The following is a 55,608-nucleotide window of genomic DNA, read 5'->3' as shown; positions in this document are numbered from 1 at the left end:
TCGATGCTGCCGCTGTCCAGTTCCGGCTGACCCCAGGCCAAAGCGGTGTAGGCCTTTTCGGTTTCGCGATCATGAAACTGCCGCGACAGCTCGCGATGGGTGTCGGCATCCCGGGCCAGCAGGATGATGCCCGAGGTTTCCCAGTCCAGACGATGGACGATGCGCGCTTCCGGGTAGCCGTTTTCCTGCAAGCGGGTAATCAGGCAGTCCTTGTTGTCGTCAGCGCGACCGGGCACCGAGAGCAGCAGGGTCGGTTTGTCGACCACCAGTACGGCGGCGTCCTCATGGATGATGCGGATGTTGGACAGCGGCATTAAAACAGCCTCGTAACAAATGCCAACGGCGGTTCAGGACCATTCCACCGGGAAATGGCCCTGAACCGCCGTCATACCTGCCGGATCGACTCAGCGATCGGGCAGGGTGATGTTGAGTTCCAGAATCGAGCAACTGCCCTGGCTTTCCAGTGCAACATGTACGTCGTCGTTGCCGATGTTGACGTACTTGCGGATCACGTCGACCAGTTCCTTCTGCAAGGCTGGCAGGTAATCCGGCGTGCTGCGCTGGCCGCGCTCATGCGCCACGATGATCTGTAGACGCTCTTTCGCTACCGATGCGGTACTTGGCTTTTTGTTGGCACGAAAGAAGTCAAAAAGGTTCATTACCTACCTCCAAACAGGCGCTCGAAGAATCCCTTCTTCTCGACATCGAGGAATCGGTGGGCTTTTTCTTTGCCCAGCAGGCGGTCGACGGTATCGCTGTAAGCCTGACCGGCATCGCTCTGGTCGTCGAGAATCACCGGCACGCCCTGGTTGGAAGCCTTGAGCACCGCCTGGGATTCCGGGATGACGCCGAGCAGGGTCACCGAGAGAATTTCCTTGACGTCTTCAACGCCAAGCATCTCGCCCTTCTCGACACGCTCCGGGTGGTAGCGAGTGATCAGCAGGTGTTCCTTGATCGGGTCTTCGCCACGTTCGGCGCGGCGCGATTTGCTCGCCAGCAGGCCGAGCATGCGGTCCGAGTCACGTACCGAGGACACTTCCGGGTTGGTCACGACGATCGCTTCATCGGCGAAATACATGGCCAGGTGCGCACCTTTCTCGATGCCCGCCGGGGAGTCGCAGACGACGAACTCGAATTGTTCCTTGAGCTCCATCAGGACTTTTTCCACGCCTTCGACGGTCAGCGCGTCTTTGTCGCGGGTCTGGCTGGCCGCCAGTACGTAGAGGTTTTCCAGGCGCTTGTCTTTGATCAGTGCCTGTTGCAGGTTGGCTTCGCCGTTTACCACGTTGACGAAGTCATACACCACGCGGCGCTCGCAACCCATGATCAGGTCGAGGTTACGCAAGCCCACGTCGAAGTCGACGATCACTGTTTTGTGGCCGCGCAGAGCGAGACCGGTACCGATAGCGGCGCTGGTGGTGGTCTTACCCACACCACCCTTGCCGGATGTAACCACGAGAATCTTGGCCAAGGTGTTTCACCCCTAAGGAAGAAGGACTGTTCAGCCCCTGAAAAACATCTCTTGAAAACTACTGCAGTCGGACAGCCTTGGCTGGAATTTGGCTTTGGGCCTTTTTCCTACTTCGTTTGAGCCGTTTTCGCTACGTTTTAGAGATGCTTGGAAAATGCGGCAGTATCCGTTAAAGCCGAATGATGTTCAACACGTCGCCTGACAGGCTGACCTGGACGCCCGAGCCCCACATCGGATCGCGACGCAAATCCTCGGAGACCTTGTAATGACCGGCGATGGAGATCAGTTCAGCGCTCAATTGCTGACAGAAAATCCGTGCCTTGGTGTCACCTTTGACGCCGGCCAGCGCACGGCCGCGCATCGGGCCGTATACATGGATGTTGCCATCGGCAAGAAGTTCCGCCCCCGGACTGACCGAAGAGACCACGACCAGATCGCCACCCTGGGCATATATCTGCTGGCCACCACGTACTGGCGTGGTGATTACGCGGGTCGGTTTGACGCTCGGCTCAGGTGGCTTTTCCGGCTTCTTTTTGACTTCGGCTTCCGGCGTCTCCAGCGGACGCTCGCGGGCGCCGGAGGGCGGTAGCACGGGGATGTCGATGGCGATGGCAGCGGCGATGTCTTCGATGCGGCTGGCACGAATGGCCAAGGTACGCAGGCCGTGCTGACGGCAGACGCGCATCAGCCCCGGCAGATCAACCGCGCCTTGGTTCGGCGGCAGTTTGTCCAGCGCCAGGACCAGCGGTGCATTGCTGAAAAAATTCGGCGCCTGGGCGACTTTGGCGGCCAATTGCCGATCGAGGCTTTCGAGGTCGTTACGGGCCAGTTCCAGCACAGTGATGGCCAGCATGCTGCCCTTGAGCTGGAATACGGGATCTTGGTCTAACGGGTCGGTTTGGCTCATGTCGGCATACAACGGCTTGTCACTAAAAGTGCCGAGACTTATAACGAGAACGCCCGCGAGCCGCAAGCCGGGTCGAACGATGTAGAATGCGCGGCCACTGTATTTACGGAAGCTTTAATGGATCGCCCGCGTTTTCGAAAAGCATATCTTGCTCCGCGCTTCTGGCCGCTCTGGTGCGGTCTGGGGCTTTTGTGGCTGATCGTGCAGTTGCCGTATCCGGCGCTGCTGACCATCGGTCGAGTTTTGGGCGCGTTGATGTATCGCGTCGCCAGCGACCGGCGAACCATCGCCCGGCGCAATCTGGAATTGTGCTTCCCGGAAAAATCCGCCGCCGAGCGCAAACGCCTGCTCAAGGAAAACTTCGCCTCCACCGGCATCGCCTTTTTTGAAATGGCGATGAGCTGGTGGTGGTCGCGCGAGCGTCTGGCGAAACTGGCCCACGTCGAAGGCCTTGAACATCTGCAGAAGGCCCAGCGCGAAGGCAAAGGCGTGATCCTCATGGCCGCGCATTTCACCACGCTGGAAATCGGCGCGGCGCTGCTCGGCCAGCAGCACACCATCGACGGCATGTACCGCGAACACAAAAACCCCTTGTTCGACTTCGTCCAGCGCCGTGGCCGCGAGCGGCACAATCTCGATTCGCTGGCGGTGGAGCGCGATGACGTGCGCGGCATGCTCAAACTGCTGCGCTCGGGGCGGGCGATCTGGTATGCGCCGGATCAGGATTACGGCGCCAAGCAGAGCGTCTTCGTGCCGCTGTTCGGCATTCAGGCCGCCACCGTCACTGCGACGACCAAGTTTGCACGGCTGGGCAAAGCGCTGGTGGTGCCGTTCACGCAGGAACGTCTGGCCGACGGCAGTGGTTATCGCCTGGTGATTCATCCGCCGCTGGAAGACTTCCCCGGCGAGAGCGAGGAGGCCGATTGCATCCGCATCAATCAGTGGGTCGAGAGCGCTTTGCGTGCCTGCCCCGAGCAATATCTATGGGCGCATCGGCGCTTCAAGAGTCGCCCGCCGGGTGAGCCGAAACTTTATCCCAAGCGTCGTTGATTCACCCGTACTGACAAGCACTGTGGAGTGTTGCGATGAGTCCTGTTGAACCGGTCACAGGTTTGATTCTTTCCGGCGGCGGGGCTCGGGCGGCTTATCAGGTCGGGGTGCTGGCGGCGATTGCCGAGTTGCTGCCGGTCGGCGCGGACAATCCGTTTCCGGTGATCGTCGGCACCTCGGCCGGGGCGATCAATGCGGTCAGCCTGGCCAGTGGCGCCACGGATTTTCGCGCCGCCATCGAACGCCTGACCCAGTTCTGGCAGGGCTTTCGCAGCCACCGCGTGCTGCGCAGCGACTGGCCGGGCGTGATCCATCAAGCCAGCCGCTTCGTCAGCCACAGCCTGCTCGGCCTCGGTCGGCAGATGCCGGTGGCGCTGCTGAACAGTTCGCCGCTGCGCGAACTGCTCGAGGAAAAACTGCACTTGCCCGGTATCGCCGAATCCATCGCGCGCAAGCAATTGCATGCGGTGGCGGTGACCGCGTTCGGCTACGAATCGGGGCAAGCGGTGACGTTCTATCAGGGCGGCGGCACCATCGACGCCTGGCTGCGGCACCGCCGCATCGGTGTGCCGACGCAGTTGTCGGTCGATCACCTGTTGGCCAGTTCGGCGATCCCGCTGTTGTTCGCGCCGGTGAAAATCGGCAAGGAATATTTCGGTGACGGCGCAGTGCGCCAGTCGGCGCCGATCAGCCCGGCGCTGCATCTGGGTGCCAGTCGCGTGCTGGTGGTGGGCGTCAGCGGCAACCCGCGCGGCGTCGATCCGCAGCAGCCGCTGGAACGCGCCTACAGCGGCCAGCAACCGACGCTGGCGCAGATCGGCGGGCACATGCTCAACAGCACGTTTATCGACAGCCTGGAAAGCGATATCGAGTTGCTGCAGCGTCTGAATCAGTTCAGTCATTTGCTCCCGGCCGGCACGCCGACCCGCGCGCTGGGTGTGGCGCCGGTGGAGGTGCTGGTGATTGCCCCAAGTCAGCCGATCGACGAAATCGCCGCGCGGCATCGCCAGGAGCTGCCAGCGGCGTTGCGCCTGTTTCTGCGCGGGCCGGGCGCGACGAAGACGAGCGGGGCGGGGGTGCTCAGTTACCTGCTGTTCGAGGCGGGGTATTGCAGCGAGTTGATCGAGTTGGGGCGGCGGGATGCGTTGGCCAAGCGTGAGGAACTGTGCCGGTTTTTGCGGATATCTGAAGCGGTGGCTCCTGCCTGAAATCTGCAGTGAGGCCTTCGCGAGCAGGCTCGCTCCCACATTGGAACTCGGTCTGAATGTGGGAGCGAGCCTGCTCGCGAAGCTTTTAGGGTCAGAAGTGGAACTTGACCAGGAAGCTCGTGGTGCTCTGATCGGTCTTGAAGTACTGGCTGTCCTTGATCCCGTACTTGTCCGACCAGTAGTCGTACTCGACACCGACATACAACTGCTTCTCGCCGAAATTCAGCGCCTTGCCCAGGTCGTATTTGACCTGCGGGTTGAAGTGCAGGTTGGCGTGGTAATCGCCTTTGGAGTTGGAGTCGTTGTCGACCACCCAGTCCATGAAGCCGTCGATGAGGATGTTCGATTTGCCCACCGGAATGGTGTAGGACCACACCGGGGTGATCTGCCAGACATTGTCACCGGCGCGTGCGCCCTGGGTGTGACGCTGGTAGAAGTTCAGCTGGAAGTAATCGAAGCCCGGAATCGCTAGGTCGAAGCCCGGACCGATCAGGTACGACTCGGTATCGCCTTCACCGAACTCGTAGGTCATGGCCAGCAACACGTCAGTCACCGGGCCGAAGGCCAGTTTCTGATCGAAGATCTTGCCGAATGACAGGCGCGGGCTGAGCTCGCCGTAGTAGGTGTTGGAGCCGACGCCGCCATCATCCTTGCCGTTGTAGAAGATCTTGTCGATGAACAGGAAGTTGTCCCCATACTTCCAGGCATCGGCGTGCTCGAAGGTCACGGTCTGCTGAATGCGCGGGTTGACCTGGAAGTCCTTGCCATACAGGTAGGTCAGGCTGTTGTTCTGCCACTGCAGCAGGCCTTCGGCCATCGCCTGGCCGCCGGCGAACATCGATCCGGCCAGCATCAGGCTGGTGCACATACGTTTCATTCGGTTGCTCCCAAAGTAGGTGTTCCACGTTATTTTTTTAAGATCGGCGCTCTGATGTGGCGCCTTTTTTCGTACCGCAAATTTCATCCGATCGGTCAGCTTTGAATGCTGGTAGCAAAAGCTGCGCCAAGGCTTTTGAAAAACCAAAAAACGCCCGTTCGGCTGCTGAAAAACAGTCGACGAGCGTGTTTTCGGGATGCCTCAGGACTGACCGCAGCCGGGATAAGTTGGCTTTTCGGTCAGAAATTGAATTCAGGCTTTTTTTTAGAGCGAATTCGGAAGGCCGCGGAGAATACTGACTCCTCGGCCAACGCTCAAGTGCCCCGCAACAGAGCACCGATGACAGGCATGGCGCACGGTTGCGGGCCATCTCAGAAGTGCACCTTCAGCAGCAGGCTGGCGGTGTTCTGGTTGGTATCGAACGCGTGGCTGTTTTCGATGCCGTATTTGTTCTTCCAGTAGCTGTACTCGGTGCCGACGTATACCTGTTTCTGGCTCCAGCCCATGGCTTTGCCGAGGTCGTATTTGATCTGCGGATTGATGTGCAGGTTGGCGTGGTAGGTGCCGCGCGAGTTTTCGTCGTTGTCGACGACCCAGTCGAGGTAACCGTCGATCAGCACATCGGAATTGCCCAACGGAAAGCTGTAGGACCACGCGGGGGTGATCTGCCAGACACCGTCGCCGGGCCGCGGGCCTTCGGTCTGGCGGCGGAAAATGTTCAGGGTGACGTAGTTGAAGCCGGGCACTTTCAGATCGAAGCCGGGACCGATCAGGTAGGCCTCGCTTTCACCTTCGCCGTACTCGTAGGTCATCGCCAACAGCACATCCTTGATCGGGCCGAACTCGATCTTGCGGTCGAGGATCTTGCCGAAAGACAGGCGCGGGGTGAACTCGCCGTAGAAGGTGTGCGGACCTTTGTTCGGGTCCTCCTTGCCGTTGTAGAAGATCTTGTCGACGAACAGAAAGTTGTCACCGTACTTCCACTTGTCGGCGTGCTCGAAGGTGACCGTCTGCTGATAGGACGGGTTGATCGCGAAGTTCTTGCCGTACAGATAGCTGAGGCTGTTGCTCTGCCACAGCAGCAGATCGCCGGCCATGGCCTGACTCGCGGCCAGCAGGCCGCCACTCAACAGAACGTTGCTTTGCGTGCGGATCATCTGTTGCTCCCTGTTGTTTTTATTGTTTGAGGCACAAGCAGTTGCGTAGTCCCTGTGGGAGCGAGCCTGCTCGCGAAGCGGTTGTGTCAGTCGCCATCAATGTTGAATGACACAGTGCTTTCGCGAGCAGGCTCGCTCCCACAGGTGGTGTGGTGGTTTCAATCAGTGCGCATGGCAATCATTGATCGCCGCACGCTCTTTGCCGCCGAGGATGTTGAACAGCAGGTTCAGCGTCAGGGCGCTGAGGGTGGCCATGGCGATGCCGCTGTGGGTGATCGGGCTCATCCACAGCGGCAGGTGGGCGAAGAATTCCGGACGTACCACCGGGATCAGGCCCATACCGATGCTCACCGCGACCAGCAGCTGATTGCGGCGGTCACCGATGTCCGCCTCCTGGAGGATCTTGATGCCAGTCGCGGCGACCATGCCGAACATCGCAATCGCCGCGCCGCCCAGCACCGCCGGTGGAATCGATGCCACCAGAAACGCCGCTTTCGGCAACAGGCTGAGGACGATCAGCAGACCGCCGGCAACGATGGTCACCGAACGGCAGCGCACGCCGGTCATCTGCACCAGGCCGATGTTCTGCGCGAACGAGGAGTGGGTGAAGGTGTTGAAGAAACCGGCGAAAAACGACGCGCCGGCATCGCACAACAAGCCACGACGGAGCATGCGTGGGCAGACTTCCTGGCCGGTGATCTTGCCCAGCGCGAGGAACATCCCGGTGGACTCGACGAAGATGATCACCACCACCAGACACATCGACAGAATCGGCGCCAGCTCGAATTTCGGCATGCCGAAATGCAGCGGGGTGACGAACTGAATCCACGGTGCGCTGGCCATGCCGCTGAGGTCGACCATGCCGATCACGCCGCACAATACATAGCCCAGGCACATGCCGATCAGCACGGAAATATTGACCCAGAAACCGCGCATGAAGCGGTGAACCAACAGGATGGTGGCCAGCACCAGCGCAGCGATGGCCAGATAAATCGGCGAACCGAATTGCGCGGCTTCGACACCGCCACCGGCCCAGTTAACGGCCACGGGGAACAACGATAAACCGATCGAGGTGATGACCGTGCCGGTCACCAGCGGCGGGAAGAAACGCACGACCTTGGACATGAACGGCGCGATCAGCATGCCGAAGAAACCGGCAGCGATGGTTGCACCAAAGATGCCTTGCAGACCGATGCCGGGCATGCCGGCCATGGCCACCATGCTGCCGACCGCAGCGAAACTGGCGCCCATCATCACCGGCATGCGAATGCCCATCGGGCCGATGCCGAGCGACTGCACGATAGTGGCGATGCCGGCGACCAGCAGGTCGGCGTTGATCAGGAAGGCGATTTCTTCACGACTCAGGCCAGCGGCCTGTCCGATGATCAGCGGCACCGCGATGGCACCGCCGTACATCAGCAGAACATGTTGCAGACCGACCAGGATCAGTTGCAAAAGGGGCAAACGCTGAATGGCGGGTGCGTCGGGGATGCGCGCTTTGGACAGCTCGGACATGCAACACCTCGGATCTTTTTTATTCTTGTGATTAACAGCTGCCGGGTTGCTTGCAGCTGTTTCTTTGCATCAGGGGGACCGCGGAGCGGCCATTCGCGGGCAAGCCCGCTCCCACACAGGCAATGCAAAACCCTGTGGGAGCTGGCTTGCCAGCGATGCTTTTAACGATTAATTGGTCTGCGCTCCCTGGGCAATCCAGGCACCGATCAGGTCACGTTCCTGCTGGGTCATCTGGGTGATGTTGCCCAGTGGCATGATCTGCGTGGTGATGGCTTGCGCCTGAATGCGCGCGGCGTTCTGGCGGATCTGCTCTGGGGTGTCGAACATCACACCGGCCGGGGCTGCGCTGAACAACGGGCTGGTCGGCTTGGACGAATGGCACACCGTGCAACGCTCTTGAATCACGTTGTGCACCTTGTCGAAACCGGAGCCGGCATTCGAGGCTTGCGCGGGTGCCGCCGCAGGGGCTGCGGGTGCCGCAGGTTGCGCCGCTTCGGCCGGTTTCGCGCCACCGCCCAGTGCCGTCTCCGGCAGCGGTTGGTACTCGATTTTCGCCGGTGCCTTGGCCACTTCAGGTGCAGTCGACATCGGCGTCGGGCCGGTGACGTAGGCCAGGCAGATCATGCCCACCGCTGCCACCGGCAGGGTCCAGGCAAACTTGTGGCTGTCGTGACGGGTGTTGAAGTAGTGACGCACCAATACTGCCAGCACCGCGATCCCGGCCAGGATCAACCAGTTGTACTGGCTGCCGTAAGTGCTCGGAAAGTGGTTGCTGATCATGATGAACAGCACTGGCAGGGTGAAGTAGTTGTTGTGACGCGAACGCAGCAGACCCTTGGCCGGCAGGGCCGGATCAGGCGTGCGGTTCTCGGCGATCGCCGCGACCAGTGCCCGTTGCGCCGGCATGATGATGCGGAACACGTTACCGACCATGATGGTGCCGATGATCGCGCCGACGTGCAGGTACGCACCACGACCGCTGAACACTTTGCTGAAGCCATAGGCGGCGGCAATGATCAGCACGAACAGGATGAAGCCGAGCAGGGCGGGTTTCTTGCCCAGGGCCGAATCGCAGAGGAAGTCGTAGACGAACCAGCCGACGATCAGCGAGCCGATACCGATGGCCACGCCTTCAGGACCGCTGAGGCCACTGCCGGGTGCCACGAGGTAGAGCACCGGATTGGAGTAGAACACCACGCACAGCAGCGCGATCCCCGACATCCAGGTGAAGTAGGCTTCCCACTTGAACCAGTGCAGGTTGTCCGGCATGGACGGTGGGGCCAGTTTGTATTTTTCCAGGTGGTAGATGCCGCCGCCGTGGATCGCCCACAGATCACCGGCCAGACCGGTTTTCGGATTGACGCGGTTGAGGTTGTTCTCCAGCCAGACGAAGTAGAACGACGCGCCGATCCAGGCCACGCCAGTGATCATGTGAACCCAGCGCACGCTCAGGTTCAGCCATTCCAACAGATGTGCTTCCACAGTCTTTACCTCTCGCCCGTCACTCTTGTTGTCGAGTGATCGGACCTTCTCTTATTGGTGGGGGGCAAGGATCAACCGCTCATCCTCTTTGAAAAAATGCTCATCGCAGTTATTGCCTGTGCCACTGCGATCAACCACCAGGAAGTCATCCCGCTTTTCGATCGTCAGCACCGGGTGGTGCCAGACGCCGCGATGGTAATTGATGCCCTGCCTGCCGTTGGTGACGAAGGCGCGGACCAAGCCTGATACAGGTGCATCGCCAACTGGCGCGACCACGATCAGAAAGGGGTTGCCGAGCAGCGGAATGAAAGCCTGGCTGCCCTGCGGATGGCGCTCCAGCATGCGTACGGTCAGTGGCATGTCCTGCGCATCGGCGCGGAAGATGCTGATGATCGCCTTGTCGTCGGGTTGTGCGGTTTCGACCGTGGCCAGACGATGGAAGCGCATGGTCGAACCGTTGTTGATCATGAAGTGATCGCTGCCGTCGGTTTCGATCACGTCACCGAAAGGGGCGAAGGCTTCTTTGGTCAGCGGTTCAATCGTCAATGTGCGCATGCTGTTCTTCTTTTCGTTGAGTGATCGTTCCCACGCTCTGCGTGGGAATGCAGCCCGTGACGCTCCGCGTCACATCCAAAGCGGACGCAGAGCGTCCAGTGATGCATTCCCACGCAGAGCGTGGGAACGATCATTGCAGTGTTATTTAGCGACCTTGCCCAATACACGCAGGCGACTCACGCCACCATCCGGGAACACGTTCAGGCGGATGTGGGTGATCGGGCCGAGTGCCTTGATCTGCTCGACGAAGGTGTGTTCGGCGTGCATTTCCAGCTTCTGGCTTGGCAGCAGTTCGCGCCAGAACAGCGACTGGGTTTCGATCTGGCTGTCGGTGCCGCCCTTGACGAACGCGCCCTGGATCGAGCAAGTGTCCGGGTAGTTGCCTTTGAAGTGCAGGGTGTCGACGACGATCTTCTCGATCTCGCCCGGATGACCCAGGGCGACGATCACCCAGTCATTGCCCGGCGTGCGACGACGCGCGGTTTCCCAGCCGTCGCCCATGTTGATGCCGCGGCCCGGGTTGAGGATGTTGCTCATGCGGCCGAAGTGTTCGTCGGAGCAGGCGAGGGCGCGGCCACCGTTGAGGGCTGCTGCCAAGTCCACTTGCTCGTTGTCACCCACAGCGGACCAGTCGCGGAACGGAATGCCGTATACGCGCAGACGGGCAACACCGCCGTCCGGGTAGATGTTGAAGCGCAGGTGGCTGAACGCCTGGTCATTGCCGATTTCGTGGTAGTGGTGGCTGTTGCCCTGCAGCTCGACGGCCGACAGCACTTCGGTCCACTGGGTGTTTTCATCCGGTTCGCCCGAGGCCAGGAAGCACGCTTCCAGCGAGGCCGATGGCGGGTAGTTGCCGGTGAAGAATGAAGTGTCGATGTCCACGCCTTTGATCGAGCCCGGTACGCCCAGACGGATCACCGCGCTGTCGTAACCTTCGAAGCGCTTGCGGCGCGACTCCCAGCCGTCCATCCACTTGCCGTTGTCATCGAACACGCCCTCCTTCCATACGGCCGGGGTCGGTTGGAACAGACGATTGGCGTCTGCGAACCAGTCATCGGTGACCGAGATGATTTTGGTGCCCAGACGGGCGTCGGCCAGGTTGACGTATTTTTCGAAAGGTACGGCGTAAGCTTTCATTCTTCTTGTCTGCCTTTGAATAAGTGGCTTGGGATGCTTGCAAGACCCTGGGCGCTCTCCGCGTTTGATGCACTCGGGTCAGGCTTGCTAGAGAGTCAGTAAACGGAACAGGGCAATCTTGTTGATCTCCGCCAGCGCGCATTTGAACTCGGCTTCCACCGAATTGTTGATGCGCGTTTCGAACGCCGCGAGGATCTGATGCCGGTTGCTGCCTTTTACCGCCATGATGAAGGGAAACTTGAACTTGGCTTTGTAGGCGTCGTTCAGCTCGGTGAAGCGCTGGAACTCTTCGGCCGTGCATTGGTGAATACCGGCGCCAGCCTGTTCATTGGTGCTGGCTTCGGTCAGTTGGCCCTGGACGGCAGCTTTGCCGGCCAGGTCCGGGTGAGCGTTGATCAGGGCCAGCTGGCTGGCATGATCGGCGCTCAACAGGATATCGCTCATGCGCTGGTGCAGGGTTTCGATCTCGTCGATCGAAGCGTCCGCACCGAGGTCGTAGGCCTTTTCGGCCACCCATGGCGAATGTTCGTAGATGTCGGCGAAGGCTTTGACGAAAGCGTCGCGGCTCAGGGTCGACGGTTGCAGGGTTTGAAAGCGGCTCATTTTGCAGTCCCTTGGTACGGGTGGGTTTCTTGCCAGTGACGCGCGATGTCGACGCGACGGCTGAACCACACCTGTTCATGACTTTTGGCATATTCGATAAAGCGCTTGAGTGAAGCGAGGCGACCAGGACGGCCGATCAGGCGGCAGTGCAGACCGATCGAAAGCATTTTCGGCGCTTCGGCACCTTCGGCGTAAAGCACGTCGAACGCGTCTTTGAGGTATTCGAAGAAATCGTCACCCTTGTTGAAACCCTGCACTTGCGTGAAGCGCATGTCGTTGGTGTCGAGGGTGTAGGGGATCACCAGATGCGGTTTGCCGGTGGGGTTGTTCGGTTCCCAGTAGGGCAGGTCGTCGTCGTAGGTGTCGCAGTCGTAGAGGAAACCGCCTTCTTCCATGACCAGCCGGCGGGTGTTCGGCCCGGTGCGGCCGGTGTACCAGCCCAGCGGACGTTCGCCGGTCAGTTCGGTGAGGATGCGGATCGCTTCGAGCATGTGCTCGCGTTCCTGCGCTTCGTCCATGTACTGGTAGTCGATCCAGCGGTAGCCATGGCTGCAGATTTCATGGCCGGCCTCGACCATCGCACGGATCACGTCCGGGTGACGCTGGGCGGCCATGGCCACGGCGAAGATGGTCAACGGAATGTCGAATTCCTTGAACAGCTTCAGAATCCGCCAGACGCCGGCACGGCTGCCATACTCGTAAAGCGATTCCATGCTCATGTTGCGCGCGCCTTGCAGCGGCTGAGCGGCGACCATTTCGGAGAGGAAGGCTTCGGATTCCTTGTCGCCGTGCAGAATGTTGCGCTCGCCACCTTCTTCGTAATTGAGTACGAAGGACAGGGCGATCCGGGCATTTCCCGGCCAGTGTGGGTGAGGAGGGTTACTGCCGTAACCGATCAGGTCGCGTGGGTAGTCAGCGCTCACTGCAGTCTTCCTTCTTGTACGTTGACAGATTGGTGTGGCGGCCTGGCAGGCTGGCGTCACAGCGATGGGCTGATTGTATACAACTTTATTTACATTTTGTAAGCCTGAATTTTCGCATTTTTCACTGGCTGTCATCTTTTACCGTTGACGGTTACAGCCTGCAAGAAACCTGCCTGACCAGTCAGCTAATGAATAGAAGGTTCAATGATCAGGCGCTTTGCCTGCGAATTGGCGATTAAGGCCCGGATGGCGGGGGGGAAGCGAAAAATGTCGTTTTTATTGTGTACAATTTTTTTGAAAAGTGTCTTAATCAGTCGCTCGCCGCAGTGTTTCGTGCTCCGAAACGGTGCGGTCTCCTTTTCAACTGACTTCGGGAGGCGCGAAGTCTGACCGCTTGTTGCGGCCGGGCGCGCAGAATCAATGGGACGTTTGACAACACACGTTTTGGACGCTGCACACGGTTGCCCGGGCAGCTCGATCAAGGTCGAGCTGTACCGCGTTGAAGGATCGCACCTGGAATTGGTCGCCAGTGCGACAACCAACAGCGATGGCCGGGTCGATGCGCCGTTGCTGCAAGGCGACGATTATCGCACCGGGGTTTATCAGGTGCAGTTCCATGCCGGCGATTACTACCGCGCCCGTGGCGTACAACTGCCCGAGCCGGCGTTTCTCGATGTCGTCGTACTGCGTTTCGGCATTTCCGCCGAGCAGGAGCACTATCACGTGCCCCTGCTGATTTCGCCTTACAGCTATTCCACGTATCGGGGCAGTTGACCCCCAAGCAGCTGCCCCCACCGGGAAGCGACTGCGCATATAGCTTCTTTGGTCTTTCGCCCGCTCACACTGCGGGCTTTTTTTATGCGTGTTTACGGCGCAACTGCCGGCGCAGTCGAGTCTCGGCTCAGCGCTCGCGAATAATGAACACCGAGTCTGGCGTGGACGCGACCTTCAATACGCCTCCTATCAGCCATACCACTTTGTTCTGCGCCGCTGCATCGGTCAGTGCCTTGAAGGCGTCCTGACCGATTCTGGCGGGCAAGCTCGGTTCTGTCAGTTCGTTGCCAGGAACGTGAGTCAGGCCGGCTTGACTGATTGCCCCCAGTTTCAAAAAGAAGATTTGATCGTGACCGGCTCGTTTGAATACCAGCGTCGGCATTCTGTGTTCATAGGTCAGTGGAAACAGCTCGTAACCACAGCCGACCAGCAACGCGCCGAGCAATCGCCGCAGATTCAGATCTGATGGATAGGTCTTGTAATGATTCCAGGCGGAGGAGAAGTGCTGTGGATCAAAGGTCAGGCGTTGCAATTCGCTGTCGGTCTGGGAAGGCATCGGGATAAGCCGCTTGCCCCCCAGGTCGATGTCTGGCGCTATGGCGAGCATATTCAGCGGGTCGGCAAAGTCAGGTGCTGTGGAAAACGGCAGTTGCTTCCATTGATGCAAGACGGCCTGAACGTTGATCAGGCCGGTGCCGGTAATCGTCGGGGAATGATCGGCGAGTTCGAATAACCTGCGGGCAACGGCTGTCGTTGTCGCTTGCGAAAAATCAGGGAACGCGCGAGCGACGGACGTTGTTATAGGCTCTTCGAAAAAGCGTTTGCCCGGATGGACTTCACCTGGATCGCTGCCGATTCGAAACGTCGCCACCGGCTGTTGCTCGGGGGCGTTTTTCAGCATGTTCTCGAAAGCGTCGAAACCGCTCGGGAAAAACTCGGGATGACATACGAAATACACGGTGGGCGCCGTATTCGAGCCAACCGGAACGATTGGATAATGCAGCCAGCCAAGCTGTACCGATTCGGTGTGCGCAGGTTTGTTCAGATGCCCCCAGGGAAGCCAGAAATACGGCGTCTGGTCGTTGTCAGAGGACGGCTTGGCTGTCGACGCGGTTAGCGTCTCTGCGGCTTCGGCAAGTCGGGGACGCTTGCTCGGGCCAGGTGCTGCCTGGTCGGTCTGTTCGCCTGGCTGGCTGGATTGGGCTGGCGTTTGCGATGGCTTCGCCCCTGGCGGTTTTTGTCGCCAGAAAACAGTGCCGGGGATTTGCTCGAAGAAAACGTCGGGTGCATTGCTCGTCGAGGCGAACGCTTGTTGGTATTCGCCATCCTTGTTTTTGCGCACCATGACCGTGCCGTCCACCGTCGTTACGAAGGTCTGCCTGAGTCTGTTGTATCGAAGGCCCTCCGTTGCCAGCTCAGGCTTGCTCAGCGTCATGGCGTCGGCCGGCGAGATGTATGAGGGCAGGTTGGGGGTGGCGGATGCAGGCCGGTTGGATAGCCTCTCGGGCCGCCGGATCTGCCAAGTCGTCTGACCCTCGAGGCGGGTCAGGGGCAGGCCGGGCACACCGGGTGCGAAGGTCAGAGGCACATGATAATTGCCTTGCCCGTCCTGCTCGACGACGAACTGGCCTTCATTAGCGATCTGAGCGTACGTGCGCTGATCCGGTCCGGTGAACAAACCTTCGTTCTGCGCCACGGGTACCAGTTCGTGGAAACGCTCTTGCGGCCAGGCGATTGCGTTACGAGTGGCGCTGAAGTTTTCCGTTGCATCCGGCAGGGCGTGAACAGTAACCGTGGGCGGTGTTCTGGCTGCGGCAGATGTGCTTGCCGCTTGACTGACGGCCGGTGAATCGATGCCCAGAAGCATGGCGTCAGGCATGTCCAGGCCCATACGGCTGACGAGAGGCGGTGAGCCGGAATGTCCAGCATCGGGGGCATTGGGTGGTTTTACTGCAGGGACTTTTTTGGGTGACTTGGCCATGGGGAATGCTCGGTAAAAGAGCGCGCAGACGCGTGCAAGTGCCGCGTAGACAGCAACGCTCGAAAAAATGGGTTTATTGACGAACGACCGGCGAATTACGCGGGAGGCACTTTCATCACAGAAACGGGGCCGAAAATGTTGGTTTGGTGGTTGCAGCGATTCACCACCCTTAAAGCAGACTTTTCGATGCGGGATTTGTCGGCACGCAATACCCAGCCATGCGCGGCAAAGTTGTAGCCCACGCGCGCGGTCTGGTCGTTAAGGCAGATAATGTTCCAGACTTTGACTTCGTCATTGGCCAATGCGGCAAGAGCTTGCGGGAGTGCTTTTGAGGCGTCGGGCTCTTCGAAAAAACGTGCATCGAGACCATCCAGATAGACACGGTCAAAGACCAGATCGACCGTATGTACAACTCCACCGGTGGCAATAACGCGGATCTGGTCTATCAAATCCTCGCTTTCATAGACAGGCAGATAAAAAGTGGTAGTGCCGATGGAAAGCCGGTTTTCTTCGAGTTTTATATCGATCTCGCCGAGCTGCGTTGCATCAAGTTCCCAGGTGGATGAGTAGGGAAGCCGCTCTTTGGCATTGGCGAGCGCGCCAGGAGTCGAGAGTCTGATAGTCATGTCAGGCAGTACGTGGATGAGATAACTCGCACCCACTCCTTCATAGGCGTCCATGCTGGTTTGCACGGCCAGTGGTATCGGCATTGCGCAACTCCTCGTAGTGCCAAGCGAGTAACCCGCTTTCTCAGGCAGCGCATAAAAGCACTGTCGAGAACGACCCGTGAGTGGCACTTTCATCTGGGTTACCCAATGCCTCGAGACCGAGAAGTCAGTAAAGGCTGGCGGGATGTCGGTTTCCGCTGTAAGACCAGCGTTTGCAACGACACCGTCCTTGAAAATCAACACATAACGGCCGAACGGTCGCACGGCCATGGTTCGCAGGATCTTGATGATATTGTCGTGATCGTCTTCGCTACGCGCAGCCGAGTAATAATTCAGCTTGATGGTCTTCGCGCCGAAGTGATAGACGAGATGGCAGCCGACAGTCAGTCGATATGACTTGGGTTTGTCGGAGAAAAAATGCGCCTCGGCTTTTGTCAGCTCATCACTGGTGAAGTCCAGATATATCCGGGTTATGACATCCGGACGTAAAAACGCGTAGAAAGTGTTGGCCTTGCCGGTTCTCGGTACGTAATAGCTCGCTTCCTTGCGGTGTCGGATCCAGCATTCCGGCGCATAAATAATGATCGGTGTTACCGGTTTGCCACGTTTGACGAAAATTTCCGGTATATCGGCGGTGTGGCCATCCGGGATTGTTTCAGGCAGGTCAAGTCTGAAATGGCAATCATCACTGGTTATGAAAATCAGATTTTTGTTGCTCAGCTTTCTTGTGCCTTCGTTTTTCTTGTAAACGTCATGAATGGTCAATACGTTTTTGGGATTGTCATGAGTTTCGAAGCCTGAGCGGATGACCAGGTCATTGCCCTCGATAGCCCAGGACTCAATCAGGTCCTTGCGCCAATTCATGACGATATGACTGGTCTGTTCACCATCATCGATAATGGAAAAACGACCAGCCACATGCGCAATGTAATATTGATCCGCGCCGGCGCCTCCCGACGCTTTTGCTTTTTCGTGGGAGAGGAATATCTGATCGTCTCCGGCGCCAGCTTCAATGATGTCGCTGCCTCGTGATTTGATGACGTTGTTTTGCGCAGTGCCGGTTACTACGCTTGCTGCGCGATGGACTGTTTCAATATTTTCGATACTGTCCAGCAAACTGTGCAGGATGGATATTTTGTTATTCTCGGCATCGACATCGCTGGTGATGATCTGCAATGTTCCGGCCAGCAAATCTATGTCATAGCCAGTTCTGTTCGTATCACGAGAGGAGTAATTGCCGCCAAGTACCAGTGTGTCATTTCCTGCGCCGCCGCTCAGCGTTGAATATTCTGCAACATGGCTGTCCTTTTCGAGGAAAGCGGCTGCGTTCTCAAACAGGAACTGGTCATTGCCTTCACCGCCCGACAGTTGTTTTTTTCCTGACTTGTAATAGAACGTGTTGGGTTTTTTTTCTACACCTTTGATCGAGTCATTACCCTCGCTGAGAAACCAGAGAATGTTTTTGCCCTCTGCCGCAACTCCCAGTTCCGCGCCGGGTGTATCTTTTGTAACCCCTGCGCTTGCATCAATGATGTCATCGGTGCCTACCACTTCAGGGACATTGACCGACTCCCACGCATCCTGTTTGGTCCACCAGTTTCGTTTCCAGACCCGCGTCGGTTTCAGGCGTACATCAAACTTGCCATTGACGATGGCTTCGGTGCTCTCTTTCAAGGGGCCATCGAGTAGCGTTCTCGCGGTCTTTTTTAACTGCAATGAGTGTTGAAGTAGTGTTTTGGCCTTGATATAGCGGTTTTGAACGCTTTCGTCGACGTCCATCATGCAGAACGAAAACCATCCGCTACGCCACCGCTCATCAACGGTTAATTCGATGTAGTCATCTATGTCGTCAACGATACGTACCGCACCGTAGACCTGCGAGCCAATGGCGAGAATCGCGCCGGCTGCAAGCCCGACGGGGCCGGCAAGCGAGAAACCGGCCATCGCGGCAGTGCCGAGAATGACGGTCATGGCTGCACTGGTAATGCTCAGGCCAGCGCTGACGTAATGATCCATAGCCTCTTTGCCGGTGGCATTCTCAGCGGCGTTCATGGATCTCACGGCGGTAAAGATGTCGAAGGGCAGCGTCAGCATGCCGCCGACCAGACCGCCCGATCGACCCAGTCTGAGGGCGAAGCGTGTTCTGGCGAAGTCCCGGTAAGCATTCTGTCCGGCTGTGAGCATCTGCGTGGCTATTTTACTGACCGTGACATCGGCCGCGATGGAGGCCAGCTCCGACGCAATGCCCGCGCTGTTTATCGCTACTTCAGCACGGTTATCGGCTTTGATCGCATCGATTACGCCACGAATCCCCATGAAAATGCCGAAACCCTGGATGCCCAGGCTGGAGCCCAGCGTCGCGTAGCTTTTGGTCAATGCCGCCCAGCGGGGATGATGTTTGGGGACGTGCACATGTTGTAGATCGAGCGACTGTGCTGCGCTCAGAAGTTTTACCAGTTTGTCGCGGTAATTGCCGGCTACCTTTTCATTGGCATTGTTTTCCCTCAAGAGCTGAGGGGCGCCAAGCGGGCGCTGGCTGGCCATTTCAAACAGGAGCGTGGGTAACAAGTAGCCATCGCTGCCTGTTGAAGTTTTCAGAAAGTGTTCAACTTTATTGGCGTCGAACTGCAAGCTATTGATAAAAGAAAGTTTGGGGCGGCGAAAGAAGCTGTTCTGGCCATTCAATGGCTGACCGTCAATTGTTGCGCCTAGTCCGTCGAGCGCTGTACGAGTAATCGAAATATCGCCAATCTCCAAAGGGCCGAACACTTCGTCCACCATTTGCAACTGACTCGATTTTCCACTGGTTTGGCCATGGTCGATGGTTGAAGGCTTGTATTCGTTGGATTCATAGCCCAAATCCATAACTATGACGGTATCGGAAACAGGTTGGGTGTCCGCATGTATTGCAGGGTCGGTTTGTGCTATTGCTTCGCGTATAAGTGTGGCCATTAGAACTTCCTTGTTCCGGCAATTGTTGTTAAGGCCAAGGATATTACGTTGGCCTTTCGAGACCTGTATATCGAAGGGTTGTTGCTATCTATTGCATATCAGGGACTGGATGTTGCTCACACTTAATTGATTCATGAACAACATGATCCTGCCCGAGATCCATTCCGGCAGGATAATCAATAGTGGCGCTTTTCAGTCAGTGGCTGCCCAGCAACGACGCCGCGCCAGCACCACCAAACAGTCCGGCACTCACCCGATTGAACCAACTCTGGCCTTTGCCGCTGCGCAAATAACGTGCGGCACCATTGGCACCCAGACCGTAAGCCAGTTTGCAGCACAGATCGAGCACTACCCAGGTCGCAATCATGATCAGTAACTGCGGCAGAAACGGTTGGTCTGCGCGGAGGAACTGTGGAAGAAACGCGGCGAAAAACAGGATGTCCTTAGGGTTGCTCGCACCCAGTACAAAAGCGCGTCCGAACAATGTGCGAAAACGCGGCACCGGTGCGGCTTCGGGTACTTCGGCACCCGTCGATGGCTGACGCGACTGTTGCCAGCTCTGCCAGGCGAGATAAAAAAGGTACAGCGCACCGATGATTTTCAGCGCGCTGAACAACTGTTCCGAGGCCAGCAACAGAGCGCCAAGCCCCAGTGCCGAAGCGCTGAGCAGGCAGATCGAGGCGATCACGCCACCCAGGAACGCGGGGTACGACCTGCGTAAACCGTAATTCAGACTGTTGCTGATCATCAGCAATGACAGTGGCCCCGGGATCAGGATCACCACCAGTGCAGCGCCACTGAACAGCAGCCAGGTTTCCAGACTCATCGTTTTGCTCCTTTGTTGTTATCGAGATGTGCAAAAGCCCCACCGGTGAGGGTGAGGCTGGTTTGAAGCCTGAACCGCGCAGCGCTTACAGGAAGATGAACTTGGCGATGAAGATCGCGCAGAGCACCCACAGGCTGACGGAAATTTCCTTGTACTTGCCGGTGCCGGCCTTCAACGCGACGTAAGTAATAAAGCCCAGCGCGATGCCGTCGGCGACGGAGAAGGTCAGCGGCATCATGATCGCCGTGACAATCGCCGGAATGGCGTCGGTAGCCTCGTCCCATTCGATGTGGGCCATGCCGCCCATCATCAGCATCGCCACGTAAATCAGGGCACCTGCTGTGGCATAAGCGGGAATCATGCCAGCCAGCGGTGCGAAAAACATGGCCGCTATAAATAGCACACCCACGGTGACGGCGGTAAGACCAGTCCGACCACCAGCGGCTACGCCGGCCGCGCTTTCCACGTAACTTGTCACTGGGGGCACGCCAACCACGGCGCCGAATACGCTAGAGGCGCTATCTGCCTTCATGGCTCGGGAAAGGTTCTCGATGCGACCGTCAGCGGCGACAAGGTTGGCGCGCTGGGCCACGCCCATCAGCGTGCCGGCGGTGTCGAACATGTGCACGAAGAGGAAGGCCAGCACTACGCTGATCATGCTGACGTTGAACACGCCGGCGACGTTCATTGCCATCCAGGTCGGCGCCAGGCTCGGCGGCGCGGACATGATGCCCTCGTAGTGGACCAGACCCAGGCCCCAACCGGCGAGGGTGACGGTGATGATGCTGATCAGAATCGCACCGAACACGCGGTGGTAACTGAGGATCGCGATCATCAGGAAGCAGATCGCGGCGAGCAACGGGCCGGGTTCGCGCAGCGAGCCAAGTTTGATCAGGGTGGCCGGGCTGTCGACGACGATGCCGGCAGTCTTCAGCCCGATCAGGCCCAGGAACAGACCGACACCGGCGCCCATGGCAAACCGCAGGCTGACCGGAATGCTGTTGAGCAGCCACTCGCGAATCCGCGAAAAGGTCAGGAACATGAACAGCACGCCCGAGACAAACACCGCGCCGAGGGCGGTTTCCCAGTTGTAGCCCATGGTGCCGACCACGGTGTAGGTGAAGAAAGCATTGAGGCCCATGCCCGGCGCCAGGCCGACCGGCCAGTTGGCGTAGAGTCCCATCAACAGGCAGCCCAATGCGGCAGCGATACAGGTGGCGACGAAGGCTGCGCCGTGATCGATCCCGGCATCGGCCATGATGTTCGGGTTGACGAAAATGATGTAAGCCATGGTGATGAAGGTTGTCAGACCGGCAATCAGCTCGGTCTTCACCGTGGTGCCATGCAAGCTGAGTTTGAACAGACGCTCCAGCAGGCCATTGCGTAATGGCGGCGTGAGCTCGAGCGGCGGTGCTTCGGATTTGCGGCTTTCCACAGCGAGTACTCCTCAAGAGTTTTATTGTTATTTCCAGGGCCGGACCCATGAGGGGTGACAGCGGCCCTTTGAGGCATACGCGAATTTGTTGACCGTGTAGTCAGGAACTCGCACGCAGTGGATTATGCTTTTGTGTACAAATAAAGCAAATATTGTTTTGGTTTTTGTCGCCGATTTTTTTGCTGATAGGGATATATGCCCATGCAGGATGGCTTCGCGAGCAGGCTCGCTCCCATCTTTGTAAAGCGTTCCCGTGTGGGAGCGAGCCTGCTCGCGAAGAGGGCGGTCCTGTCAATCAAGATGCGTCTGACTGCCCCCAAGCGCCAGATTCACCGCCAACCACCCATTCACCGCCGCTTCCCCAGCCTCGGCAAACACCCGCTCGAGCAATTTCACCTGCTCACGGCGCAACGCCTGCTCGAACCTCGCGCCTTCCGCCGTCAGCTCAAGCAGGCGCTTACGCTTGTCCGTCTGTGAAGCGACGCTGTCGACCAGATGCATTTCCTGCAACTGGCGCAGGGGCATGTTCAACGCTTGTTTGCTTACGCCCAGCAGGGCCAGCAACTCTTTCACACTCAGGTTCGGATAGCGCGCGATGAAAAACACGATGCGCTGATGTACCCGCGAGAGTCCGCGGCGCTCGAGCATTTCATCCGCCTTGGCCGTGAACGCCTGATAGCCGAAGAAGAACGCTTCCATGGCCTGTTGCTGACTTGCGGGGTTTTTAAGGTCAAGCATGTTGACGTACTCGCTCAAGCTGTCGTAGTTTCAGTCAACCAGTTTGACTCATTTTTTACCTGCCTCGCTACGGTGACCCCCATGGCTTTTTCCGAACGTGTCTCGCGCCTGAAAAGTTCTTTGATCCGAGAAATTCTCGCCGCCGCCCAGCGTCCAGAGGTGATGTCGTTTGCCGGCGGTTTGCCCGCTGAGACGATGTTGCCGAAGGTGGAGTGGGACGAGATGCCGCTGTCGCTGGGGCAGTACGGCATGAGCGAAGGCGAGCCGGCCTTGCGCGAGGCGCTGGCGGCAGAGGCGAGGGCGCTGGGCCTTGAATGCGAGGCGAGTCAGGTGCTGGTGGTCAGCGGCTCGCAGCAAACCCTGGATCTGGCGGCCAAGCTGTACCTCGATAAGGGCACGGAAATTCTGTTGGAGGCGCCGACTTATCTGGCCGCGCTGCAAATCTTCCAACTGTTTGGCGCCGATTGCCTGACCGTGCCGCAGGAAGCCGACGGACCCAACCTGGCGCAACTGCGCAAACGTCTGGAACAACACCGTCCGGCGTTTATCTACCTGATCCCGACGTTTCAGAATCCTTCCGCCGTGCGCTACAGCGAGGCCAAGCGCGCCGCAGTCGCGGCATTGCTCGATGAATTTGGCGTCACGCTGATTGAAGATGAGCCATACCGCGAACTGACTTTCGATGGTGGCAGCGCGAAGCCGATTGCGGCGCGTCTGAGAAAAGCCAGCTGGATCTACACTGGCACCGTGTCGAAAACCTTGCTCCCGGGTTTGCGTGTCGGTTACTTGATCGCCAGTCCGGATCTGTTCCCGCACCTGCTCAAACTGAAGCAATCGGCGGATCTGCACACCAATCGCATCGGCCAATGGCAGGCGCTGCAATGGATCGGCTCGCAGAAGTATCAACAGCATTTGAGCGAGCTGCGGGATTTCTATCGGCAGCGGCGCGATGCGTTTCAATTGGCGCTGGAAATGCATTTTACCGATCTGGCTGAGTGGAACATGCCCCAGGGCGGGCTGTTCTTCTGGCTGACGCTGAAGCGACCGCTGGATACGCGGACATTGCTCGACGAGGCATTGGCTAACGATGTGGCATTCATGCCCGGTGAACCGTTCTTTCCCGAGCCGGACAAGCATCATGGGCATTTGCGCCTGAATTTCAGCCACATCGATCCGGCGCGGCTGGATGAAGGGCTGAAGCGGTTGGCGGCGGTGGTGCGGCGGGCGCAGATGGAGAGGGCGGCCTAGCAAAAACGCCGGCTCAAGGGCCGGCATTGTCAGTGCGGGCCTCTTCGCGAGCAGGTCGCTCCCGCAGGACGGGATGCGTTTCAAGGGTGGGAGCGAGCCTGCTCGCGAAGGCGGCTAGCGCTCCAACCCATTAACATCAGACCGCCGCAAACCGCTTATCCAGATAATCGATAATCACCTTGGATTCATACATCCAGGTGGTTTGCCCGTTCTCTTCAATACGCAGGCAAGGCACTTTGATCCGGCCACCCTGTTCCAGCAGGGTCTGGCGATCCTGCTCGTTGTTCTTCGCGTCTTTCAGCGCCACCGGCACATTCAGACGATGCAGGGCGCGGCGGGTTTTCACGCAGAACGGGCAGGCGTGAAATTGGTACAGAGTCAGATCTTTCGCGGCAGCGTCGACTTGTGCCTGAGCAGCAGCGGGGCGTTTTGTCTTGCCCGGGCGGGTGATGAAATCGACGAAGATAACCAGTTGGCCGAGGCCGACACGAAGCGCTTTGACGAACACGTTGAAAGCCTCACGGTGCAAATGAAGAAAGGCGCGCAGCTTACCCGATTTTTCACAGGCGAAAAAAAACCGGCGATCAATGCCGGTTCTTTTCTGTTGCGAACTACTTGATGAGGCTGAGGAATTCGCTACGGGTTGCCGCGTTTTCACGGAATTCACCGAGCATCACCGAAGTGATCATCGACGAATTCTGCTTTTCGACGCCGCGCATCATCATGCACATGTGCTTGGCTTCGATCACCACGGCCACGCCCAGCGCGCCGGTGACTTGCATTACCGCATCGGCGATCTGGCGGCTGAGGTTTTCCTGAATCTGCAGGCGGCGGGCGTACATATCGACGATCCGCGCAACCTTCGACAGGCCCAGCACTTTGCCGCTCGGGATGTAGGCGACATGCGCCTTGCCGATGAACGGCAGCAGGTGGTGTTCGCACAACGAATACAGCTCGATGTCCTTGACCAGCACCATCTCGCTGTTGTCGGAGCTGAACAGGGCACCGTTGGTGACCTCTTCGAGCGTCTGTGCATAACCGCGGCAGAGGTACTGCATGGCTTTGGCGGCACGCTTTGGCGTGTCGAGCAGGCCCTCGCGGGACACGTCCTCGCCCAATTGGCCGAGAATCGCGGTGTAATTCTGTTCCAGGGACATGAAACTACCTGTGGGGATTTTCGCAAAGGGCAAGGGTACGGTGGCGGACACAACCCTGCAAGTTCGGTGTGACGGCTTTATTCGTCGCGGCCTTCCATCATCGTCCGTTTCAGCATCACATAAACCGCGCCGGCACCGCCGTGTTTGGCCTGGCACGAGCAGAAACCGAGCACTTGCGCATGCTGGCGCAGCCAGGTATTGACGTGGCTTTTGATCATCGGCCGCTTGCCATCCAGGCGCACAGCCTTGCCGTGCGTCACGCGCACGCAGCGGATTTCGAATTTGGTCGCTTCGGCGAGAAAGGCCCAAAGTGTTTCCCGAGCCTTTTCCACGCTCATGCCGTGCAGGTCGAGACTGCCTTCGAACGGGATCTGCCCGACCTTGAGCTTGCGCATCTGGCTTTCCTGCACGCCGTCGCGGGACCACATCAGCTCGTCTTCCGGGCCGACGTCGATCACGAACTGGTCGGAGAGGCCGTCAATGATGGTGGTGTCGCTTCGCACGGTGGCGGACTGACGCAGCTTGGCGATCTGCGCGCGGTCAGCCTTGGGTTTGCCGGTGTCGGCGCGGTCGTGCTTGATCGGCTTGACGCCCTGGATGGCACTTTTGAACAGAGAAAAATCGTCGTCTTGCATGTCAGCCTCCGCGAAGGGCGGCCAGTTTACCCAAGTCGACAGAAAACGGCCCGGCAAAAAGCCAGGCCGTTGGGTCAGTCGTGTTTTTTCATCAGATGCGGGGACATGTTCAGTTCCCGCGATTGCCGTGCGCGACGGCGGCAGCGGCGCCACAGGGCAACGCCGAAATACAGAAACAGCAAGCCGACGGCAAGCATGATTGCCGAGCCCAGCGGTGATGCGTTCAGGTCACCCAGCGCCGGCGGACGGCCGAGCAGGCTGGCTGCACCAGCCATCGCCAGCAGCACGCCGAACGTCGCCAGAATGGCCGAGATCGCCGCGCCAAATCGAAAACGCCAGTTGCTTTGGCCTTTGGGCCGCAAACGGCGTGCGTCAAATCCATCGGATAACTTCATTCCGACCTTCCTCAATGGTATCGGCCCTTCGACCGGGAGTTGACCGGGTTGTTCCTGAGGCTATGGCATTTGCGGCAAATCAGCGGATATAGCGGATGAGCGGCGCCAATGCACCGCTCACAAGGGCAGGATCAGATCAGGTCCTGAGTCTTGGCCAGCGTGGCGAAGTTGTCAGCCATGATCGCCATTTCCGCTTCCTGCACGCGTTCGGCGCTGAGCACGCCGCCCTTGAACGGCAGATCGCGGGTCGCGCAGGCGTCTTCGACCAGGGTGCAGCGGAAACCGAGGTTCTTTGCCGCGCGCACGGTGGTGCTGACGCTGGAGTGACTCATGAATCCGCAAACGATCAGGTCCAGCGAGCCGAGGTTCTGCAGACGCTCGAGCAGCTCAGTGCCATGGAAAGCGCTCGGCAGCAGTTTGCCGATAATGGTTTCATCACCCTGTGGTTCCAGACCAGGGATGAACTCGCCACGTTCGCCCTGCGGGTCGAACAGGCCACCAACGGTGCCGAGATGACGCACGTGCACGATCGGCCGACCGGCGGCACGGGCTGCGGCAACCACTTGTTTGATGTTCGCGACGGCCGCGTCCATGCCGCTCAGGGCCAGCGGGCCACTGAGGTATTCCTTCTGGGCATCGATGATGACCACGGTGGCATGGCTCAGGGTGGCCGCTGCGTAACCGCGGCCACTGAGTTGAAACATCGTTTTTGGAACGGACATTCTGGGGCTCCTCGGGGTGGGGCTTTTGCGACATTGTCCTCTGGCTGAGCGGTTCTGTGAATCGCTACCATCGTAGGCGCCGTCGTTCTTGGCCTGCAGCCTTGTCAAGTTACACGTTCCGTTCAATGCCTGATGCAAAAAAAAGAAATCTCCTACCGTTGCCGCACGGTTTTTCCTGCGTCGTCGTGGCGCGTTTTGGCTGCTAGAATCGCCAGTCGTTTTTTCTGGAGTTCTACGCCGTGATCACTTCCCGACTTCGTACCCTGCGCGACCACATCCGTTGGGCCGTCAGCCGCTTCCATGGGGAGGATCTGTTTTTCGGTCATGGCACCGACAACGCCTGGGACGAGGCTCGCCAGTTGGTGCTGGGCGCTTTGCACCTGCCTTGGGAAATCGCCGACAGCTATCTTGATTGCGCGCTCGAAGATGACGAACTGGTCAATCTGCAGCGCTTGCTCAAGCGCCGCATCGAAGATCGCGTTCCCACCGCCTACCTGCTCGGTGAAGCGTGGTTCTGCGGCATGTCGTTCATCGTCGACCAGCGCGTGCTGATCCCGCGTTCGCCGATCGGTGAGCTGATCGAAAACCGCTTTGCGCCATGGATCGGCAACGAACCGGCACGAATTCTCGACCTGTGCACGGGTTCCGGTTGCATCGGTATTGCCTGTGCTTACGAGTTTCAGAATGCCGAGGTAGTGCTCGCGGACCTGTCGTTCGAGGCGCTGGAAGTAGCCAACCAGAACATCGAACGCCATGGCGTCGATGAGCGCGTCTACACCGTGCAGGGTGATGGCTTCGATGGTTTGCCGGGTCAGCGTTTCGATCTGATCGTGTCGAACCCGCCCTACGTCGACGCGGAAGATTTCGCCGACATGCCGGACGAATATCAGCACGAGCCGGAACTGGGCCTGGCCTGCGGTGATGATGGTCTGAATCTGGTCCGGCGCATGCTCGCCGAAGCGGCGGATCACCTGACCGAGAAAGGTTTACTGATTGTCGAGGTGGGCAACAGCCAGGTGCACGTCGAGGCGTTGTACCCGGAAGTCGATTTCGCCTGGCTGGAGTTCCAGCGCGGCGGGCATGGCGTGTTCATGCTGACAGCCGAGCAGTGCCGCGCGCATCAGGCCCTGTTCGCGTCCCGCGTCTAAGGTTGTGACAGATCGTTCCCACGCAGAGCATGGGAACGATCAGTACGCACCCAAGCCATCAGCGGTGCGTAGCAATCCAGATCAACAACCCCGCCTGAAACACCGCAAACGCCACCAGACACGTAATGGTGAAGCGCAACCCGGCGTCTTCACGCTTGAACTTGCTGACTTTCTCTTCCTGCTTCTTCAGTTTCACTTCCTGCTCAGCGAGATTCTGTTCGGCCTGCTGCAGCATCTGCGCGGCTTCAAGAATCTCGACGATCTGCAGTTTTTCGCTGTTCCAGTCACCCAGTAGATCACCGACCTGAACCGCCTTGATGCTGCCTTTCAAATGCTGGGCGTCGGCGTAAACCACATCGAAACCGTGCACGCGCAGGAAATGGTCGCGACGCAAGCGAGTGTCTTCGTTTAGCGCGTCCTTGTTGTTCAGGTCCATGCCTTCGACGGTGTAGCCGGGCCAGCGCTTTTTCGCCCAATTGATGCCTTGCGCGGCCATGAAACGACCAATGCCGCGATTCAGCGGTTCGACCTGCAAGCCACTGTCGGGACCGAAACTCACACGTTTGCTCGCGTGGTCGACCCACACATCAAGATGATTTTGTTCTTTGCGCACACGCTGGTTGGGCAGCTTGATCGCCATGCGCATCAGGCTGCGCTCTTTGCTGTTGCGCTCGGCGTAACCGAATTCGACAAAGCGCAACGGCCGGCCACCGGTGTTGCGGTCGGTCTGCAGCGGCGCCAGGCGGAGCATCTTGTGGTGCTCGGCCTGAACATCCGCCCACGGCAGTTCGACCGCTGGCGGTGCGTCTTTTTCAGCGCTGGTGTCGGGTGAAGTCTGGGTTTCAGTCATAACGGCGAGATCCTGTCCAAGCCCTGCTTGCCGCCAGACGTTGCGCTGGCGACAAAGGCTTATCGGCCGTTTTCTGTGAGGCTGGAGGGTAAAACGCAGTTAACTTGCACGAATTCCGTCAATAAATTCGATGACGGCGGCGCCCAGTTCGGCGGCCAGGGGCAAATTCGGGTCCTTGTAGGAGGCCAATTGCCGCTTCATGTCGTTGTGGACGATGCGCAGCACATGATTCATGCCTTCGATCACCGTCAGTTGCGCGTCCGGTTTGGACGCCTTGAGCAGCTTCGCGTCTTCGGTGCCGACCTGAATGTCGTTGCTGCCCTGAACGATCAGTGCCGGCATTTTCAGCTGGGCAAAGGCTTGCGCCGGGTCCTGACGGAACAGCGAAATCAGGTACGGCTGCACGCTCGGGCGGAAGATCACCTGCAACGGTTGCGGCACGTTGTCATCGGCGTGGCCGGCCTTGAGGCTGTCGAGCAGTTCGTTGCTGCGCAGCATCAGTGGCGGCGGCAGGCTGCGCGCCAACTGTTCGCGGATCACTTCATCGACCGGCCGCGCGCTGCCAGACAGCGAGATCACCGCCGCTGCGTCCAGCTTCGGCGCAGCGAGGCTGGCAATCAGCGCGCCTTCGCTGTGGCCGAGCAGAATCAGTTTGCCGAAACGCGGATCGGCCTTGAGCTTCTGCCCCCACGCCACCGCGTCCGCCGCATAGCCCTCGACTGACAGCTCACGTTCATCGGGAGCGGCCGCCAGGCTCGCCGCAACGCCACGCTTGTCATAGCGCACGCTGGCGATGTTGTGTTTGGCCAGCACCCAGGCCAAGCGCTTGAGGCTGTCGTTACGCCCGCCGTCGGGGTTGTTTCCATCGCGATCTGTAGGACCCGAGCCAGAAATCATCAGAACAATCGGCACCGGGCTGTCGGACTTGGGCAGCAACAGCGAACCGAAAAGTTCGCCGCTGCCGGTGTCCAGAGTGACCGGGCGCTGTAGGACTGTCGCTTGGGCAAAGCCGGTAAAGAGGGTAAGACTCAAGATCAGAACTCGCAGCATCATCACGCCATCATTGGTCAAGGTGCCGGTTGGACTCGCCAGCACCACTAAGGTTCGAGGATGAACTACTCGGTTAGCCTGCGTATACTGGCGCGCATCAAGAATTCGGGTTTGATTTCACGGAGCGTCCTGCATGTCCGGCAATACCTACGGCAAGTTGTTCACTGTCACCACCGCTGGCGAAAGCCATGGTCCGGCGTTGGTCGCCATTGTCGACGGCTGCCCGCCGGGTCTGGAGATTTCCCTGGAAGATCTGCAGCGCGACCTCGATCGCCGCAAGCCTGGCACCAGCCGCCACACCACCCAGCGCCAGGAAGCCGATGAAGTCGAAATCCTCTCCGGCGTGTTCGAGGGCCGCACCACCGGTTGCTCGATCGGCCTGCTGATTCGCAACACCGACCAGAAGTCCAAGGACTACTCGGCGATCAAGGACCTGTTCCGCCCGGCCCACGCCGACTACACCTATCACCATAAATACGGCGAGCGCGATTATCGCGGCGGTGGCCGCAGTTCGGCGCGGGAAACCGCCATGCGCGTAGCGGCCGGTGCGATCGCCAAGAAGTATCTGGCCAGTCAGGGCATCGTCATTCGCGGTTACATGAGCCAGCTCGGCCCGATCGAAATTCCGTTCAAGACCTGGGATTCGGTCGAAGAAAACGCTTTCTTCAGCCCTGACCCGGACAAGGTCCCGGAGCTGGAAGCCTACATGGACCAGTTGCGCCGCGATCAGGACTCGGTCGGGGCGAAGATCACCGTGGTCGCCGAAGGCGTGATGCCGGGCCTTGGCGAGCCGATTTTCGATCGCCTCGACGCCGAACTGGCCCACGCGCTGATGAGCATCAACGCAGTCAAAGGCGTGGAGATCGGCGCCGGTTTCGCCTGTGTCGCCCAGCGCGGCACCGAACACCGCGATGAACTGACGCCGGAGGGTTTTCTCAGCAACAACGCCGGCGGCATCCTCGGTGGCATCTCGTCCGGCCAGCCAATCGTTGCGCATCTGGCATTGAAACCGACCTCGAGCATCACCACCCCGGGGCGTTCGATCGACGTGAATGGCAACCCGGTCGACGTGATCACCAAGGGTCGTCACGACCCTTGCGTCGGTATCCGCGCGACGCCGATCGCCGAAGCGATGATGGCCATCGTGCTGATGGATCACCTGCTGCGCCACCGTGGGCAGAACGCCGATGTGCGCGTGAGCACGCCGGTGCTGGGCCAGCTCTGATGGCTGCGCTCAAAGCCGTCGCGGCATAACCGGCGTGGCGGCGCTTCCTTACTGGCGGCTGTCCAGTTTCTATCTGTTCTATTTCGCCTTGCTCGGTTCGACAGCGCCGTTTCTGGCGCTGTACTTCGATCACCTCGGCTTCAGCGCCGCGCGCATCGGCGAGCTGGTGGCGATTCCGATGCTGATGCGCTGTGTGGCGCCGAACATCTGGGGCTGGCTCGGCGATTACACCGGCAGGCGTCTGGCCATCGTGCGCTTTGGTGCGGTGTGCACGTTGCTGACCTTTTCGCTGATCTTCGTCAGTCAGACCTACGCCTGGCTGGCGATGGTCATGGCCTTGCATGCGTTCTTCTGGCATGCGGTGCTGCCGCAGTTTGAAGTCATCACTCTCGCGCATCTGCAGGGGCAAACGTCGCGCTACAGCCAGATTCGCCTGTGGGGCTCGATCGGTTTCATCATCACCGTGGTAGTGCTGGGGCGGCTGTTCGAATGGCTCAGTCTGGACATCTACCCGGCGGCGCTGGTGCTGATCATGGCCGGTATCGTTCTCAGCAGCCTGTGGGTGCCGAATGCGCAGCCGGCGCAAGGCAATCGGCCGGCGGGTGAGGGCTTTCTCAAGCAATTGCGCCATCCCGGCGTGTTGGCGTTTTATGCCTGCGTCGCGCTGATGCAGGTCAGCCATGGGCCGTATTACACCTTTCTGACCCTGCACCTTGAACGCCTCGGTTACAGCCGTGGCGTCATCGGCATGCTCTGGGCCGTGGGTGTGGTGGCGGAAGTGCTGATGTTCATGGCCATGAGCCGCATTCTGGCGCGCTTTTCCCTGCGCCGGGTGCTGCTGGCGAGTTTCCTGCTGGCGGCGTTGCGTTGGGTGCTGCTCGGTTCGTTTGCGGAGTTTCTCTGGGTGCTGTTGTTCGCCCAAGTGCTGCACGCAGCGACTTTCGGCAGCTTTCATGCGGCTGCCATCGCTTTCGTGCAACGTAGTTTCGGCGCCCGCCAGCAAGGCCAGGGCCAGGCGCTGTATGCGGCACTGGCCGGCACCGGCGGGGCGCTCGGCGCGCTGTATTCCGGCTACAGCTGGAATGCCCTCGGCGCGACATTGACCTTTAGTATTGCCAGTCTCGCAGCGCTTGCCGCTGCCGTTATCATTGCCACATGTATGCAAGAGGACAGGCCATGAGCCTTAGCCGTGAACAGCTCGCCCAGCAGATCGTTGACGCCGGGCGTTTTCTATATGGCCGTGGCTGGTCGCCAGCCACCAGCAGCAACTATTCGACACGCCTGTCGCCGAGCGAAGCGCTGTTGACCGTATCGGGCAAGCACAAGGGCCAGTTGGGTGTGGATGACGTGCTCGCTACCGATCTGTCCGGCAATAGCCTGGAACCAGGCAAGAAACCCTCCGCCGAAACCTTGCTGCACACCCAGCTCTACAGTTGGCGCGCGGAGATCGGCGCGGTGCTGCACACCCATTCGGTGAATGCCACGGTGCTGTCGCGTCTGACCCCGGAAGATTTCATCGAGTTCGAAGACTACGAATTGCAGAAAGCCTTCAGCGGCATTTCCACCCATGAATCACGGGTGCGTGTGCCGATTTTTGACAACGATCAGGACATTGCGCGCCTCGCCGCCAAGGTGCAGCCTTGGCTCGACGCCCATCCCGATTGCGTCGGTTATCTGATTCGCGGCCATGGCCTCTACACCTGGGGCGCGCAGATGAGCGACGCGCTGCGGCAGATCGAGGCTTTTGAATTCCTGTTTGAATGCGAGTTGAAAACCCGCAGCGTCATGAACCGCCAAGGCTGAGTTCACCAGAAACAGCCCGTTTGCCTGATGCCACGCGGCGCCCGACCGGTCTGCAAGAGCCGGACGGCGCCGCCGCTACCGAGGAATTGCCCATGAGCAGCCTGTCCGTTTATCACGTTTCCAGCCCTGAGATTCCCAACAAGGTGCTGACCCATTTCGAAGACATCGCCTCGACGCTGGCCGAGCAGGGCGTGCGTTTCGACCGCTGGCAGGCCGCCGCGAAGATCCAGCCCGGCGCCAGTCAGGAAGAGGTCATCAGCGCTTATAAAGAGCAGATCGACAAGCTGATGACCGAGCGCGGCTACATCACCGTCGACGTGATCAGCCTCAACAGCGACCATCCGCAAAAAGCCGAACTGCGCGCCAAGTTCCTCGAAGAGCACCGCCATGGCGAAGACGAAGTGCGATTTTTCGTTGCCGGTCGTGGCTTGTTTACCCTGCACATCGACGATTACGTCTATGCCGTTCTCTGTGAGAAGAACGACCTGATCTCGGTTCCGGCCGGCACCAAGCACTGGTTCGACATGGGCGAACATCCGCACTTTGTGGCGATCCGTCTGTTCAACAACCCGGAAGGCTGGGTTGCCAATTTCACCGGCGAAGACATCGCCGGTCGCTTCCCGCGTCTGGAGGACTGAAACCGTGTCGATCAAAGCCATCCTCACCGACATTGAAGGCACCACCAGCGCGGTGAGTTTCGTCTTCGACGTGCTGTTTCCCTACGCCGCCAAACATTTGCCCGACTTTGTGCGGCAGAACGCTTCGCGTGCTGATGTCGCCGAACAGCTCGACGCCGTGCGCCGAGACAGCAATGAGCCGCTGGCTGACGTTGAACGGGTTGTTGAAATCCTCTTGAGCTGGATCGCCGAAGACCGCAAAGCCACGCCGCTCAAGGCATTGCAGGGCATGGTCTGGGCGCAGGGCTATCAGGCAGGGCAGCTGAAAGGGCATGTTTATCCGGATGCCGTTGAAGCGCTGCAACGTTGGCATGCGGCCGGTTATCAACTGTTTGTTTACTCATCCGGCTCGATCCAGGCGCAGAAGCTGATCTTCGGTTGCTCGGAGGCGGGGGATCTGACGCCGCTGTTCAGCGGCTATTTCGACACCACATCGGGGCCGAAGCGTGAGGCGCAGTCTTATCGCCATATTCAGCAGGCAATTGGGGTAGATGCGGGGGAGATCCTGTTTCTCTCGGACATCGTCGAAGAGCTCGATGCTGCGCAGTCGGCTGGCCTGAAAACCTGCGGCCTGGCGCGTGAAGGGGGGGAGCTGGGAAGCCACATTACCGTCGACATCTTCACCGGAATTGAACCCGAAGCTTTCTGATCCACACGAATCAAATGTGGGAGCGAGCTTGCTCGCGAAGGCGCAATATCAGATAAAAATTTAGCCCTGACACACCGCTTTCGCGAGCAAGCTCGCTCCCACAGGGTTCTGCATCAACACAAAAAAACAGGCCGTGAAGCGAAAGCTCCACGGCCTGTTTTGTTTATAGCGCTTTAAAAATTACAGCGAGTGATAGGTTGGCAGAGCAAAACGCTGCTGGCTCTGCAGCATTGCAATTTGCGGCAGCTCGCTGGCTTGTTCGGCCAGGTCGCGGCGGATCGCGCTGATCGCCCACGACAGTTGGTCACCGGCATGCAGTTGCTGATACGAGAGGGCGCGTTTGAAGACTTTGCCGTCGCTGCTACGCAGAGTGAGCAGGATGCCACCGTCAGGACGTGGGGCAGTGCTGACTTCGTAGTTGGAGAACAGCGATGTAAATTTTTCTTGAATCAGGCTCATGTCATCAGCTCCGTATGTACTTGAATGGCAAGCATGCGGAGGTAGTTGCAGCGTTTGTGCCAGTATTGGTGCGAATAAAATCCTTTTAAAATCAATAAGTTGAAGGCGTTGCATTTTGCAGGCGTCGTGCAATCTGCATGAATGGCCATCGTGCATCCTGCATTTTGCGTGATTTTTCTCCGTACAACGGAACCAAACGTCCGTACCAGAATCCGCTCTTCCCCGGAGGCGCGACGGGATACAAATCATTGCAAAAACCGCGTGTACAGCCCCGCGAGCACTGACGTACTTTCCTTCTCGACCCACAGCGTAAACGCGTCGGTCGCAGTCATTACCCGATAACAAGAACAGCGGTCTGCACGTCAAGATCGAACGGGGAGCTTTCATGCGTCACGCACCAAGCGACACGATTACCTGGGGCATGATGCTCCGCAAACTGCCGATGATCGCCAAGGCCATCCCCCGCGTGGTCAAAGGCATGAAAGTGGCCAATGTCACGGATCCGACCCAAACGTGTGGTCTGGGCTGGACGTTCGAGCAGGCGACGCGGCGCAATCCCGATGGTGTGGCGTTGTTGCAGGGCGACGTGGCGTTGACCTACACGCAGGTCAACCAGTGGGCCAATCGCATTGCGCATTACCTGAGCGAGCAAGGCATCGGCAAGGGCGATGTGGTCGCGGTGTTCATCGAGAACCGTGCGGAATTACTGGTGACAATCCTGGCGCTGGCCAAGCTCGGCGCGGTGAGTGCGCTGCTCAATACCTCGTTGATGCGCGACACGCTTGTTCACAGCATCAATCTGGTTGCGCCGGTGGCTATTGTGGTTGGCGAAGAACTGACCGCTGCCTATGCCGGCGTGCGTGATCAGGTTGCGATCGCAGCGCCGCGCACCTGGTTCGTCGCCGATCAGGACACCTACAGCCATCCGGGCATCGCGCCTGAGGGTTACGTCAATCTGATCAGCGCCAGTGCTGACGCCAGTAGCGATAACCCGCCGAGCAGCGCGCAGATTTTCTTCGACGATCCGTGTTTCTACATCTACACCTCCGGCACCACCGGCCTGCCCAAGGCCGGGGTTTTCAAGCATGGACGCTGGATGCGCAGTTCGGCGAGCTTCGGCATGATCGCCCTCGATATGCGCCCGGATGATGTCGTTTACTGCACCTTGCCGCTGTATCACGCCACGGGCCTGTGCGTGTGCTGGGGATCGGCGATCAATGGCGCCTCGGGTTTCGCCATCCGCCGCAAGTTCAGCGCCAGCCAGTTCTGGGGTGACGTGCGCCGCTATCGCGCAACCACCATCGGCTATGTCGGTGAGCTGTGTCGCTACCTGGTCGAGCAACCGGTCAGCGCCGATGACAGCCGCCACGACGTGCGCAAGATGATCGGCAATGGTTTGCGTCCTGGTGCCTGGGCCGAGTTCAAGACGCGTTTTGCCGTCGAGCACATTTGTGAGCTGTACGCGGCGAGCGACGGCAACATCGGTTTCACCAACATCCTCAATTTCGACAACACCGTCGGGTTTTCGCTGATGGCGTGGGAACTGGTCGCTTACGACCATGACAGTGGCGAGCCATTGCGCGGCGATGATGGTTTCATGCGCAAGGTCGGCAAGGGCGAGCAGGGCCTGCTGCTGGCGCGGATCGACGACAAGGCACCGCTGGACGGTTACACCGACCCGCAGAAAACCGCCCGCGTCGTCCTCCACGATGTGTTCAACAAGGGCGATCGCTTTTTCAACACCGGCGACCTGCTGCGCAATATCGGTTTCGGCCATGCGCAATTTGTTGATCGCCTCGGCGATACCTATCGCTGGAAGGGTGAAAACGTGTCGACCACCGAAGTCGAGAATTTGTTGCTGCAACATCCGCTGATCGCTGAAGCCGTGGCCTACGGTGTGGAGATCCCCAACACCAATGGGCGTGCGGGGATGGCTGCAATTACTCCCGCCGAATCCTTGGCCACGCTGGATTTCGCTGAACTGCTGAGTTTCGTCCGGCAACGTATGCCGGCTTATGCCGTGCCGTTGTTCTTGCGGGTGAAAGTGAAAATGGAAACCACCGGGACCTTCAAATACCAGAAAACTCGCCTGAAAACGGAAGGCTTTGACCCCGGGCTCACCGGCGATGACCCGATCTTCGCCTGGCTGCCGGGCAGCGAAACCTATGTGCATGTCAGTGAGCAAATCCTCGCTGAAATTCAACAGGGCAAACATCGATATTGAGTGTGGCTATCGGGACGCTCGGAAAAAACCGAGTGACAGCCACCGTCGCGCTCGGGAAACTGTCGGCTTTCCGATAGACCGAAATGGAGTGCCCCATGTCCGACCAAAGCCGCCAGATGACCCCTGAAGAAGCTGCCGAATTCACCGAGCAGGTTTTCAACAAGGCGCGCGACGGTGATGCCGAGATGCTTGATCGCCTGGTCAGCGCCGGGCTGCCGGTGAACCTGAAAAACAGCAAGGGCGACACCTTGTTGATGCTCGCCAGCTATTACGGCCATGTCGATGCGGTGAAGGTCCTGCTTAAACACAAGGCCGATCCGGAAATGCGCAATGGCAACGGCCAGAGCCCGATTGCCGGCGCCGCGTTCAAGGGCGATCTGGCGGTGGTCAAGGCGCTGGTCGAGGCGGGCGCCGAGATTGAAGGTTCTTCCTTCGACGGCCGTACCGCGCTGATGATGGCGGCAATGTTCAACCGCGTTGAAATCGTCGACTACCTGATCGGCCAGGGTGCAGACCCGAAAGCCAAGGACGCCAATGGCGTGACCGCGCTCGACGCGGCGCGGACCATGGGCGCAGTCGATACCACCGCGCAGCTGGAAAAGTTGCTGGCGTAAAGTCCACGGACTGTGGCGAAGGGCAGAATGCGCTATCCTTCGCGCCCTGAAAATTCACCTCCGCCACAGGATCCGCCCTCATGAAAGCCGCACTCGTCGAACTCATCAGCAAAATCAGCTCCGGCTGCATGGGCGAGGACGAGATCCTGAAGGTGGCCGACGAAGCCGCTCAGGCCTACGCCGATGCCGAGGCTTTTCTGACCGCCAATCCGGACATCAACTACGACGACACTTTCCCGATCCCGCTGGGTGAGTGGGTAGTGGTCGGTAGCCTGCCGGAAACCGTGCTGTTTCAGGCCGATACCTATGTCGACCTGTTCGCACAAATCGTTGCCTCGTTTGGTCCGGGCGTCGATTTCAATCTCAAGCCCAAACAACTGGCCAAGACCGAAGCGCTGACCGCACTCAACCGCATCCAGGTGCAAATGAGCAGCCTGAACAAGGAGAACGGCGGTTACACGTTGATGAACTTCAGCCAGTTGCTCGACGATGAGTTGCAAATGGTCCTGGTCTACGGCAACGATGTGCCCCGCGTGCTGGAGTTGTGCGCCGAGGTTGGCATCGCCGCCGCGCCAGCGCTGGAAGCCTTGAAGGTCGCCGTTCACATCTGAACGCAATAAAAGGGAACCCTGCGCGCGACCGTCTATCCTAAAAGTGCATGCCACTATTCTGGAGCGACACCATGGGTTCCACGTTCAACGGTCTGATTGGCCTGATCATCCTTGCCCTCGACATCTGGGCCATCATCAACGTGCTGAAAAGCGGCGCCTCCACCGGAATGAAAATCGTCTGGGTGTTGCTGATCATCCTCCTGCCGGTGCTGGGCCTGATCATCTGGGCGATTGCCGGGCCACGGGGCAACGTCCGGATCTGAGCTGATTTTCGATCACACGGTCATCTCTGTGGGAGCGAGCCTGCTCGCGAAGACGTTGGATCAGTCGCCATCACCGGCAACTGATGCTGCGCTTTCGCGAGCAGGCTCGCTCCCACAGTGGTTTGCGCTGGTAAAAAACAACCGGAGGTTCGACCTGTCATCTTCGGCAACGTAGAATGCGCGCCTTTCCCGGGCAATCGTCCCCACGATGGCGCCCGCGCATTTATCGGAGCACTTGACCATGACCGTCACCAAGACCAGCGAGTACCTGGAAACCCTCTACGAAGGCTACGGCCAGCGTTTTCGCATGGAAAAACTGCTGCACGAAGTGCGCACCGAACACCAGCATCTGGTGATCTTCCAGAACCCGCGCATGGGCCGGGTGATGGCGCTGGACGGCGTGATCCAGACCACCGAAGCTGACGAATTCATCTACCACGAGATGCTCACCCACGTGCCGATCCTCGCCCATGGCACTGCCAAGCGCGTGCTGATCATCGGCGGCGGTGACGGCGGTATGCTGCGCGAAGTGACCAAGCACGCCGGCGTCGAGCACATCACCATGGTTGAAATCGACGGCACCGTGGTCGACATGTGCAAGGAGTTCCTGCCGAACCATTCCGCCGGTGCCTACGACGATCCGCGCCTGAACCTGGTGATCGATGACGGCATGCGTTTCGTCGCTACCACCACTGAAAAATTCGACGTGATCATCTCCGACTCCACCGACCCGATCGGCCCGGGCGAAGTGCTGTTCTCGGAGAACTTCTACCAGGCATGCCACCGCTGCCTGAACGAAGGCGGCATCCTGGTGACTCAGAACGGCACACCGTTCATGCAAATCGACGAAGTCAAAACCACCGCCGGTCGCCTGCGCAGCCTGTTCCCGGACTGGCATTTCTATCAGGCCGCCGTGCCGACCTACATCGGCGGTTCGATGACCTTCGCCTGGGGCTCGACCAACCCGGCCTACCGCAAGCTCAGCCGTGAAACCCTGCAACAGCGCTTCATCGGCAGCGGCATCGTCACCCGTTACTACAACCCGGAAATCCACATCGGCGCGTTCGCCTTGCCGCAATACGTGCTGCAAGCGGTCAACAAGCCGAGCAACGACTGATCACGCTGAAGTCGCTCTGCAAGGGAGCTTTTGTGGTGAGGGGATAAATCCCCTCGCCACAGAAGTCCGCCTTACCGATTGGATGGTTATTTTCACCGTTGTCGGCTGTAATCCTTTTGAACCAACTATCGCGGAAAAAAGTCGAGATAGAGGTAAGCCCATTTACGGGTTGATCGAGGAGGCACTGATGCAAAAGTGGAAAGTCACTTTCGTGGATGATCACGGTGAAATTGTCGATGAAGTCTTCGAACGTGAGGAATGCCCGTCCGATGATGAAGCCGCACGGCTCGTCAAAGAGCGGCTTCTTCCGGTCGCCGCCAAGCTGGATCTGAATGATCTGGAAGGGCGCACCGCCGATGCCGGGGTGAAAAACCTCAAGACCCAGAACGGCATCGAAATCCGCAGCATCACCCCTGTCTGAACACTTCCTGTCATCTCGTAATCCAGGCCTTGGCAGCGGCGCTCTCTTGGGGCTACTCTGCAAGCGAGATCAGCGAATGGATCGCTAAGGTCTGGTCTTGTCAGCTACATGCTTGTTTCCCGCGCGCAACCACGTTGCCGTAGTACTTAGGCCAAAAGGCCCGGGGCGGGAATACGGAAAGTCTATCCATCAATCGAGGGGGACGATTCATGAGCACAGCCTATCAAGAAGACATCAGCAGCAACGTTCTGCGCCGCATGAAAGAAGGCGGTTTCGATTTTTCCCGGTTCCATCCCATCGAGTTCTACGCGATTTTCCCGGACGAGGAGCGGGCGCGCAGGGCAGCAGGCAAATTTCGTGGTGAATCCATCAATGCCCAGGTCAGTGCGCGCGACGACGGCGCCTGGTCGCTGGAATTGAGCAAAGTGATGTACGCAACCTATGACGACATCGGCGATTTCGAGCAAGGCTTTTCAGCCGTGGTCGAACCGCTGGGCGGCATTATCGAGGGTTGGGGCGTGAAGCAGGAGGTGCGCAATCGTTACCGGTTGAATTGATATTGCGCATTGTCTGTCGGGCAACGGCTGACCTTCGGGTCGGCCGTTGTCGTTTCTGGCTTCTGCACATCGCAGTGGCAAAACCCTGAAACAAGAATCCTGGGCAAAAAAAAGCCACCGGAGAGGGTGGCTAAAAGGGAAGACGGGTATGCAATAAAGTCCTGTCGGGACGGGGCTGCCAAGGCAGTTCAGATCAGTTGAGCTGTCTACTTCGCGGCGGCGTGCCGGGGAAGTTTTGCAGCGAATGCGCGGATTATCCGCAGTCGTGGCCGGGCAGTGAAATCAACTCTGACTATGCTGGTGATAGGCGATGCAGTGCGTCGCAATGAAGCGGGGGCAATCGGACCGGGGCATTTGCCGCACAGGAATGGTGCGCAGCCTTCGGCGTGGATCTACAACCGATTGAAATCAAAGCGTTTATGCCGATGGCACGGGCCTTGCGAAGGCCTGTATGTCCGGAGTGACAAGGAGTACGGCATGATCCGCACCTATTTTGACGAGATGTACGATGCCGGCGGACTGGTCCGCCCGCATTACCGGGAATTTGCCCGCTGGCTGGCCGAGACGCCCGACGAGCTGCTCGCGCAGCGCCGCCGCGAGGCCGATCTGCTGTTCCACCGTGCCGGGATCACCTTCACGCTCTATGGCGACGAGCAGGGCACCGAGCGCCTGATTCCGTTCGACACCATTCCCCGCAGCATTCCGGCCAGTGAATGGCGGATTGTCGAGCGCGGCTGCATTCAGCGGGTCAAAGCGTTGAACATGTTTCTCGCCGACCTCTACCACGAGCAGCGCATCATCAAGGCCGGGATTATTCCCGCCGAACAGGTGCTGGCCAACGAGCAATACCAGTTGGCGATGCAAGGCCTGGATCTGCACCGCGACATCTACTCGCATATCTCCGGCGTCGATCTGGTGCGCGATGGCGATGGCACTTACTACGTCCTCGAAGACAACCTGCGCACCCCCAGTGGCGTCAGCTACATGCTCGAGGACCGCAAGATGATGATGCGCCTGTTCCCCGAACTGTTCTCCGCCCAACGCATCGCCCCGATCGATCACTATCCCAATCTGCTGCTCGACACCCTGAAAAGCTCAAGCCCGATCGACAATCCGAGCGTGGTGGTGTTGACGCCGGGACGCTTCAACAGCGCGTTCTTCGAACATGCGTTTCTTGCCCGGGAAATGGGCGTGGAACTGGTCGAAGGTGCGGATCTGTTCGTGCGTGACGACAAAGTCTTCATGCGCACCACCGATGGCCCGAAAGCGGTCGACGTGATCTATCGTCGCCTCGACGATGCCTTCCTCGATCCGCTGGCATTCAACCCGGACTCAATGCTCGGCGTGCCGGGGCTGCTGTCGTCCTATCGTTCCGGCAATGTGGTGCTGGCCAACGCAATCGGCACCGGAGTGGCGGACGATAAATCGGTATACCCGTTTGTCACCGACATGATCCGTTTCTACCTCGACGAAGAGCCGATTCTGAAAAACGTGCCGACCTGGCAGTGCCGCAACCCGTCCGAGCTGTCCCACGTGCTGGCCAATCTTCCGGAACTGGTGGTCAAGGAGACCCAAGGCTCCGGCGGTTACGGGATGCTCGTTGGGCCAGCCGCGACGACGGCGGAAATCGATGCCTTTCGCGAGCGCATCAAAGCCAAACCCCATGCCTACATTGCGCAACCGACACTATCGCTGTCGACCTGTCCGACCTTTGTCGAAAACGGCATCGCGCCGCGCCATATCGACTTGCGTCCGTTCGTGCTGTCCGGCCGCGAAACCCGGGTCGTGCCCGGCGGTTTGACCCGTGTCGCGTTGCGTGAAGGCTCCCTGGTGGTGAACTCCTCCCAGGGCGGCGGCACCAAGGACACCTGGGTAGTCGAGGATTGAAGGAAGCTTGCCATGTTAAGTAGAACTGCCTCGGATCTGTACTGGATGTCGCGTTACCTGGAGCGTGCGGAGAATCTCGCGCGCATGCTCGACATCAGTTATTCGCTGTCGCTGATGCCGCAGGACGGGCGCGGCGACGGTCTGCACGAACTCGCCATGCCGTTGCTGATCACCGGCACCCTGGACGATTACCTTGAACGCCACGGCGATCTCCACGCCGAGCGCCTGCTGCATTTCTTCGCACTGGATGCGGCCAACCCGGCCAGTATCTACAGCTGCCTTGGTGCAGCGCGGGCCAGTGCTCATGCGGTACGCGGGCGAATCACTGCGGACATGTGGGAAAACATCAACGCGACCTGGCTGGAGATTCGCGGCATCGCCGAACAGGGCCTGAGTCGTTATGGCATGAGCCGTTTCTGTGAATGGATCAAGGAGCGTTCGCACCTGTTTCGTGGCGCCTCATACGGCACGATCATGCGCAACGACGCGTTTCGCTTTATTCGTCTGGGCACGTTTATCGAGCGCGCGGACAACACGCTGCGCCTGCTCGATGCCCGTTACGAAATGGCCGGCGATCAGGCCGAAGCAGTCAGCGACGGCACGGCGCACGCCTATTACCAATGGAGTGCGCTGCTGCGCGCCTTGTCCTCATTCGAGGCCTACACCGAAATCTACCGCGACGCGCCCGGCGCCCGGCATGTCGCCGAACTGCTGCTGTTACGCGCCGATGTGCCGCGTTCGCTGCGTGCCTGTACCGAAGAGATCGACCAGATCCTCGCGCAACTGCCAGGCGCCAACGGCCGACCGGCACAACGCCTGGCGGCGGAAATGGACGCGCGCCTGCGCTACACCGGCATCAACGAAATCCTCGACGAAGGCCTGCACGCCTGGCTGACCGAATTCATCCCGCTGGTGCGCCAGTTGGGCAACGCCATTCACAGTTCCTACCTGGAGGCTGCATGAGACTTTCCATAAGCCACGAGACGACCTATCACTACGAAGATCAGGTGCGCGCGAGCATCCAGTACCTGCGCCTGACGCCCCACGACAGCGAGCGCCAGCATGTCCTCAGTTGGCAACTCGACCTGCCGCGTCCGGTGCGTGCGCAGCTCGATCCGTTCGGCAACATCCTGCATGTGCTGACCATGGACGAGCCCCACGAAGCGATCATCATCGGCGCCCGTGGTCAGGTCGATATTGACGAATTGCGCGAGGCCGAACATGAGAGCCAGTCGGCGCTGCCGTTCCTGCGCTTCACGCGCCTGACCGAAGCCGATGAAGCCTTGCGCGAATTTGCCGCGAAGAACTGCAAGCAACGGCGTGATCGCACCGCGCTGATCGACTTGATGCACGGTTTGAATCAGCACATGACCTACACGCCGGGCTCAACCGAAGTCGACACCAGCGCCGCCGAAGCTTTCGCCGGTCGCGCCGGGGTTTGTCAGGATCATGCCCATGCGTTTCTGGCCTGCGCGCGCAGTCTTGGCGTGCCGTCGCGTTACGTGTCGGGGTATCTCTACAGCGAAGATTGCGAGCATCTGGCCAGTCATGCCTGGGCAGAAGCGTGGCTGGATGACGCGTGGTACAGCTTCGACGTGACCAACCAACTGGCGCGTCCGGAGCGACACTTGAAGCTGGCGGTCGGCCTGGATTATCTCGATGCCTGCCCGGTCCGTGGCATGCGCCGGGGCGGCGGTTGCGAGCAGATGCATGCGAAGGTGTTCGTCTCGCCGACGCCGGTTATTTCCGTGCAGCAACAATAGATTCGGGATACCGCTATCGCTGGCAAGCCAGCTCCCACAGGATGACCGGTGATTCGAACTCTGCGCATACCCTGTGGGAGCTGGCTTGCCAGCGAAGAGGCCAGTAATAACACCCTAAGGCTTATGGCTTGGCTTTGCGGCCGGCCATGTGCTTGAGATAGCCCACCAGCATTTCCAGGTCTCCATCCGGCAACACCTGCGCGGAAAACCCCGGCATCTTCGCCTGCGGCCACTGACGCAAACTCTGCGGATCGCGGATGTAGCGATTCAAGAAATCCGCCCCGAAATACTCGGTCGGGCTATACGGAATATTCAGATCCGGACCGAACTGCGCGTCTCCGGCACCATTCAGCCGGTGGCAGGCCAGGCAATTTTTCTGAAACAGGGCAAAACCCTGGTTCACCGGATCATCGGCCTTCAAGGCAGGATCGGGCAGCAGGGCAGGAAAGCGTTGGGCCACCGGGGCCATCAGCTTGATACTGGCGACTTCGAACGGCCACTGCTCGGGGCTGATATTACCTGCCTGCGGATCGGTCCAGACCAGATAGAACGGCCCGGCGCTGTGCTTGCCGGCAGACAACGGTGGCCACGGCCGCGCCGGGTCCTCGATTGCCAGCCATGCTCGTGCGCCGTCCTTGTTCAGCAAGGGCGCGGCGGCCAACTCTGCGGCAAAGCCATCCAGCGCCACCGCCTGCAAGTGATCCTCCGGCTTGACCCCCGTCAGCAATGCGGCCAGAGGCACAGCCCGATAGGTCATGTCCTTCTTGTAGGAAACATCATTGTTGATCGTGAGAGTTTGCAGCTGAGGATGCTTGAGCAGCTCTTCGGTCTGCCAGGTGCGGCTGTTTGCGCCCAACTGCAGATCCAGTTGTGCGGCGGACAAGGGCAAGCTCAGCAGCAAGGCACCGAGCGCAATGAGCGTTTTCAAATGATCGCCGTCCATGTCGTGGGAGTGCGCAAAGGTTGGCACAACCGCGCTGGCCCGGGTAGCGGGCCAGTCACATTTTCAGTGGCGATATACAGCACGCGACGTTTGAATCAGCCGATGACCTTGGTCAGATTCGGCAAGATCAGCAACAGCGTCGTGGCGAAAAGAATGAGTCCTGCTTGACGTACTTTCGGTTGTTTGAACATGGCTTGACCGCCTTTATTGTTATTTCCTGATGCATGCCTGACTGCATATCCCTGACGGCACGCGTTGCACTTCCTGTTAAAGGACGCCCGTCTCGGCAAAACCCGACGACGATGGCGTACATCTTCACCTTAGAGCCCGCGTCTGCCTTCGCTTAGATCCATTTCATATGGAGTTCTTTGCAAAAGCTCTTAAAACGGCATGAGGCGTATTGCCAGCTTCTTTGCCGCCCGCTGGCTAGACAACTCGGCGACCTGAACCGGTTCACCTGATGACGGATGACCGTCCGTCTGAGCGTGTGCGTCAAGCGCTTCGAGCAATGTGGTCATTGCTTGCCAGTCGGCGCAGGGCGAAAGTGAAGTGACAATAAATCAGGTTCGAGGACGTCATGACTGAAGCTTTGATTTTCGATGCGTTGCGCACCCCGCGTGGCAAAGGCAAGGCCGATGGCGCGCTGCACAGCGTGAAGCCGGTCAACCTGGTGGCCGGTTTGCTGAGCGCCTTGCAGGCGCGCACCGCGCTGGACACCAGTCAGGTCGATGATGTCGTCCTCGGCTGCGTCACGCCGATTGGCGATCAAGGCTCGGACATCGCCAAGACGGCGGTGCAAGTGGCCGACTGGGACGTCAGCGTCGCCGGTGTGCAGATCAATCGTTTCTGCGCTTCGGGTCTGGAAGCGGTGAATCTTGGCGCGATGAAAGTGCGCTCGGGCTTCGAGGATCTGGTGGTGGTTGGCGGCGTCGAGTCGATGTCGCGGGTGCCAATGGGCAGCGATGGCGGCGCCTGGGCGCTGGACCCGCAGACCAACCTGCACAGCCATTTCACCCCGCAAGGGGTCGGCGCCGATCTGATCGCCACCCTCGAAGGCTTCAGCCGGCAGGATGTCGATGCCTACGCACTGCACTCCCAGCAAAAAGCCGCGCGAGCACGGTCCGACGGCTCGTTCAACAAGTCGCTGGTGCCGGTGCAGGATCAGAACGGCATCATCCTGCTTGATCACGATGAGTTTATCCGCGCCGAATCGACCCTCGAAGGCCTGGGCAAGCTCAAGCCAAGTTTCGAAATGATCGGGCAGATGGGCTTTGACGCCACGGCGTTGCGGGTCTACAGCCATGTCGAGCGGATCAACCACGTGCACACGCCGGGCAACAGTTCCGGAATTGTCGACGGTGCGGCGCTGATGCTCATCGGCTCCGAAGCCAAGGGCCGCGCGCTGGGGCTGCAGCCACGCGCGCGCATCGTCGCCACGGCCGTCACCAGTACCGACCCGACCATCATGCTCACCGGCCCGGCGCCGGCGACTCGCAAAGCGCTGGCCATGGCCGGATTGCGGGTGGAGGACATCGATCTGTTCGAGGTCAACGAAGCGTTTGCTTCGGTGGTGTTGAAATTCATCAAGGACATGGCCGTCGATCCCGGCAAGGTCAACGTCAACGGCGGCTCGATCGCCATGGGCCACCCGCTGGGCGCCACGGGTTGCGCGATCCTCGGCACCCTGCTTGATGAACTGGAAGCGCGGCATCTGCGCTACGGCCTGGCGACGCTGTGTGTCGGCGGCGGCATGGGCATTGCCACCATCATCGAACGCCTCTGAGCCCCGACTTCAAGGAACCCTGTTATGAGCGAAGCCATTCGTTGCGAAAAAGGCCAGGACGGTATCGTCGTGCTGACCATGGACATGCCGGGCCAGAGCGCCAACACCATGAACGCCGTGTACCGCGAGGCCATGGCCGCTTGCGTTGCTCGTTTGTCAGCGGAGAAAGACAGCATCGCCGGAGTGATCATCACCTCCGCGAAGAAAACCTTTTTTGCCGGCGGCGACCTCAATGAACTGATCAAGGTCGGCAAGCCCGAAGCCAAAGCTTTCTACGACATGGTGCTGACCCTCAAGGCGCAATTGCGCAGCCTGGAAACCCTCGGCAAACCGGTGGTCGCGGCGATCAACGGCGCCGCGCTGGGCGGCGGCTGGGAGATCTGTCTGGCCTGTCACCACCGCATTGCTGTTGATGACGCCTCGGTGCAACTCGGTCTGCCGGAAGTGACCCTTGGCCTGTTGCCGGGCGGCGGCGGGGTGGTGCGCATGGTGCGCATGCTCGGCATCGAAAAAGCCCTGCCGTACTTGCTTGAAGGCAAAAAAGTGCGCCCGCAACAGGCGGTGCAGGCCGGGCTGATTGATGAACTGGCAGCGGATCGCGGTGAGCTGTTGGCCAAGGCGCGCGCCTGGATTCTCGCCAATCCGGCGCCAGTGCAGCGCTGGGACGTCAAGGGTTACCAGATTCCTGGCGGCACGCCATCGAACCCGAAAGTGGCGCAAATGCTGGCGATTGCGCCGTCGATCCTGCGCGCGAAAACCCAAGGCACCCTGCCGGCGCCGGAGAAGATTCTATGCGCGGCGGTGGAGGGCGCTCAGGTCGATTTCGACACCGCGCACCTGATCGAAACCCGCTACTTCACCGAGCTGACGACCGGGCAGATTTCGAAAAACCTGATCGGTACGTTCTGGTTCCAGTTGAACGAGATCAACGCCGGCGGTTCAAGACCGCAAGGTTTTGCGCCCTATAAAACCCGCAAAGTCGGTGTGCTCGGCGCCGGAATGATGGGCGCAGGCATCGCGTTCGTCAGCGCCTCGGCCGGTATCGACGTCGTCCTCAAGGACATCAACCTCGCCGCTGCCGAAAAGGGCAAAGCGCATTCCGCAGCGCTGCTGGACAAGAAAGTTGCCCGTGGCCAAATGACTGCCGAACAGCGCGAAGCGGTGCTGGCGCGAATCGTTGCGAGCGAAAGCGATGCCGATCTGGCCGGTTGCGATCTGATCATCGAAGCGGTGTTCGAGGATCGCCAACTCAAAGCCAGGGTGTCCGCCGCCGCGCAACAGGTCGTGGGCGGTGAAGCGGTCATTGCTTCCAATACGTCGACGCTGCCGATCACCGGTCTGGCGACGGCGGTGGCCGATCAAAGCAAATTCATCGGCCTGCATTTCTTCAGTCCGGTAGAAAAAATGCCGCTGGTGGAAATCATCAAAGGTGCGCAGACCAGCGCCGAAACTCTCGCTCGCGGTTTCGATTTCGTTCTGCAAATCAAGAAGACTCCGATCGTGGTCAACGACAGTCGCGGCTTCTTTACCTCGCGGGTGTTCGGCACGTTCACCAACGAAGGCATTGCCATGCTTGGCGAGGGCGTCAGTGCGCCGATGATCGAGGCCGAAGCGCGCAAGGCCGGGATGCCGGTCGGGCCGCTGGCAATCTCCGACGAAGTTTCCCTCAGCCTGATGAGCCATATTCGTCAACAGACGGCCAAGGACCTACAGGCTGAAGGGAAACCGCTGATTGAGCACCCGGCCTTTGCCGTGATTGACTTGATGCTCAATGAATTCAAGCGACCGGGCAAAGCTGCCGGAGGCGGTTTTTATGAGTATCCAGCGGGCTCGCAGAAGCATTTGTGGCCGGAGCTGAAAACGCGCTTCGAGAAGGCCGACGGACAGATTTCTACGAAGGATGTGCGTGATCGGCTGTTGTTCGTGCAGGCCATCGAAACCGTGCGTTGCGTGGAGGAGGGCGTGCTCACCTCGACGGCGGATGCCAACGTCGGTTCTATCTTCGGCATCGGTTTCGCCGCATGGACCGGCGGGGCGCTGCAGTTCATCAACCAGTATGGCCTGAAGGACTTCATCGCCCGCGCGCAGTATCTGGCGGAACAATACGGCGAGCGCTTTACCCCGCCAGCGCTGCTGCTGGACAAAGCGGCGAAAGGTGAAATGTTCTAGGGCCAGCGAGCATTTCGGGGCTTGCCTTGGCCACGTGTTTCAAGGCAGGCTCTGGGGTGTTCATTATTCCCATCACGTGTCAGGTATTTTTTATGTCGCTGCGCATCTGCATTCTCGAAACCGACATCCTGCGGCCCGAATTGATTGACCAATATCAGGGCTATGGGCAGATGTTCCAGCGCCTGTTCTCGCAGCAACCGATCGCCGCTGAGTTCACTGTCTATAACGTGGTGAAGGGTGATTATCCAAGCGACGACGAGATTTTCGATGCGTACCTGGTCACCGGCAGCAAAGCCGATTCGTTCGGTACGGATCCGTGGATCCAGACCCTCAAGACCTATCTTCTGAATCGCTACGAACGCGGCGACAAATTGCTCGGCGTGTGCTTTGGCCATCAATTGCTGGCGCTGCTGCTTGGTGGCAAGAGCGAGCGGGCCTCCCAGGGTTGGGGAGTCGGCACTCACAGCTATCAGCTGGCAGCCAAGGCGCCGTGGATGAGCCCGGTGCGCGAAGAGCTGACACTGCTGATCAGCCACCAGGATCAGGTCACCGAACTACCGGAAAACGCGACAGTCATCGCCTCCAGCGATTTCTGCCCGTTCGCGGCTTATCACATCAACGACCAAGTGCTGTGCTTCCAGGGCCACCCGGAATTCATTCACGATTACTCGCGCGCGCTGCTCGACCTGCGCCAGGAAGCGCTGGGCTCGCAGATTTACAGCAAAGGCATGGCCAGCCTTGAGCAGGAACATCATGGCGCTACGGTTGCGGAGTGGATGATGCGCTTCGTGGCGCACAAGCCAGAAGCGGCTCAACGCTGAAAGGACCTGCTCCCACAATCTCTGTGGGAGCAAGGCTGATCGCGAATCGCCGGGGCAACGCGGTCCCGGCTACAACCACCCCGACCGCTTGAAGCTCGCCCACAAACTCACGCACCCCACCGCAATAAACCCCAGCACCGCAAAATAACCGTAATGCCAGGTCAATTCCGGCATGTTCTGGAAGTTCATCCCGTAGATCCCCGCTACCGCCGTCGGGAACGCGAGAATCGCCGCCCACGCCGCAAACTTGCGCTGCACCACGCTCTGCCGGGATGCCTCGAGCAACACGCCGATCTCGATGGTCTGGCTGGCAATGTCCGCCAGCGTGCTCAGGTCTTCCATCTGCCGCGTCACGTGAATCTGCACATCGCGAAAGTACGGTCGCATGTTCTTGTCGATGAACGGGAAACTCAGCTTTTGCAGCTCTTCGCCGATTTCCACCATCGGTGCCGCGTACCGACGCAAGCGCACCACGTCTCGGCGCAGACCGTGCAGCTTCTGAATGTCACGCTCGTTGAGGGCGCTACACAAGACGTTGCGCTCCAGCTCATCGATCTCGGCGTGGATCGCTTCGCCCACCGGCTGATAGTTCTCGATGACGAAATCGAGCAGCGCGTACAGGACGAAATCCTCCCCGTGCTCGAGCAACAGCGGGCGCGCTTCACAGCGCTGCCGCACATAGGCATACGACGCGGAGTGGCCGTTGCGAGCAGTGATGATGTAACCCCTGCCGGCGAAGATATGCGTTTCGATAAATTGCAAGACGCCGTTTTCGCGAACCGGTGAGTAGGTGACGATAAACAGAGCGTCACCAAAGGTTTCCAGTTTCGGTCGGCTGTGTTTTTCCAGCGCATCTTCGATGGCCAATTCATGCAGATTGAATTGGCGTTGCAGGTTGGATAACTCCTGTGCGTCCGGTTCTTCCAGACCGATCCAGACGAAGTGGCCGGGTTTGGCGGCCCAGGCAGCACCTTCGTCCAGCGCAATATTGGTGACTTTCTTACCCTCGCTGTACACCGCAGCAGCAACAACTCGACCCATGGTGGTGATTCACTTCTTCTTGGCAGATGGCAGGAAAACTAGGCTTCAGCTTAGCCGTGTCGCTGCTTGAGAGTCAGTGAAACTTCTACAGTTCACCCGGCAAAAGAAAACCCGCACAGGGCGGGTCTTGTTTCACGCGGCTTGCAGTTGCCGATCCATCGATTCGATGCACTCGCGCATCTGCTCGCGGCATCGCTCGATCAGCATGGGCATGTCGTCCATGGTCAATCCGACTGTAGGAATCGCCGGCAAGGAACGTATGAGAACGTTGCCACTGCGCCAGCGATTCAGGCGCATGTGCTTGATATAGCTGCTCACGCACACCGGAACGATCGGCACGCCGGCGGCAATTGCCATCTGGAACGCGCCTTTTTTGAACGGCAACAAATCTTCACCGAGGTTGCGGGTGCCTTCCGGAAACACCCAGATCGAGGTGTCTTCGTTCTGCAAGGTGTGGGTCGTCGTCAGCATCGACTGCCGCGCCTTGTGCGCATTGCCACGGTCGATCAACACATTCCCGGCCAGCCAGAACAACTGGCCAAACAACGGCACCCACTTCAGGCTTTTCTTGCCGATACACACGGTGCGGCGCGGGACGACATTGCCGAAGACGAACAGATCGTAGTTGGACTGATGGTTGGCAATGATCACGCAACTGTCGGGCTTGTTCATCAAGCCGTTGACCTCGGACCTGACCCGCAAACGCAAGATACACATCGCCGGCAAAGCGTAGAGGCGGGCGCAGAGTCGGCTGTTGTCCGGGTTGAACGGGCGGCACAGTCCAAGGATCACGCCGAGCACGCCGGCCAGAATAAAGTGCAGGCCCATCAACAACATACGAAACACAAACAGCATTTTTGCAGGCCCACCGGGACAAAAGGTGGCGCAGTGTACGGATGTGCACTGTTTTCGGCAATTGCCGCTATAGAGTCCGGAGATGGCCGATGTTTAAGCGCATGTTTCAGTCTTGCCTGTCAGGCGCGTCCTAGAGCTTTCCGCGAATCTTCGACGCGTGACGTAAGAAAAAGCCCGACACGAGGGTCGGGCTATTCACTTACCGGCAGATCCTGGACGAGTCAGCCCAGATGTTGCTGATCCTGCAGGATGGCGTCGTCAAGAGTTTCCAGCAGTTGCTTGCGCACTTTGAGCTTGGTGTTCTTGTGCGCGAGCATGTTGATCTTCTTCAACTGGCGCGCGGCAGCCAGCGCGGCGCCCTGCAATTCTTCGGCTGTGACGACTTTGTCGAGGAAGCCTGCATCAACAGCACTTTGCGGATCGAACATCTCGCCATTGATCACCGAGCGATGGAAAGCCGAACGCCGCAAGCGATCACGCGCCAGCTCGATACCGGCGTGGTGCATGGTCATGCCGATTTGCACTTCGTTCAGACCGATGCTGAACGGGCCATCGACACCGATGCGGTAATCGGCGGACAACAGCAGGAAAGCGCCCTTGGCCACAGCGTGCCCCGGGCAAGCAACGATCACCGGGAACGGGTGAGAGAGCAGGCGGCGGGCTAGGGTCGAACCGGCCGTCACCAGCGCAACGGCTTCTTTCGGGCCCGCGGTCATCACCTTCAGGTCATACCCGCCCGAGAGGATCCCCGGCTGCCCGGTAATGATCACCACGGCGCGATCCGCCACCGCCTGATCCAGCGCCGCGTTAAACGCCGCAATCACATCCGGAGAAATCGCGTTGACCTTGCCATTGTTCAGGGTCAGGGTCGCGATACCGTCTTCGAGGTGGTAGGCAATCAACTCGCTCATGACGCTATTCCTTATTAGAAAGATGGGCAGACGTTACCCACCGCCGCAGGCCAGGTAAAGCGCCGTGACTGACCTGCCAGTCACCGTTTTGCGCTTCGGCCAGCGTCGCGCGCGTGTTGCCTGCTATAAAGGAAGCGTGCGGCTTACCCGAGATTGGCGGGTTTGCCATCGCCCGCTTTGGCAGAATGAAGCGCGCTCTCTTAAGCGCATGAAAATTCTGAAAAAAAGTTTGCCATCGCAAAAGCTTTCGACTACATTAGCGCGCCTCGACAGACAGAACATGTCTGCGGAGATACGGTGAAGTGTCCGAGTGGCTTAAGGAGCACGCCTGGAAAGTGTGTATACAGGAAACTGTATCGAGAGTTCGAATCTCTCCTTCACCGCCACATTCAGTAAACGCAAGCCCCTGATTTTCCTAGCGAAAGTCGGGGGTTTGTGGTTTTTGGCGGCTGAAAAAAGCCTATATGGGACAGATCTGGGACAGATGCACATTTTTGGTGCAGAAAAAGAAGGACCAACGACCGTTAAGCTTGGTCGGCGACTGACCGATCATCAGCTCTGACGAATCGAGGCGAATTGGCTCTCAGAAAATTGAACATTCACCTGCTGCTCTTGCTCAACAAAAAAAGACAGAGCGCATGAATAACATGAATGTTTTTAGAGACATCGTTGTGATCGGTGGATCGGAAGGAAGCTTCGCTCCACTTCGTCAAATTCTTTCAGGCCTACCCGCGAACTTCCCAGCAGCTGTTTTGATTGTTGTGCATACAGGCCCCTCTAGCCCAAGGCTGCTGGCATCCATCTTCGGCTCCTGGTCAGCATTACCTGTGGAATATGCCGAAGACGGGATTGCAATCGAGACTGGCCGTGTCTATCTCGCCCCGCCAGGCAGACATTTGGAAGTTGTTGAGCCTGGCGTTTTGCACCTAAACGATGGGCCCAAAATACATTTTTCCAAACCCGCCGTAGACCGGCTGTTTCACACGGCCGCTGCCGTTTTCGGCAACCGAGTCGTCAGCTTGATTCTCTCCGGCAATGATGGAGACGGAGCTTTTGGTGCCGCCGCCGTGCGAGCGGCGGGAGGGTTGAGTCTCGTCCAAGATCCTGGAGACGCGCTCGTCTCCAGTATGCCGGTTCGGGCAATCGAGAAGGATCATCCAAACAGCTTGGTTCGGTCTGATGCGCTCTTGGATACGCTGATTCACTCAGTCACACCATTTGAGTCAAGAGAACCACTGACCGCGAGCGGTGGGCTTGAGTGACTTCGCTCGCGTTAACGATTGTCGAACAGTTTCTCTGAATTTTTTGAGATACGTGACCTCACTTGTTCATGAGTGATAGGAGTTATCATGACGCAAGCGGATTTGTTTGTAATCGACTACCAGTTCCACGGCCAACCGAAAAGTTTCACAATCAGAGCGAAGGTGATGAACAATGCGGAGGCATGGCAGTGGGCGAGCTGTGACGCTGGTCTTGCGCCTATTCCCAAGCCAGGCCGTGCCCCGTTGAAACGTTTTTCCAAGCCTATGGCCGAACGTTTCGGTGTGACGAATGTGCAATGGCGCGCATCCGTCTCGCTGGCCTGGGACTGAGGTCATGGAATAGGATCGATTAACTCAGACCAGCGCTAAATTTTAAGGAAGATACAGATGCCAAGGAAGACAGACCCCAACGTCATTACAGCCGACGCGCTCACATTGCTGCTGCACAACCAGCATGCGCTGGGCGCCGCAATAGAGGAAATCACTCATTGGATCTCGGGAGCTGGTGCAGATGAAGTTGCTGAGAACGCCATCGTGGCATTGGAAACGCTAGACGCAAATGCAAACGCAATCACCGAAGCGATCATGCGATTACGACAGTATTAGAGAGTCGCAACGACCAAGCAAACGGCCAAGTACGATCAATAGAGTTTGTACCGAAAACATCTTCAGAGCCGTGACTGCCTTAATATAACGTTCTGTGCGCGCTATGGCAGTGACGGACAGGTGTCACCGTGCACATCTAGGTGATAACGCGTATCTAGCCGTACCATCGATTACTGCCGGGATTAATCCCGCGCGCTCTGAGTCTGTGATGAGTTTTCTCATCACTTCCACGTCAGCCGTGTTGCCCACATTTTCTTGCATGAAGTGCTTGCTGATAAGGTAACGGCCGCATCCGTCACAGGCGATGTTCTGCCAATCGCCCACCTCATATTTGAGCACCGCGTTTTCCCAACAGATCCAGCACATACATTTCATAAAACTTCTCCTAGTTGACTCATGGATTGCGCCAGAAAGAAGCTGGTTCAATGCAGAGGGGCCACTGGCGTGACCGTCGGTCCGGCACGGGGTGTGGATGCACAGTTCGCCAATTATGACGTATTGCGGCTATTGGCCACTAGTGAATATAACGCCGTTTATGTTCAATCGGCCCCCACATCTGGCCCAGGTGTGGGGGCCTTTTTCATGCGCCGTGGAAACCAGACGTCCCAGGACTGGTCTACCATCCTCCTACCGCTTGGCTTGCTGCAGCCACTCATTATTTGAAGGATGCCCATGTGCTTTTATGAAGGTCTGGCCACCGTCACCGTGTTGGCCCGCTATCAGGGGCGGGAGCCGGGCGAGCTAACCAATCTCGAATGCCCGGTGCGCCTCATTCATGTGGGCTCCGGTCGCGTCCGCGTTGAACTGCAGCATTACCTGCAAGGACCCAAGGAGGCCAACGCGCTGCGGGTGATGCTGCCGCATGGAACAATGGTGCAGGGGTTCTTGATCGACGGGTCTAACCAACCCACCGGCGGCTGGCTGCTGATCGACGTCGAGCAGTACGATTTGGCTCTTGAGCAACCGGGGACTCTGAATGGATGGCAATGGCAATGATTGACGACGACGAATTTGCGGCACTTAACCTGCCGCGTTCTGTGCATGTGCAAGCGCTGAAGTTGCTCGCTGGCATCGTCCAGGCAAACACCCTAGCCGACACGCTGCACGCCGCCGACCGAGCTGAAGGTTTCACCCTGGGCATTGAAACGGTGAAAGCACTCAACCTCGGGGCCATCGAAGGGCTGTACCTCATATTCGACCGCGCTTTACAGGCGCGTCAGCGGGAACTGAATAGATGATCGGCGAAGGCATTCACGAAGACGTATTGCGCGCCCTGGTGGAGCAACATGCGGTGCGCGACTGCATGGTCGCCAAGATTGAAGGTGGCCCCGATTGGGGCCTGTCGATTCTTTTAGGCGGCAGCGGCGCACGCTGGGTGCCGGTGCGCTCACGGCGTGAGCGACTGCGCACCTGGGCCAGTTCGACCGCTGTGGGGCGCTTTGCCGAAAACGTCGGCCTGCGGGGTTTTAGTGTGGAGCTGTGA

General features: G+C 58.9%; 59 protein-coding genes and 1 tRNA gene (2 of these 60 running past the window's edge). 30 read left to right on the top strand and 30 right to left on the bottom strand.

Annotated elements, in window-relative coordinates:
- From D8U70_RS15855 to minC, 4 genes are all read right to left on the bottom strand, one after another.
- Positions 1–314: the beginning of an RluA family pseudouridine synthase gene (locus D8U70_RS15855; protein WP_024012204.1), read on the bottom strand. The gene continues 322 nt to the left of window position 1, outside the view; only the first 314 of its 636 coding nucleotides appear in the window; the start codon lies at positions 312–314; its stop codon lies off the left edge, out of view.
- Between the two features lie 90 nt (positions 315–404).
- Positions 405–659 (bottom strand): cell division topological specificity factor MinE, encoded by a 255-nt coding sequence (gene minE / locus D8U70_RS15850; protein ID WP_003223146.1) that lies wholly within the window; start codon positions 657–659, stop codon positions 405–407.
- Positions 659–1,471, bottom strand: coding sequence for a septum site-determining protein MinD (gene minD / locus D8U70_RS15845; protein WP_007913953.1), 813 nt, complete (start codon positions 1,469–1,471; stop codon positions 659–661). Before minD ends, minE begins: the two co-directional genes overlap by 1 nt.
- A gap of 169 nt (positions 1,472–1,640) precedes the next feature.
- The gene (gene minC, locus D8U70_RS15840; RefSeq protein ID WP_024012205.1) at positions 1,641–2,378 is read right to left on the bottom strand and encodes a septum site-determining protein MinC; all 738 of its coding nucleotides are present in this window, start codon (positions 2,376–2,378) and stop codon (positions 1,641–1,643) included.
- A gap of 117 nt (positions 2,379–2,495) precedes the next feature.
- Here minC and D8U70_RS15835 point away from each other — a divergent pair, with 117 nt between their 5' ends.
- Positions 2,496–3,428, top strand: a complete 933-nt coding sequence (locus D8U70_RS15835) for a lipid A biosynthesis lauroyl acyltransferase (RefSeq protein ID WP_016773752.1) — start codon at positions 2,496–2,498, stop codon at positions 3,426–3,428.
- Between the two features lie 35 nt (positions 3,429–3,463).
- A complete protein-coding gene (locus tag D8U70_RS15830) occupies positions 3,464–4,636 on the top strand; it encodes a patatin-like phospholipase family protein (RefSeq protein ID WP_130929265.1) in 1,173 nt (390 codons plus the stop codon).
- Positions 4,637–4,727: 91 nt separating this feature from the next.
- Here D8U70_RS15830 and D8U70_RS15825 read toward each other — a convergent pair whose 3' ends face one another.
- The 8 genes from D8U70_RS15825 to puuE all read right to left on the bottom strand — a co-directional run bounded on the left by D8U70_RS15825 (position 4,728) and on the right by puuE (position 12,885).
- Positions 4,728–5,513, bottom strand: a complete 786-nt coding sequence (locus D8U70_RS15825; protein ID WP_056784020.1) for an outer membrane protein OmpK — start codon at positions 5,511–5,513, stop codon at positions 4,728–4,730.
- A gap of 371 nt (positions 5,514–5,884) precedes the next feature.
- Positions 5,885–6,670, bottom strand: coding sequence for an outer membrane protein OmpK (locus D8U70_RS15820; RefSeq protein WP_073472608.1), 786 nt, complete (start codon positions 6,668–6,670; stop codon positions 5,885–5,887).
- 162 nt (positions 6,671–6,832) lie between these two features.
- Positions 6,833–8,185, bottom strand: coding sequence for a nucleobase:cation symporter-2 family protein (locus tag D8U70_RS15810; RefSeq protein WP_130929264.1), 1,353 nt, complete (start codon positions 8,183–8,185; stop codon positions 6,833–6,835).
- Positions 8,186–8,353: 168 nt separating this feature from the next.
- The gene (locus tag D8U70_RS15805; protein ID WP_073472606.1) at positions 8,354–9,667 is read right to left on the bottom strand and encodes a urate hydroxylase PuuD; all 1,314 of its coding nucleotides are present in this window, start codon (positions 9,665–9,667) and stop codon (positions 8,354–8,356) included.
- 51 nt (positions 9,668–9,718) lie between these two features.
- On the bottom strand, positions 9,719–10,222 hold the full coding sequence (locus D8U70_RS15800; RefSeq protein WP_130929263.1) for an ureidoglycolate lyase: 504 nt from the start codon (positions 10,220–10,222) through the stop codon (positions 9,719–9,721).
- 141 nt (positions 10,223–10,363) lie between these two features.
- Positions 10,364–11,359 (bottom strand): allantoicase, encoded by a 996-nt coding sequence (gene alc, locus D8U70_RS15795; protein WP_130929262.1) that lies wholly within the window; start codon positions 11,357–11,359, stop codon positions 10,364–10,366.
- A gap of 87 nt (positions 11,360–11,446) precedes the next feature.
- Entirely contained in the window at positions 11,447–11,962 is a 516-nt protein-coding gene (gene uraD, locus D8U70_RS15790; RefSeq protein WP_016773760.1) for a 2-oxo-4-hydroxy-4-carboxy-5-ureidoimidazoline decarboxylase, read from the bottom strand.
- Positions 11,959–12,885, bottom strand: a complete 927-nt coding sequence (gene puuE / locus D8U70_RS15785; protein ID WP_024012213.1) for an allantoinase PuuE — start codon at positions 12,883–12,885, stop codon at positions 11,959–11,961. Before puuE ends, uraD begins: the two co-directional genes overlap by 4 nt.
- A 420-nt stretch (positions 12,886–13,305) precedes the next feature.
- On the opposite strand from puuE, the gene uraH reads away from it, so the two are divergent.
- Entirely contained in the window at positions 13,306–13,659 is a 354-nt protein-coding gene (gene uraH / locus D8U70_RS15780) for a hydroxyisourate hydrolase (protein ID WP_041479332.1), read from the top strand.
- 127 nt (positions 13,660–13,786) lie between these two features.
- On the opposite strand, the gene D8U70_RS15775 is transcribed toward uraH, so the two are convergent.
- From D8U70_RS15775 to D8U70_RS15755, 5 genes are all read right to left on the bottom strand, one after another.
- Positions 13,787–15,640, bottom strand: coding sequence for a hypothetical protein (locus tag D8U70_RS15775; protein ID WP_130929261.1), 1,854 nt, complete (start codon positions 15,638–15,640; stop codon positions 13,787–13,789).
- 95 nt (positions 15,641–15,735) lie between these two features.
- Positions 15,736–19,260 carry a calcium-binding protein gene (locus D8U70_RS15770; protein WP_130929260.1) on the bottom strand — a complete coding sequence of 1,175 codons (3,525 nt, stop codon included), beginning with the start codon at positions 19,258–19,260 and terminating at the stop codon, positions 15,736–15,738.
- Between the two features lie 196 nt (positions 19,261–19,456).
- Positions 19,457–20,086 (bottom strand): LysE family translocator, encoded by a 630-nt coding sequence (locus D8U70_RS15765; protein ID WP_016773765.1) that lies wholly within the window; start codon positions 20,084–20,086, stop codon positions 19,457–19,459.
- A gap of 85 nt (positions 20,087–20,171) precedes the next feature.
- Complete coding sequence (locus tag D8U70_RS15760) at positions 20,172–21,521, bottom strand: NCS2 family permease (protein ID WP_024012217.1); 1,350 nt, start codon at positions 21,519–21,521, stop codon at positions 20,172–20,174.
- A gap of 291 nt (positions 21,522–21,812) precedes the next feature.
- The gene (locus D8U70_RS15755; protein ID WP_110645195.1) at positions 21,813–22,259 is read right to left on the bottom strand and encodes a MarR family transcriptional regulator; all 447 of its coding nucleotides are present in this window, start codon (positions 22,257–22,259) and stop codon (positions 21,813–21,815) included.
- Between the two features lie 81 nt (positions 22,260–22,340).
- Between D8U70_RS15755 and D8U70_RS15750 the strand changes: the two genes are divergently transcribed.
- Positions 22,341–23,507 carry a PLP-dependent aminotransferase family protein gene (locus D8U70_RS15750; protein ID WP_130929259.1) on the top strand — a complete coding sequence of 389 codons (1,167 nt, stop codon included), beginning with the start codon at positions 22,341–22,343 and terminating at the stop codon, positions 23,505–23,507.
- A gap of 136 nt (positions 23,508–23,643) precedes the next feature.
- Here D8U70_RS15750 and D8U70_RS15745 read toward each other — a convergent pair whose 3' ends face one another.
- The 5 genes from D8U70_RS15745 to D8U70_RS15725 all read right to left on the bottom strand — a co-directional run bounded on the left by D8U70_RS15745 (position 23,644) and on the right by D8U70_RS15725 (position 26,416).
- Positions 23,644–24,015 carry a glutathione S-transferase N-terminal domain-containing protein gene (locus D8U70_RS15745; protein WP_130929258.1) on the bottom strand — a complete coding sequence of 124 codons (372 nt, stop codon included), beginning with the start codon at positions 24,013–24,015 and terminating at the stop codon, positions 23,644–23,646.
- 103 nt (positions 24,016–24,118) lie between these two features.
- A complete protein-coding gene (gene folE / locus D8U70_RS15740) occupies positions 24,119–24,664 on the bottom strand; it encodes a GTP cyclohydrolase I FolE (RefSeq protein WP_016773769.1) in 546 nt (181 codons plus the stop codon).
- Positions 24,665–24,741: 77 nt separating this feature from the next.
- A complete protein-coding gene (locus tag D8U70_RS15735; protein ID WP_071171525.1) occupies positions 24,742–25,299 on the bottom strand; it encodes a Smr/MutS family protein in 558 nt (185 codons plus the stop codon).
- A 74-nt stretch (positions 25,300–25,373) separates the two neighbouring features.
- On the bottom strand, positions 25,374–25,694 hold the full coding sequence (locus tag D8U70_RS15730; RefSeq protein ID WP_016773771.1) for a hypothetical protein: 321 nt from the start codon (positions 25,692–25,694) through the stop codon (positions 25,374–25,376).
- 131 nt (positions 25,695–25,825) lie between these two features.
- A complete protein-coding gene (locus D8U70_RS15725) occupies positions 25,826–26,416 on the bottom strand; it encodes a cysteine hydrolase family protein (RefSeq protein ID WP_016773772.1) in 591 nt (196 codons plus the stop codon).
- A gap of 239 nt (positions 26,417–26,655) precedes the next feature.
- Between D8U70_RS15725 and prmB the strand changes: the two genes are divergently transcribed.
- Positions 26,656–27,564 carry a 50S ribosomal protein L3 N(5)-glutamine methyltransferase gene (gene prmB / locus D8U70_RS15720; RefSeq protein WP_056784046.1) on the top strand — a complete coding sequence of 303 codons (909 nt, stop codon included), beginning with the start codon at positions 26,656–26,658 and terminating at the stop codon, positions 27,562–27,564.
- Positions 27,565–27,622: 58 nt separating this feature from the next.
- Here the strand turns inward: prmB and D8U70_RS15715 are convergent, their stop codons facing one another.
- Both D8U70_RS15715 and D8U70_RS15710 read right to left on the bottom strand, forming a co-directional pair.
- Positions 27,623–28,414 (bottom strand): hypothetical protein, encoded by a 792-nt coding sequence (locus D8U70_RS15715; protein ID WP_130929257.1) that lies wholly within the window; start codon positions 28,412–28,414, stop codon positions 27,623–27,625.
- Between the two features lie 99 nt (positions 28,415–28,513).
- Positions 28,514–29,467 (bottom strand): alpha/beta fold hydrolase, encoded by a 954-nt coding sequence (locus tag D8U70_RS15710; RefSeq protein ID WP_130929256.1) that lies wholly within the window; start codon positions 29,465–29,467, stop codon positions 28,514–28,516.
- Positions 29,468–29,597: 130 nt separating this feature from the next.
- On the opposite strand from D8U70_RS15710, the gene aroC reads away from it, so the two are divergent.
- The 5 genes from aroC (at position 29,598) to mtnC (ending at position 33,818) form a co-directional block, all read left to right on the top strand.
- Positions 29,598–30,689 (top strand): chorismate synthase, encoded by a 1,092-nt coding sequence (gene aroC, locus D8U70_RS15705; protein WP_024012223.1) that lies wholly within the window; start codon positions 29,598–29,600, stop codon positions 30,687–30,689.
- A 34-nt stretch (positions 30,690–30,723) separates the two neighbouring features.
- Positions 30,724–31,869: an MFS transporter gene (locus tag D8U70_RS15700; RefSeq protein WP_073472596.1), complete on the top strand. Its 1,146-nt coding sequence runs from the start codon at positions 30,724–30,726 to the stop codon at positions 31,867–31,869.
- Entirely contained in the window at positions 31,866–32,492 is a 627-nt protein-coding gene (locus tag D8U70_RS15695; protein WP_024012225.1) for a methylthioribulose 1-phosphate dehydratase, read from the top strand. Before D8U70_RS15700 ends, D8U70_RS15695 begins: the two co-directional genes overlap by 4 nt.
- A 92-nt stretch (positions 32,493–32,584) precedes the next feature.
- Positions 32,585–33,130, top strand: a complete 546-nt coding sequence (locus D8U70_RS15690; protein ID WP_038861971.1) for an acireductone dioxygenase — start codon at positions 32,585–32,587, stop codon at positions 33,128–33,130.
- Between the two features lie 4 nt (positions 33,131–33,134).
- Positions 33,135–33,818 (top strand): acireductone synthase, encoded by a 684-nt coding sequence (mtnC, locus tag D8U70_RS15685; RefSeq protein WP_122705885.1) that lies wholly within the window; start codon positions 33,135–33,137, stop codon positions 33,816–33,818.
- Between the two features lie 180 nt (positions 33,819–33,998).
- Here mtnC and D8U70_RS15680 read toward each other — a convergent pair whose 3' ends face one another.
- On the bottom strand, positions 33,999–34,277 hold the full coding sequence (locus D8U70_RS15680; RefSeq protein WP_016773780.1) for a DUF3509 domain-containing protein: 279 nt from the start codon (positions 34,275–34,277) through the stop codon (positions 33,999–34,001).
- Positions 34,278–34,662: 385 nt separating this feature from the next.
- Between D8U70_RS15680 and D8U70_RS15675 the strand changes: the two genes are divergently transcribed.
- The 10 genes from D8U70_RS15675 to D8U70_RS15630 all read left to right on the top strand — a co-directional run bounded on the left by D8U70_RS15675 (position 34,663) and on the right by D8U70_RS15630 (position 43,734).
- Positions 34,663–36,501, top strand: coding sequence for a long-chain-acyl-CoA synthetase (locus tag D8U70_RS15675; RefSeq protein WP_122705887.1), 1,839 nt, complete (start codon positions 34,663–34,665; stop codon positions 36,499–36,501).
- Positions 36,502–36,596: 95 nt separating this feature from the next.
- Positions 36,597–37,115: an ankyrin repeat domain-containing protein gene (locus tag D8U70_RS15670; RefSeq protein WP_016773782.1), complete on the top strand. Its 519-nt coding sequence runs from the start codon at positions 36,597–36,599 to the stop codon at positions 37,113–37,115.
- A gap of 80 nt (positions 37,116–37,195) precedes the next feature.
- Positions 37,196–37,726, top strand: a complete 531-nt coding sequence (locus D8U70_RS15665) for a hypothetical protein (protein ID WP_130929255.1) — start codon at positions 37,196–37,198, stop codon at positions 37,724–37,726.
- A gap of 71 nt (positions 37,727–37,797) precedes the next feature.
- Entirely contained in the window at positions 37,798–37,989 is a 192-nt protein-coding gene (locus tag D8U70_RS15660) for a PLDc N-terminal domain-containing protein (RefSeq protein WP_016773784.1), read from the top strand.
- Positions 37,990–38,230: 241 nt separating this feature from the next.
- Positions 38,231–39,106: a polyamine aminopropyltransferase gene (gene speE / locus D8U70_RS15655; RefSeq protein ID WP_016773785.1), complete on the top strand. Its 876-nt coding sequence runs from the start codon at positions 38,231–38,233 to the stop codon at positions 39,104–39,106.
- Positions 39,107–39,293: 187 nt separating this feature from the next.
- Positions 39,294–39,527, top strand: a complete 234-nt coding sequence (locus D8U70_RS15650; protein WP_024012230.1) for a hypothetical protein — start codon at positions 39,294–39,296, stop codon at positions 39,525–39,527.
- Positions 39,528–39,736: 209 nt separating this feature from the next.
- Positions 39,737–40,084, top strand: coding sequence for a ribonuclease E inhibitor RraB (locus D8U70_RS15645; protein WP_003223226.1), 348 nt, complete (start codon positions 39,737–39,739; stop codon positions 40,082–40,084).
- Between the two features lie 477 nt (positions 40,085–40,561).
- The gene (locus D8U70_RS15640) at positions 40,562–41,971 is read left to right on the top strand and encodes a circularly permuted type 2 ATP-grasp protein (RefSeq protein WP_016773787.1); all 1,410 of its coding nucleotides are present in this window, start codon (positions 40,562–40,564) and stop codon (positions 41,969–41,971) included.
- A 12-nt stretch (positions 41,972–41,983) separates the two neighbouring features.
- Positions 41,984–42,934: an alpha-E domain-containing protein gene (locus D8U70_RS15635; RefSeq protein WP_010456611.1), complete on the top strand. Its 951-nt coding sequence runs from the start codon at positions 41,984–41,986 to the stop codon at positions 42,932–42,934.
- A complete protein-coding gene (locus D8U70_RS15630) occupies positions 42,931–43,734 on the top strand; it encodes a transglutaminase family protein (RefSeq protein WP_073472583.1) in 804 nt (267 codons plus the stop codon). The genes D8U70_RS15635 and D8U70_RS15630 overlap by 4 nt, the downstream gene beginning before the upstream one ends.
- A 121-nt stretch (positions 43,735–43,855) precedes the next feature.
- Here D8U70_RS15630 and D8U70_RS15625 read toward each other — a convergent pair whose 3' ends face one another.
- Positions 43,856–44,677: a cytochrome c gene (locus D8U70_RS15625; RefSeq protein ID WP_130929274.1), complete on the bottom strand. Its 822-nt coding sequence runs from the start codon at positions 44,675–44,677 to the stop codon at positions 43,856–43,858.
- A 577-nt stretch (positions 44,678–45,254) separates the two neighbouring features.
- Here D8U70_RS15625 and D8U70_RS15620 point away from each other — a divergent pair.
- From D8U70_RS15620 to D8U70_RS15610, 3 genes are all read left to right on the top strand, one after another.
- A complete protein-coding gene (locus D8U70_RS15620) occupies positions 45,255–46,460 on the top strand; it encodes an acetyl-CoA C-acetyltransferase (protein ID WP_130929254.1) in 1,206 nt (401 codons plus the stop codon).
- A 24-nt stretch (positions 46,461–46,484) separates the two neighbouring features.
- The gene (locus tag D8U70_RS15615) at positions 46,485–48,629 is read left to right on the top strand and encodes a 3-hydroxyacyl-CoA dehydrogenase NAD-binding domain-containing protein (protein WP_130929253.1); all 2,145 of its coding nucleotides are present in this window, start codon (positions 46,485–46,487) and stop codon (positions 48,627–48,629) included.
- 92 nt (positions 48,630–48,721) lie between these two features.
- Positions 48,722–49,450: an amidotransferase gene (locus tag D8U70_RS15610; RefSeq protein ID WP_130929252.1), complete on the top strand. Its 729-nt coding sequence runs from the start codon at positions 48,722–48,724 to the stop codon at positions 49,448–49,450.
- 69 nt (positions 49,451–49,519) lie between these two features.
- Here D8U70_RS15610 and D8U70_RS15605 read toward each other — a convergent pair whose 3' ends face one another.
- The 3 genes from D8U70_RS15605 to D8U70_RS15595 form a co-directional block, all read right to left on the bottom strand.
- A complete protein-coding gene (locus tag D8U70_RS15605; RefSeq protein WP_016773794.1) occupies positions 49,520–50,491 on the bottom strand; it encodes a magnesium and cobalt transport protein CorA in 972 nt (323 codons plus the stop codon).
- A gap of 132 nt (positions 50,492–50,623) precedes the next feature.
- Complete coding sequence (locus D8U70_RS15600; RefSeq protein WP_024012238.1) at positions 50,624–51,346, bottom strand: 1-acylglycerol-3-phosphate O-acyltransferase; 723 nt, start codon at positions 51,344–51,346, stop codon at positions 50,624–50,626.
- 221 nt (positions 51,347–51,567) lie between these two features.
- Positions 51,568–52,257, bottom strand: a complete 690-nt coding sequence (locus D8U70_RS15595; RefSeq protein ID WP_076566844.1) for a crotonase/enoyl-CoA hydratase family protein — start codon at positions 52,255–52,257, stop codon at positions 51,568–51,570.
- Between the two features lie 296 nt (positions 52,258–52,553).
- Here D8U70_RS15595 and D8U70_RS15590 point away from each other — a divergent pair.
- The 7 genes from D8U70_RS15590 (at position 52,554) to D8U70_RS15560 (ending at position 55,608) form a co-directional block, all read left to right on the top strand.
- A tRNA-Ser gene (locus tag D8U70_RS15590) sits at positions 52,554–52,643 on the top strand.
- Positions 52,644–52,895: 252 nt separating this feature from the next.
- The gene (locus D8U70_RS15585) at positions 52,896–53,519 is read left to right on the top strand and encodes a chemotaxis protein CheB (RefSeq protein WP_130929251.1); all 624 of its coding nucleotides are present in this window, start codon (positions 52,896–52,898) and stop codon (positions 53,517–53,519) included.
- 87 nt (positions 53,520–53,606) lie between these two features.
- A complete protein-coding gene (locus D8U70_RS15580; protein ID WP_130929250.1) occupies positions 53,607–53,849 on the top strand; it encodes a DUF6555 family protein in 243 nt (80 codons plus the stop codon).
- A 57-nt stretch (positions 53,850–53,906) separates the two neighbouring features.
- Positions 53,907–54,125 (top strand): hypothetical protein, encoded by a 219-nt coding sequence (locus D8U70_RS15575; RefSeq protein WP_130929249.1) that lies wholly within the window; start codon positions 53,907–53,909, stop codon positions 54,123–54,125.
- 672 nt (positions 54,126–54,797) lie between these two features.
- A complete protein-coding gene (locus D8U70_RS15570; protein ID WP_110645142.1) occupies positions 54,798–55,121 on the top strand; it encodes a hypothetical protein in 324 nt (107 codons plus the stop codon).
- Positions 55,118–55,363, top strand: coding sequence for a hypothetical protein (locus tag D8U70_RS15565; protein ID WP_110645143.1), 246 nt, complete (start codon positions 55,118–55,120; stop codon positions 55,361–55,363). Before D8U70_RS15570 ends, D8U70_RS15565 begins: the two co-directional genes overlap by 4 nt.
- Positions 55,360–55,608 carry a hypothetical protein gene (locus D8U70_RS15560; protein WP_110645144.1) on the top strand — a complete coding sequence of 83 codons (249 nt, stop codon included), beginning with the start codon at positions 55,360–55,362 and terminating at the stop codon, positions 55,606–55,608. Before D8U70_RS15565 ends, D8U70_RS15560 begins: the two co-directional genes overlap by 4 nt.
- Positions 55,592–55,608 carry the 3' end of a DUF3596 domain-containing protein gene (locus tag D8U70_RS15555; RefSeq protein WP_130929248.1) on the bottom strand. 1,168 nt of this gene lie beyond the right edge of the window, so the window shows 17 of its 1,185 coding nt (coding positions 1,169–1,185); the start codon falls outside the window, past its right edge — the gene reads right to left on this strand; it ends in the stop codon at positions 55,592–55,594. The genes D8U70_RS15560 and D8U70_RS15555 overlap by 17 nt on opposite strands.

Source organism: Pseudomonas sp. Sample_20, assembly GCF_004307585.1.
GTDB classification, from domain to species: Bacteria; Pseudomonadota; Gammaproteobacteria; order Pseudomonadales; family Pseudomonadaceae; genus Aquipseudomonas; species Aquipseudomonas atacamensis.
This window is presented reverse-complemented; position numbering and strand designations above follow the sequence as displayed.

Bases quoted from the DNA above. Each gene is read 5' to 3' on its own strand.
- D8U70_RS15710 (WP_130929256.1), bottom strand. From the start codon at position 29,467: ATGATGCTGCGAGTTCTGATCTTGAGTCTTACCCTCTTTACCGGCTTT.
- D8U70_RS15750 (WP_130929259.1), top strand. From the start codon at position 22,341: ATGGCTTTTTCCGAACGTGTCTCGCGCCTGAAAAGTTCTTTGATCCGA.
- D8U70_RS15775 (WP_130929261.1), bottom strand. From the start codon at position 15,640: ATGGCCAAGTCACCCAAAAAAGTCCCTGCAGTAAAACCACCCAATGCC.
- D8U70_RS15730 (WP_016773771.1), bottom strand. From the start codon at position 25,694: ATGAAGTTATCCGATGGATTTGACGCACGCCGTTTGCGGCCCAAAGGC.
- D8U70_RS15695 (WP_024012225.1), top strand. From the start codon at position 31,866: ATGAGCCTTAGCCGTGAACAGCTCGCCCAGCAGATCGTTGACGCCGGG.
- D8U70_RS15585 (WP_130929251.1), top strand. From the start codon at position 52,896: ATGAATAACATGAATGTTTTTAGAGACATCGTTGTGATCGGTGGATCG.
- D8U70_RS15670 (WP_016773782.1), top strand. From the start codon at position 36,597: ATGTCCGACCAAAGCCGCCAGATGACCCCTGAAGAAGCTGCCGAATTC.
- D8U70_RS15625 (WP_130929274.1), bottom strand. From the start codon at position 44,677: ATGGACGGCGATCATTTGAAAACGCTCATTGCGCTCGGTGCCTTGCTG.
- D8U70_RS15640 (WP_016773787.1), top strand. From the start codon at position 40,562: ATGATCCGCACCTATTTTGACGAGATGTACGATGCCGGCGGACTGGTC.
- alc (WP_130929262.1), bottom strand. From the start codon at position 11,359: ATGAAAGCTTACGCCGTACCTTTCGAAAAATACGTCAACCTGGCCGAC.
- D8U70_RS15605 (WP_016773794.1), bottom strand. From the start codon at position 50,491: ATGGGTCGAGTTGTTGCTGCTGCGGTGTACAGCGAGGGTAAGAAAGTC.
- D8U70_RS15660 (WP_016773784.1), top strand. From the start codon at position 37,798: ATGGGTTCCACGTTCAACGGTCTGATTGGCCTGATCATCCTTGCCCTC.
- D8U70_RS15570 (WP_110645142.1), top strand. From the start codon at position 54,798: ATGTGCTTTTATGAAGGTCTGGCCACCGTCACCGTGTTGGCCCGCTAT.
- minE (WP_003223146.1), bottom strand. From the start codon at position 659: ATGAACCTTTTTGACTTCTTTCGTGCCAACAAAAAGCCAAGTACCGCA.
- D8U70_RS15580 (WP_130929250.1), top strand. From the start codon at position 53,607: ATGACGCAAGCGGATTTGTTTGTAATCGACTACCAGTTCCACGGCCAA.
- D8U70_RS15635 (WP_010456611.1), top strand. From the start codon at position 41,984: ATGTTAAGTAGAACTGCCTCGGATCTGTACTGGATGTCGCGTTACCTG.
- D8U70_RS15560 (WP_110645144.1), top strand. From the start codon at position 55,360: ATGATCGGCGAAGGCATTCACGAAGACGTATTGCGCGCCCTGGTGGAG.
- minC (WP_024012205.1), bottom strand. From the start codon at position 2,378: ATGAGCCAAACCGACCCGTTAGACCAAGATCCCGTATTCCAGCTCAAG.
- D8U70_RS15835 (WP_016773752.1), top strand. From the start codon at position 2,496: ATGGATCGCCCGCGTTTTCGAAAAGCATATCTTGCTCCGCGCTTCTGG.
- D8U70_RS15610 (WP_130929252.1), top strand. From the start codon at position 48,722: ATGTCGCTGCGCATCTGCATTCTCGAAACCGACATCCTGCGGCCCGAA.
- D8U70_RS15735 (WP_071171525.1), bottom strand. From the start codon at position 25,299: ATGCAAGACGACGATTTTTCTCTGTTCAAAAGTGCCATCCAGGGCGTC.
- D8U70_RS15680 (WP_016773780.1), bottom strand. From the start codon at position 34,277: ATGAGCCTGATTCAAGAAAAATTTACATCGCTGTTCTCCAACTACGAA.
- D8U70_RS15630 (WP_073472583.1), top strand. From the start codon at position 42,931: ATGAGACTTTCCATAAGCCACGAGACGACCTATCACTACGAAGATCAG.
- D8U70_RS15830 (WP_130929265.1), top strand. From the start codon at position 3,464: ATGAGTCCTGTTGAACCGGTCACAGGTTTGATTCTTTCCGGCGGCGGG.
- D8U70_RS15715 (WP_130929257.1), bottom strand. From the start codon at position 28,414: ATGACTGAAACCCAGACTTCACCCGACACCAGCGCTGAAAAAGACGCA.
- D8U70_RS15595 (WP_076566844.1), bottom strand. From the start codon at position 52,257: ATGAGCGAGTTGATTGCCTACCACCTCGAAGACGGTATCGCGACCCTG.
- D8U70_RS15825 (WP_056784020.1), bottom strand. From the start codon at position 5,513: ATGAAACGTATGTGCACCAGCCTGATGCTGGCCGGATCGATGTTCGCC.
- aroC (WP_024012223.1), top strand. From the start codon at position 29,598: ATGTCCGGCAATACCTACGGCAAGTTGTTCACTGTCACCACCGCTGGC.
- D8U70_RS15645 (WP_003223226.1), top strand. From the start codon at position 39,737: ATGAGCACAGCCTATCAAGAAGACATCAGCAGCAACGTTCTGCGCCGC.
- D8U70_RS15800 (WP_130929263.1), bottom strand. From the start codon at position 10,222: ATGCGCACATTGACGATTGAACCGCTGACCAAAGAAGCCTTCGCCCCT.
- D8U70_RS15615 (WP_130929253.1), top strand. From the start codon at position 46,485: ATGAGCGAAGCCATTCGTTGCGAAAAAGGCCAGGACGGTATCGTCGTG.
- D8U70_RS15675 (WP_122705887.1), top strand. From the start codon at position 34,663: ATGCGTCACGCACCAAGCGACACGATTACCTGGGGCATGATGCTCCGC.
- D8U70_RS15770 (WP_130929260.1), bottom strand. From the start codon at position 19,260: ATGGCCACACTTATACGCGAAGCAATAGCACAAACCGACCCTGCAATA.
- D8U70_RS15600 (WP_024012238.1), bottom strand. From the start codon at position 51,346: ATGCTGTTTGTGTTTCGTATGTTGTTGATGGGCCTGCACTTTATTCTG.
- D8U70_RS15690 (WP_038861971.1), top strand. From the start codon at position 32,585: ATGAGCAGCCTGTCCGTTTATCACGTTTCCAGCCCTGAGATTCCCAAC.
- folE (WP_016773769.1), bottom strand. From the start codon at position 24,664: ATGTCCCTGGAACAGAATTACACCGCGATTCTCGGCCAATTGGGCGAG.
- D8U70_RS15810 (WP_130929264.1), bottom strand. From the start codon at position 8,185: ATGTCCGAGCTGTCCAAAGCGCGCATCCCCGACGCACCCGCCATTCAG.
- uraH (WP_041479332.1), top strand. From the start codon at position 13,306: ATGGGACGTTTGACAACACACGTTTTGGACGCTGCACACGGTTGCCCG.
- D8U70_RS15565 (WP_110645143.1), top strand. From the start codon at position 55,118: ATGATTGACGACGACGAATTTGCGGCACTTAACCTGCCGCGTTCTGTG.
- D8U70_RS15820 (WP_073472608.1), bottom strand. From the start codon at position 6,670: ATGATCCGCACGCAAAGCAACGTTCTGTTGAGTGGCGGCCTGCTGGCC.
- D8U70_RS15620 (WP_130929254.1), top strand. From the start codon at position 45,255: ATGACTGAAGCTTTGATTTTCGATGCGTTGCGCACCCCGCGTGGCAAA.
- D8U70_RS15665 (WP_130929255.1), top strand. From the start codon at position 37,196: ATGAAAGCCGCACTCGTCGAACTCATCAGCAAAATCAGCTCCGGCTGC.
- D8U70_RS15755 (WP_110645195.1), bottom strand. From the start codon at position 22,259: ATGCTTGACCTTAAAAACCCCGCAAGTCAGCAACAGGCCATGGAAGCG.
- D8U70_RS15725 (WP_016773772.1), bottom strand. From the start codon at position 26,416: ATGTCCGTTCCAAAAACGATGTTTCAACTCAGTGGCCGCGGTTACGCA.
- uraD (WP_016773760.1), bottom strand. From the start codon at position 11,962: ATGAGCCGCTTTCAAACCCTGCAACCGTCGACCCTGAGCCGCGACGCT.
- D8U70_RS15650 (WP_024012230.1), top strand. From the start codon at position 39,294: ATGCAAAAGTGGAAAGTCACTTTCGTGGATGATCACGGTGAAATTGTC.
- speE (WP_016773785.1), top strand. From the start codon at position 38,231: ATGACCGTCACCAAGACCAGCGAGTACCTGGAAACCCTCTACGAAGGC.
- D8U70_RS15765 (WP_016773765.1), bottom strand. From the start codon at position 20,086: ATGAGTCTGGAAACCTGGCTGCTGTTCAGTGGCGCTGCACTGGTGGTG.
- D8U70_RS15575 (WP_130929249.1), top strand. From the start codon at position 53,907: ATGCCAAGGAAGACAGACCCCAACGTCATTACAGCCGACGCGCTCACA.